Raw genomic sequence first — 55965 nt, 5'->3', positions numbered from 1 at the left:
ACCGGGTCGCGGGACGTGCGCGCGGATGGCCTCCTCCATCTCGAGCTTGTCCCGGTCGGCCAGCACGACGATGACACTGCGCCGGCGGGACCGGTTCGCGACGCAGATCTCGGCGAGGACCGGGAGCAGCTTGCCGCTCCACCCCAGGATGACCGTGTGCCCTTCCTCGAGGACACGGGAACGCCCCTTGCGCAGCGACGCGATCTTGTCGTCGAAGGCGCCGGAGACGATGCCGATGAGACTGGCGACGATGACGAGACCGCCGACGGTGACGACGAGCATGAGGAGGCGGTAGCCCCATCCGGCGTCGGCACCCATCGTGCCCGGGTCCAGGGTGCGCATGAGGTTGCCCCACGCGACATCCCAGAAATCGCCCTCCTCGACACCCTCCGGAAAGGCACGGAACACCATCACGACCGTCGCGATGAGCAGGACGAAGGCGACCGTGGCCGCGCCGAGCAGCGCCATGATCGCGAAGGTCCCGCGCGACATCCAGTTGTCGAACCGGTACTGGAGTCGCGCTCGCACGTCTTCGGTATGCATGGGCCCCCCGCCCCGCCGCGCATCGGCGCGCGGCCTCACGGGCCCCCACGCCCGTGAGGGAACACACTAGCGCCATGCCGGGCGCGACGCGCCGAACGGGGCCAGCGGGTCAGCCGCGGTGCAGTTTGACCGAGAGCGAGTCGGCGAGCGTCGCGATGCGGTCGTCCGCGGCCCAGCGCCGGGCGAGGCGCGCCAGCACGGCGTCCCGCGTCTCCTGGTCCAGGCCCGACGAGAGCCGCAGGTGCACGATGAGCTCCGGACCGCGCAGCCGCCCGGTGGGGTCGCCGTCCTCGACCGCGACGTCCAGCACCGCGAGCTCGCCGCCGATGCTCTCCTGCAGGCCGGTGAACAGCGCCGGCGAGAGGTGGGCCGGTTCCCACGGGATCTGCTGCCCGACGGCCCACACGGCCGGGCGACGCAGCACGAACTCGGTCGGCGAACCCGGATCGATGACGATGAGGTCCGTCTCGTCGGCGACGGCCGCGAGCGCCGTGCGGACGCCCTCCGCCGGCACCGGTCGCGCCACCGCATCCCACCGCTGCAGCGTCTCGACGCTCGTGAACACCGGCAGCACACGTCGGCCGTCGGGCGCGGCGACCGTGACGATCGACAGCTCCTGCGTCTTGTCGACGACGAGGCCGTTGGGGCCGATCCCCTCGTCGCCCTTGTCGGCGATCAGGGGGATGAGCAGCCGCGCCGCGCGGTAGGCCTCGACGACGGCGACCTTGTCGCCCGACCCCTCGTGGAACGCGAGGAGCGCGTCGAGCAGGGCCGGGTCGGCCGACCCGTCGTCACCGGCGTGCGGATTCGGCTCGAACCGGCGCCCCTCCCAGGGGACGCCGGCGGAGTCCGCCCCGTGCGGGTGGTGGTGGTCAGCGTCCGGCGACATCCAGCGCCTCGGCGAGGGTGAACGCACCCGCGTACAGCGCCTTGCCCACGATGGCGCCCTCGACGCCCAGCGGCACGAGCTCGCGCAGTGCGGCGATGTCGTCGAGGTTGGCGATGCCGCCCGAGGCCACGACGGGCTTCGGCGTGCGGGTGGTCATCTCCCGCAGCAGCTCGAGGTTGGGGCCGCGGAGCGTCCCGTCCTTCGTCACGTCGGTGACGACGTAGCGGCTGCAGCCGGCGTCCTCGAGACGGTCGAGCACGGTCCACAGGTCGCCGCCGTCGCGGGTCCAGCCGCGGGCGGCGAGCGTGGTGCCGCGCACGTCGAGACCGACGGCGATGGCCTCGCCGTAGCGGCCGATCACCGCGGCGGCCCACTCGGGGTTCTCGAGCGCGGCGGTGCCGAGGTTGATGCGGGTGGCACCGGACTCCAGCGCGGCCTCCAGCGACGCGTCGTCACGGATGCCGCCGGACAGCTCGACCTGGACGCCCTTCACCTGCTTGATCACCTTGCGCATGACGGCGGCGTTGCTGCCGCGGCCGAAGGCGGCGTCGAGGTCGACGAGGTGGATCCACTCGGCCCCCTGACGGGCCCACTCCAGGGCGGCCTCGACCGGGTCGCCGTAGCTGGTCTCACTGCCGGCCTCACCCTGGGTGAGGCGGACGGCCTTGCCACCGGCGACGTCGACCGCGGGCAGCAGGGTCAGGGCGGGGACGGACGCGAAATCGTTCATAGCTCCTCGTGCGTGCGCGCGGGCACCCCCCGCGCACACGAGGTAAGAGACTAGCCCGCGGGGAGGGTGCCGATCCAATTCGCGAGCAGGCGGATGCCCGCCTCCCCGGATTTCTCCGGGTGGAACTGGGTCGCCGACAGCGGCCCGTTCTCCACGGCGGCGAGGAACGGACCGCCGTAGGTGGTCCAGGTGAGCTTAGGCGACGGGAACGGCGCCTGCGTCTCCAGCGTCCACGCCTGTGCCCCGTACGAGTGCACGAAGTAGAACCGCTCGCCCTCGAGTCCGGCGAACAGCACCGACTCCGGGTCGGGCTCCACCGTGTTCCAGCCGATGTGGGGCAGCACGGGGGCGTCGAGTTCCGTCACGGTCCCGGGCCACTGTCCGAGCCCCTCCGTGTCGACGCCGCGTTCCACGCCGCGGTCGAACAGCACCTGCATCCCGACGCAGATGCCGAGCACGGGGCGCCCGCCAGCCAGCCGGCGGTCGATGAGGTCGTCGCCGCGGCTGGCGCGGAGCGCCTCCATGACGGCGGCGTACGCGCCCACGCCCGGTACCAGCAGGCCTGCGGCGTCCTGGATGAGCCCGCGATCGGAGGTCAGGCGCGCGTCGGCGCCCGCGGCGATGAGCGCCTTGACGGCCGAGTGGACGTTCCCCGAGCCGTAGTCGAGGACCGCGACGAGTGGACGTTCGGTCACAGTGCCCCCTTCGTGCTGGGGATGCCCTGCACGAGCGGGTCGAGGGCCTTGGCCCGCCGGAACGCTCGGGCGAACGCCTTGTACTCCGCCTCCGCGATGTGGTGCGGGTCGCGGCCGCCGAGCACCGTGACGTGCATCGTCAGACCGCCGTTGAACGCGATCGCCTCGAACGTGTGGCGCACGAGCGAGCCGGTGAAGTGGCCGCCGATGAGGTGGTGCTCGTACCCGGCGGGCTCGCCGGTGTGCACGAGGTAGGGGCGGCCGCTGATGTCGACGACCGCCTGCGCGAGGGCCTCGTCCAGCGGGACGAGCGCGTCACCGTACCGGGCGATGCCGGACTTGTCCCCGAGGGCCTGCCGGATCGCCTGACCCAGCACGATGGCGACGTCCTCCACCGTGTGGTGGGCGTCGATGTGCGTGTCGCCGGTGGCGGTCACGGTGAGGTCGGTGAGCGAGTGCTTCGCGAAGGCCGTCAGCAGGTGGTCGAAGAACGGCACGGTGGTCGAGATCGAGCTCGTCCCGGTGCCGTCGAGGTCGAGCGTCAGCTCCACCGAGGACTCGCTGGTGGCGCGACGAATGCTGGCCGTACGGGGCGCGGAAGGCTCGGAACTCATGCCTCCGAGTCTACCGAGGCGAGGGCCTCCAGGAACGCGGTCGTCTCGGCCTGGGTGCCCGCCGTCACGCGGAGGTGGTGCGGGATCCCGACGTCGCGGATGAGCACGCCGCGGTCGTACAGGGCCTGCCAGGTCGCGGCCGGGTCGTCCACCCCGCCGAACAGGACGAAGTTCGTCCAGGAGGCGTGCGGGGTGTAGCCGAGCGCCTCGAGCGTGGCCGAGATGCGGTCGCGCTGCGCCACGATCTCGTCGACCATGCCGAGCATGAGCGGCGCGTGCCGGAGGGCCGCGAGGGCGGCGGCCTGCGTGAGGGCGCTGAGGTGGTACGGCAGCCGCACGAGACGGAGCGCGTCGACGACGGCCGGGTCGGCCGCGAGATACCCGACGCGCGCGCCCGCGAACGCGAACGCCTTGCTCATGGTGCGCGAGACCACGAGCCGCTCGCGCCCTTCGAGCAGGGTGACCGCGGAGGGGGCGTCGTGCGGCGCGAACTCCTGGTACGCCTCGTCGACGATGACGATGCCGCGCGCCGCCTCGTACGCGGCTGCGACGACGTCGAGGGTCATCGGGGTGCCGGTCGGGTTGTTCGGCGCGCAGAGGAAGACGATGTCGGGGTCGGCGTCGGCGATCTGCGCGGCGACCGACTCCGCGCTCAGCGAGTAGTCGGACTCGCGGGTGCCTGCGATCCAGTCCGCGCCGGTCGCCCGGGTCAGCAGCGGGTACATCGAGTAGGTGGGGGCGAATCCCATGGCGGTGCGTCCCGGTCCGCCGAAGGCCTGGAGCAGGTGCTGCAGGACCTCGTTCGAGCCGTTGGCGGCCCACATCTGCTCGGCGGTCAGCCCTTCGCCGAGGTAGTCGGCGAAGGCTTCCCGGAGCTGGAGGAACTCACGGTCCGGGTACCGGTTGACGTCGTGCAGCGAGCGGGCGATCTGACCGAGGATGTCGTCCGCGACCTCCTGCGGCACGGGGTGCGTGTTCTCGTTGACGTTGAGTGCGACGGGAAGCGGTGCCTGCGGTGCGCCGTACGGGGTCATCCCCCGCAGGTCGTCGCGAATCGGCAGATCTTCGAGTCGGGTCGTCATCCCTCCATCGTAGAACGCCGCGGCGCGCTCACCCCTGGGCGTACTCGAGTGGGATCGACAGGCGCTGCCCCGCGTGCAGCTGCGCCCCCTCGAGGGCGTTCAGGCGCTGGATCGCGGCGACGACGTCGCGCGGGTCGTGCGCGGGCGCCACCTCCTCGGCGATCGACCAGAGGGACTCGCCGGCACCGACCGTCACGGTCTCGAAGGTGCCGACGGGCGCGCTGCCCTCCCGGGATGCGAGCGCCGAACCGCCGGCGAAGACCCCGGCGCACACGACGGCCACGAGCGGCGCGGCGGCGAGGAACGTGAGCACACGACGGCCGCGCGCGGTGATGCGCAGCCGGGTGCCGGTCGCGGCACGCGGCGCGAATGCCGTCGGTGCGTACTCGATCGTGCTCATGGGGACTCCTTCCGCCGGGGGAGAGGTTCGCATCCTGGCGCTCGGCCGGGAGCACCGGATGCGAACCTCTCTTCCGAAGTTATCTTCGACTCTGTACGGTGTCAAGAGCCGGATCCGATCGCGGATGTTCGAAGACGACACGCGAGGCGCCTGCCCCGTCGCCGCCGTCGGACCGGATACCGTTTCGACAACAACACCGAATCACCGACCTCCGACATTCGAAGACGCGGGCGGCCGGAACCCGAGGGAGTCACGCAGATGAGCGCAGCGCCGAAGCCGCAGACCCGACGCCGCAAGAGCCTGAGCGACAAGCAGCTGGCGATCCTCGAGGTGATCCAGCGCTCCATCGCCACCCACGGCTACCCGCCGAGCATGCGGGAGATCGGCGACGCCGTCGGACTCAAGTCGCTCTCCAGCGTCACCCACCAGCTCAACCAGCTGGAGCTCAGCGGCTACCTCCGCCGCGACCCGGGCAAGACCCGGGCGATGGAGGTGCTCATCGACCTGCCGGGCACGGCGACCGAGAACCCGGCCGACTCCGCCCCGAGCGTCGGCGACGCGGCGCTCGTCCCGCTGGTCGGACGGATCGCCGCCGGCGTGCCGATCACCGCCGAGCAGCAGATCGAGGAGGTCTTCCCCCTCCCCCGGCAGCTCGTCGGCAAGGGCGAGCTGTTCATGCTCAAGGTCTCGGGGGACTCGATGATCGACGCCGCGATCTGCGACGGCGACTGGGTCGTCGTCCGTTCGCAGTCGACCGCCGAGAACGGCGACATCGTCGCGGCGATGCTCGACGGCGAGGCGACGGTGAAGACGTTCCGCCAGCGCGACGGCCACACCTGGCTGCTGCCGCGGAACTCGGCCTTCGAGCCGATCCTCGGCGACGAGGCCGTGGTGCTCGGCAAGGTCGTCGCGCTCATGCGCGCGGTCTGACCGACGCCCGCTCCCCATCCCGACGGCGCCGCCCAATATGGTGGGCGTGCACGGATCCGTGCGAGGGGATGGGGAGACGATGAGCGACACCGCCGCGCTGCGCGCCGAGATCGAGCGACTGCAGGCCGAGAACGACCGGCTGCGCGGGACGCGGCCGCCGCGGCGGGGGCGCTGGCGGGCCTGGGTGTCCGTCGTCTGCCTGGTGCTCGCCGGCATCCTGGTGCCGCTGTCCGTCGTCGGTGTGTGGACCCGCGCCCAGCTCGTCGACGAGCAGCGGTTCGTCGAGACCTTCGCCCCGCTGGCCGACGACCCGCAGGTCCAGCAGGTCGTGATCGATCAGGTGGATGCGGCCGTCCAGGCGCAGGTCGACATCCCGGCCCTCACGGACACCCTCTTCGACGGCATCGCGACCCTCGACCTGCCGCCGGCCGCGCTCTCCGCGCTGGAACTGCTCCGGGCTCCCGCCGCGTCCGGCGCGCAGACCCTCATCACCAACACCGTCGGGGAGCTGGTGCGATCCGACGCGTTCGGCGCGATCTGGGACCAGGCGCTCGTCTCGAGCCACCGCGCACTGGTGGCCGCGGCGACGGGCGGCGAGGGGGACGCGGTGGTCATCTCGGGCGACGGCGAGATCGGGATCCAGGTCGGTCCGATCATCTCGTCGATGAAGGGGGTGCTCACCGACCGCGGGTTCGCCATGGCCGGGATGATCCCGCAGATCGACGCGACCATCGTGGTCGCCCAGGCGGATGCGCTCGCGCTCGTCATGCCGGTGTACGCCGCCGGCGCCGCGGCCGGCTACGTCCTGCCGTGGGCGGCGCTCCTGCTGCTGGTCGCCGGCGTGCTCGTCGCCCGCGACCGGATGCTGGGCGCCACGGGCGCGGGGATCGCGATCCTCGCCGGTGCCGTCGCCACGCTGCTGGCGCTGGGGATCGGCGGCACCGTGCTGCAGACGCAGGCGCCCGCGCTCGGCGTCCCGTCGGCCGCGGCGGCGTCGCTGTGGTCGATCATCACGGGCCGGATGTCGACGACGGCGGTCGTGCTCGTCCTGCTCGGCGTCACCGTGGCGCTCGCGGGCTGGGTCGCGGGCCGTTCCGCGCCGGCCCGGCGCCTGCGCGGGGTCGGCGGGTCGCTCGCGGCGTCCGCCCGCCGCAGCCTTCGCGCCCGCGGTCTGGACACCGGCGCGTTCGGCACCTGGCTGACCGCGCAGCGGACGCTCGTCACGGTCGGCGTGGTGGTGCTCGCAGTCCTCGTCCTGGTGTTCGCCCCGCTCACGGCGGGCGTCGTCGTGTCGGTCGTGGCGGGCGTCCTCGTCCTGCTCCTGGCCGCGGCGCTGCTGCGGAAGGACGCGGGCGACGACGCCGCGACGGCGGAGGTCGACGCACCGCCTGCCGCGCCGTAGCGTTGGGGTGTGACGCAGACCCTGCCCTACGGTTCCTGGCCCTCGCCGCTCACCGCGCAGGCGGTGACCGCCGCCGCCCCGCGGCTCGACTGCGCCGCGTTCGTCGGCGACGAGGTCTGGTGGGGGCAGTCGATCCCGGCCGAGGGCGGACGGGTCGCGGTACTGCGCCGCCTGGCGGACGGCACCGTCGAGACCGTGCTGCCGGCCCCGTGGAACGCACGGTCGTCGGTGCACGAGTACGGCGGCGGGGCCTGGACCGCGACGGATGCGGGCGAGCTCGTCTTCGTCGAGAAGGGCGACCAGCGGCTCCGCATCCTGCGCCGGGGTGAGCAGCCGCGGCCGCTCACCCCGGAGGACCCGCGGGCGCGGTACGGCGGCCTCCGCTGGTCGGGCCGGCGCCTCATCGCCGTGCGGGAGCGCCACGGCGACGCCGGCACCCCGACGCGCGCGATCGTCGAGGTCCCCCTGGACGGCTCGGCCGCCGCGGAGCCCGACCGGATCCGTGTCCTCGCGGAGGGCGCCGACTTCGTCGCCCAGCCGGCGCTCGCGGACGACGGCCGCCTCGCGTGGATCGCCTGGGACCATCCGGACATGCCCTGGGACCGCACCCGCCTCCACGTCCGCGAGGCCGACGGTACCGTCCGGACCGTCGTCGACCGGGGCACGGCGCCCCTGCAGCCGGTGTGGCACGGTGAGACGCTGCTGTTCGCCGACGACCCGTCGGGGCGCTGGAACCTGTTCCGGGCGGACGGCGACGGGATCCACGCGCTCGCACCGGCGGATGCGGACACCGGCGGCGCGCTCTGGGTCCTCGGCCTCCGATGGTTCGATGTGCTGCCCGACGGCCGCGTCCTGGCGGTCCGCACGCACGGCGCGGAACGGCTCGTGCTCATCGACCCCGCAACCGGGGCCGTCGACCCCGTGGCCCCGGAGCTGCGCGCGGGGATCACGGTGGAGCAGGTGCGCGGCACGGAGGCCCTCGTGATCGGCGCACCCGCGACCGGTGACGCCGCCCTCTGGCGCATCGATCTCGGCACCGGTGCGGCTGAGGCCGTCACCGCGTCCGACGCGCCCTGGGACGAGCGCTGGGTGCCGACCCCGCGCGAGCTGACGTTCCCCGGCCCGCACGGCCCCGTGCACGCGATCGAGTACGCGCCCACGAACCCGGATGCGGTGGGCCCGGGTGACGAGCTGCCGCCCTACCTCGTGCTCGTGCACGGCGGACCGACCTCCCACGCCTCCCCCTCCGCATCCGCGAAGGTGGCGTACTTCACCAGCCGCGGCATCGGGGTGCTCGAGGTGAACTACGGCGGGTCGACCGGCTACGGACGCCCGTACCGGGAGCGTCTGCGCGGCCAGTGGGGTGTCGTCGACGTGGACGACGTCGCCGCGGCGGCGGCGGGCCTCTGCGAGATCGGCCGCGCCGACCCCGCGCGGCTCGCGGTCGAGGGAGGCTCGGCGGGCGGCTGGACGGTGCTGGCCGCGCTCGTCGGCACGGACGTCTTCGCGGCGGGTGTCTCCCGGTACGGCGTCGGCGACGCCCGCGCCCTCGCCCAGGACACCCACGACTTCGAGGCCCGATACCTCGACGGGCTCATCGGACCGCTCCCGGAGGCGGACGACCTCTACCGCGAGCGGTCGCCGCTCTCGCGCCCGGAACGGTTCCGGGTGCCGCTGCTGATCCTCCAGGGCGAGGAGGACGCCGTCGTCCCGCCCGCGCAGGCGGAGGCCATCCGCGACGCGCTGGTCGCCCGCGGCGTGCCGCACGGGTACGTGCTGTACGAGGGCGAGGGGCACGGGTTCCGCAGGCGCGAGACGGTCGTGCACGCCCTGGAGAGCGAGTACGCGTTCCTCGGGCGGGTGTTCGGCTTCGCCACCCCCGACGTCCCGCCGTTCGAGCTCTCGGTCGGCGCGTTCACCGGCGTCGACGGCCCGCACGGTCGGGAGCTGCGGATCGACGCCTCGGCCGCGCCGTCCGACCACGCCGCGCGCGACCTGGCGATCATCGTGTCCCGTGAACCCGAGCGGCCGCTCTCCGCGTGCACCGAGGACCCGGCGTGGGCGCAGCTCCTGCAGGCCGACGGGTTCATGCCGGTCGAGGGCGAGCCGGGGCGCTACGTGCTCATGCCCACCCTCGACGGGGTCTGACCGGCCGGGACCGGCTCAGCGCGCGAACGGCTGCAGCCTGCCCGCGAGCGACTCGGGGACGCGCGCACGGAGGGCGGTCCCGCCCTCCTCGTGGCGCTGCTCGAGGATCATGCCGTGCTCGTGCACGGCGGAGACGAGGTCACCGCGGTCGTAGGGCACGAGGGCGTCGACCTCGACGGCGGGAAGCGGCAGCGCGTCCTCGATGACCGCACGGAGCCCGTCGACGCCCTCGCCGGTGCGGGACGACACGAACAGCGCGTCGGGCTGGAGGCCTCGCAGCAGCAGCCGCGCGTCCTCGTCGAGGAGGTCCGCCTTGTTGAACACGACGATCTCGCGGGTGTCGCGGGCGCCGACCTCGCCGATCACGTCACGGACGGTCGCGAGCTGGGCGCCCGGGTCCGGGTGCGATCCGTCGACGACGTGCACGATGACGTCGGCCTGCCCGACCTCCTCCAGCGTCGAGCGGAACGCCTCGACCAGCTGGTGGGGCAGGTTCCGGACGAACCCGACGGTGTCGGTGAGCGTGTAGATCCGGCCGTCGGCGGTCTGCGCACGCCGGACCGTGGCGTCCAGGGTCGCGAACAGCGCGTTCTCCACGAGTACGCCCGCCTGGGTGAGGCGGTTCAGCAGCGACGACTTGCCGGCGTTCGTGTACCCCGCGATCGCCACACCAGGGATGGTGTTGCGCCGCCGCTCGGCGCGCTTGGCGTCGCGCGCGGGCGCGAAGTCGCGGATCTGCCGACGCAACTGCGCCATGCGCGTGCGGATGCGGCGGCGGTCCAGCTCGATCTTCGTCTCACCGGGACCGCGCGAGCCCATCCCCGCGCCGCCCGCGCCCACCTGACCACCGGCCTGGCGGCTCATCGAGTCACCCCAGCCGCGCAGGCGCGGCAGGAGGTACTCGAGCTGGGCGAGCTCGACCTGCGCCTTGCCCTCGCGGCTCTTCGCATGCTGGCTGAAGATGTCGAGGATCACGGTGGTCCGGTCGATGACCTTCACCTTCACGACGTCCTCGAGGGCACGTCGCTGGCTGGGTGCGAGCTCGGTGTCGGCGATGACCGTGTCGGCGCCGACCGCGGTGACGATGTCGCGGAGCTCCTCGGCCTTGCCGCGGCCGACGTAGGTCGCCGGGTCGGGATGCGGGCGCCGCTGCAGCACCGCGTCGAGCACGACCGCACCGGCGGTCTCGGCGAGGGCGGCGAGTTCGCGCAGCGAGTTCTCCGCCTCCTCGGTCTGCCCCTGCGGGTGCACGCCGACGAGCACGACGTTCTCGAGTCGCAGCTGCCGGTACTCGACCTCGGTGACGTCCTCGAGCTCGGTGGAGAGCCCGGGCACGCGGCGCAGCGCCGCGCGCTCCTCGCGGTCCCACTGCTCGCCGTCGGTGTCCGTGTGCGCGACGGTCGCCGCATCCTGCAGCGCCTGCGCGGTGCCGCTCAGGTGGACCGTGGCGCGCGGGGTCGACCGCGCGAGGATTCGCTCGACCGGGTCGGTGACCTGGTCATCGTGGCTGTCTGTCATATGCCCTTTCCGCGGCGTCGCCTCGCGACGCCAACTCTAGCTTCACGCGCAGGGGCCGTCCTCCGCTACGCTCACTCCATGCCCAGCGACCACTACTTCAGCGCGTCGCCCGCATCTCCCGAGAAGCTCCGCACCATCCGAGTCACGCTCGCCGGTCGCGACATCGAGGTCACGACCGCCGGTGGTGTCTTCAGCCCTGATCGGCTCGACGCGGGGACCGCCGTCCTGCTCTCCCACACCCCGCCGCCCCCGCCGGGCGGCAATCTGCTCGACCTCGGATGCGGGTGGGGCCCCATCTCGCTGTCACTGGCCATGCAGTCGCCCCGCGCGACCGTGTGGGCGGTCGACGTGAACGAGCGGGCCCTCGACCTCGTCCGCCGGAACGCCGAGGGCCTCGGCCTCGACAATGTCAACGCCGTCACGCCCGAGGATGTTCCCGAGGACGTGTCCTTCCGCGGCATCCGGTCCAACCCGCCCATCCGGGTCGGCAAGCAGGTGCTGCACGGGATGCTGGAGCACTGGCTGCCCCGCCTCGACGAGCGCTCGGACGCGTGGCTGGTGGTCGCGCGGAATCTGGGGGCCGATTCGCTGCAGCGCTGGATCACCGCGAGCTTCCCGACCGGGTACAGCGCGCACCGGGCGGCGACCGCCCGCGGGTACCGGGTGCTGAAGGTGCGCCGGCACGGCAGTCCGCCGACGGCGCCCGTCGACATCGTCTGACATCCGCGCGTCACACGGCGCTGGTACGCTGCGGGACGAACGAGATATGGGCTGTGGGTGCGATCCGTGGTGGGGGACGCATCGGTGAGGAGACCCATGTCCACCCGTCGTTCCGGCCTGGCCGGATACCGCGTCCTGCCCGCCACAGCCGGCTGGGGCTACCTGGTCGCCGCGACCCTCGGCAAGCTGCCGAGCGCGATGACCCCGCTCGCCGTCCTGACCCTCGCGACCGCCGCGACCGGCTCGCTCGCCGTCGGCGGGTTCGCCGCGGCGGCCGCCGCGCTCGGCGAGGCCGTCGGCGGGCCGACCTCCGGCAACATCGCCGACCGCTGGGGGCAGCGCAACACCCTCGTGCTCGGCGTCGCGATCAATGTCACGATCCTGCTGACCTTCACGTTCGGCGCCGGGGTGTTCCCGGACGCCGCGACCATCGCCCTCGCCGGCCTGACCGGCCTCACCATCCCCCAGGTGAACGCGCTGTCCCGCGCCCGGTGGCTCATCATGACCCCTGAGGACACGCACGCCGCGCTCGCGTTCGAGGGCGTGTCGGACGAGGTGGGCTACATCGTCGGTCCGGCCCTCGTCGGCATCATCGCGGTGGCCGTGAGCCCGCAGGCCGCCATGCTCGCGACCGCGACGCTCATCGCCGTGTTCGTGACGATGTTCGCGTTCCACCGGACGCACCGTCTCGTGCCGCTGCGCCGCGACGTGCGCCCCACGGCGGAGGAGCGCGCCGTCCGCGGCATCGGGTCGCTCCGCCGCCGCGTGCTCATCGGCATCTGCCTGACCGGCACCGTCTCGATGGGCGTGTTCTTCGGCGGTAGTCAGGCGGGGCTCACCTCGTTCGCCGGAGAGATGGGCGCGCCGGACGCCGGGGCCCTGCTGTACGCCGTGATGGCCGTCGGTTCGAGCATCACGACGCTGTCGATGGTCATGCTCCCCGCCTCCATCGGCCCGTGGGTGCGCTGGAGCGTCGCCGGCGCCGGCATGACCGTGGGCGCCGTCCTGCTGATCGCCGCGACCGACATCCCGACCGTGCTCGTCGCCGGGCTCGTGGCCGGGGCGTTCCAGGGCCCGATGCTGCTGACGATCTTCGCGATCACCGGCTCGCTGACCGAGCAGGGCACGGGCGGGTTCATGATGGCGCTGCTGAACGGCGGGGTCGTCGTGGGCATCGGCCTGGGCGCCGCGCTCGCGGGGCAGGTCGCCGAGACGGAAGGTTCCGGCGCGGCGTTCTCGCTCGTGGCCGCCGCCTGCGCGCTGCTGTTCCTCCTCGGCGTCGCCGCCGGGGTCACCGCGTGGGTGCGACGGCGTCAGGCGAGCGTGACCTCGCCGGTGTAGACCAGCACCGCCGGGCCCGACAGCAGCACGTGGCCGTCGCGCATGCGCACGCCGAGCTCGCCGCCGGGGATCCGCACGCGCCACTCGTCGGGCGCGGCGGGTCCGGCCCAGTGGCGCACCGCGATCGCGGCGGCCGCGACGCCGGTGCCGCAGCTGAGGGTCTCCCCCACACCGCGCTCGAACACCCGCATCCGGACGGTGCCGACCCCGCCCTGGACGAGCGGGTCGGCGGGGACCACGAACTCGACGTTCGCGCCGTGCGACGGCGTCGGGGTGAGGATCGGCTGGTAGACGAGGTCGAGGTCGTCGAGCTCGTCGTCGCTGGAGAGGGCGACGACGACGTGCGGGTTGCCCACGTCGATGCCGAGCCCGGGGCGCGCGACCGGCAGCCCCTTCGCCTGCACCAGCACGTCCTGCTCCTCGACGATCCAGCGGCCGAGGTCGACCTCGAACCCGTCGCCGGTCGCGGTGAGGGTCTTCACCCCGGCACGGGTGCCGATCGGCACGGGGTCGGCGCCGATCACGCCGAGACCGCTCTCGACGAGGTACCGCGCGAACACGCGGATGCCGTTGCCGCACATCTCCGCCGCGGAGCCGTCGGCGTTGCGGTAGTCCATGAACCATTCGGCGCCGGCGGCCGCCGCATCCGCGCCCTCGGCGATCGCCGCGGCGCGCACGACGCGCAGGATGCCGTCGCCGCCCACCCCGAACCGGCGGTCGCACAGGACGGCGACCTGGTCGTCGGAGAGATCGAGGGCACCGTCGGGGTCCGCGACGATCACGAAGTCGTTCCCCGTGCCGTGACCCTTGGTGAATGCGATCGTCTGCGGCATGCCCCGAGTCTATCGGCGCCGGTTCTCCGCCCCGCCCGATCCCGGATCGCCGCCGGATTCGGGTGGGTCACGGGATTCGGGTGCGTCACGAAATTCGGAGCGTCACGGGATTCGGGGAAGTCACGGGATTCGGATGGTTCGGCCGCATCCGGCCCGAATCCCGTGAGATCACCGAATGCGGTGACGGCGACGCGGCACGGCACGGCGACGCGGCACGTGACAGGCGGATGCGGTGCGGCCCGCTCGGATGCGGTCAGTCGTCGGGGATGAGGCGCTTGCCCGCGAGCCACGAGTCGACTTCCTCGTAGCCGAGCGCGTCGTAGAAGCCGCGCGCACCGGTGTTGTCCGGCCGCACCATGAGCTGCACCTTCGGGCATCCCATGGCCGTCAGCAGCCGCTCCGCCTCGGCCACGAGCGCCCGGCCGATGCCGGTGCCGCGGCGCTCGGGGGCTGCCGCGAGGTAGTACAGCCAGCCCCGGTGCCCGTCGTAACCGGCCATGACGGAGCCGACGACCACCCCGTCGTCGACGGCGACGAGGAACAGCTCCGGCTGGACCGCGCGCTTGCGCTCGATGTCGCGGTACGGGTCGTTCCAGGGCCGCAGGAGCCCCGCCGCGCGCCACAGCGCGACGACGGGTTCGGTGTCGGTGTCGGCGAAGGGGCGGATGCGGATCATGCCGGCTCCCCGTCGAGGACCGACGCGGCCGCGGCGCCGGATCCGACCCACACGGCCTCCCGGTAGCGGCGGAACCACGAGACCTGCCGCCGTGCGTAGCGCCGCGTGAGCGCCTGGGTCTGCGCGATCGCCTCCTCGCGGGAGAGCTCGCCGCGCAGTTCGCCGAGCGCCTGGGCGTAGCCGATCGCGCGGGATGCGGTGACCCCCTGCTCGAGTCCGGCGTCGCGGAGCGCGGCCACCTCGTCGAGCAGGCCGTCGCGCCACATGCCGAGGACGCGGGCGTCGAGCCGCGCGACCAGGTCCTCCCTCGGCACCCCGACCGCGACCACCCGCGTGTGCGGATGCCAGTGCACGGGTTCCTCGGGCAGCGCGGCCCCGTGGGTGTCGGCGCCCTGCGCGAGCACCTCCAGCGCGCGGACGAGCCGGCGACCGTTCCGGGCGTCGATGCGCGCCGCGGTCGCGGGGTCGGCGGCCCGGAGCCGCTCGTACAGGGGCGCCGGACCGTGCTCGGCGAGCTCCGCCTCCAGCTCACGGCGGAGTCGGTCGTCGCGCGGGGGGAAGCGGAAGTCGTACAGCACGCCCGACACGTAGAGGCCGGAGCCGCCCACGAGCACGGCGTCGGCCCCGCGGTCGTGGATCTGCGCGATCGCGCTGCGCGCCGCATCCTGGTACCGGGCGACCGCGGCCTCCTCGGTCACGTCGAGCACGTCGAAGAGGTGGTGCGGGATGCCGCGGCGCTCGGCGGGGGGCAGCTTCGCGGTGCCGATGTCCATGCCGCGGTACAGCTGCATGGCGTCGGCGTTCACGATCTCCGCCGGGCGCCCCCGGGCGGCGAGCGCCTCCGCGAGGTCGAGCGAGAGGGCGGTCTTGCCGGTGCCCGTCGCGCCGACGACGGCCCAGAGGCGCGGCACGTCCGCCGCCATCACTCCCCGATGCGGAGCGTCGGGATCCCGAGCGCCACGGCACGGGGCGCGCCGCCCGCGGCGGGGGCGGGCACGCCGCAGGATTCGGCCTGCGAGCGGTCCCAGGCGTCGCCCGCACGGGTCCGGCGGATGCGCAGCGGCGCGCCCTCGGGTGCGTCCGCGAGCAGGTGGAACGGCGCGGCGTGCGTGACGGTGACGGTGACGACGTCGCCGGGGCGCGGCACGGGTGAGCCCGCCGGCACCTCGAAGTGCACGAGCCGGTTGTCCTCGGCGCGGCCGGTCAGCCGGTGGGTCGCCGCGTCCTTCTTGCCCTCGCCGGTGGAGACGAGCACCTGCAGTTCCCGGCCGAGCTGCTTCCGGTTCTCCTCCAGGCTGATGCGCTCCTGCAGGGCCACGAGCCGGTCGTAGCGCTCCTGCACGACGTGCTTCGGCACCTGGTCGGGCATGGTCGCCGCCGGGGTGCCTTCGCGGATGGAGTACTGGAACGTGAAGGCGCTCGCGAACCGCGCCTGCTCCACGACCCGCATCGTGTCCTCGAAGTCCTCGTCGGTCTCGCCGGGGAAGCCGACGATGATGTCGGTCGAGATGGCGGCGTACGGGATCTTCTCGCGCACCTTCTCCAGGATCCCGAGGAACCGCTCGCTGCGGTAGGAGCGGCGCATGGCGCGGAGGATCCGGTCGCTCCCGGACTGCAGCGGCATGTGCAGCTGCGGCATGACCGACGGGGTCTCCGCCATGGCGTCGATGACGTCGTCGGTGAACGCGGCGGGGTGCGGGCTGGTGAAGCGGATGCGCTCGAGGCCCTCGATCTGCCCGGCTGCGCGCAGGAGCTTCCCGAACGCCTGGCGATCGCCGAACTCGACGCCGTAGGAGTTCACGTTCTGCCCGAGCAGGGTCACCTCGATCGCGCCGTCCTCGACGAGGAGTCGGATCTCGCTGAGGATGTCGCCGGGACGGCGGTCCTTCTCCTTGCCGCGCAGGCTCGGGACGATGCAGAACGTGCAGGTGTTGTTGCAGCCGACCGAGATGGAGACCCAGCCGCTGTGCACGCTGTCGCGCTTCGTGGGCAGCGTCGAGGGGAACACCTCCAGCGACTCCAGGATCTCCAGCTCCGCGTCGTCGTTGTGCCGGGCGCGCTCGAGGAGCCCGGGGAGCGAGCCCATGTTGTGCGTGCCGAACACCACGTCGACCCACGGGGCCTTGCGCTGCACCGTCTCCTTGTCCATCTGCGCGAGGCAGCCGCCGACGGCGATCTGCATGCCGGCGTGCTGGTCCTTGCGGCTCTTCAGGTGGCCGAGCGTGCCGTACAGCTTGCCGGCGGCGTTGTCGCGCACCGCGCACGTGTTGATGACGACGACGTCGGCCTCCTCGTCGGCGGCCGCGCGGACGTACCCCGCGGCCTCGAGCGAACCGGAGAGCCGCTCCGAGTCGTGCACGTTCATCTGGCAGCCGAACGTGCGCACCTCGTAGGTGCGGGCTCGGCCGTCCGCGGCGACGGCGGCCGGCGACGCGTCGATCACGGTCGGGGCGGAGGACGGGAGAGTCATGATGCCGCCATTCTACGTTCCGGCACCGCGACGACCGCCGCGAGGACGCGACGCGTCGGACGGGAGCCGGTCAGCCCTCCCCGCCGACGTACACGAGGGCGTTCTTGTACGCGCTGATCGGGATCGTGCCCTCGGCGAGCGGCTCGATCGCGACGCGCACCCGGAGGCGCTGGCGCACCTCCTCCTCGGTGTCCGCGATGACCCGGGCGACCCGCGCCTGGTCCTCCCCCGCGGCGATCTCCACCTCGACCGGGATGGGGTCGTCGAAGCGCACCTGGGATGCGGTGTCCTTGCGCACCCGCATCCGGCCGCTGAAGGTCGGGGCCCCGACGTCGAGGACGACCTCGCGGATGGCCGAGGGGTACACGTTCATCGCCTTGTAGATGAGCATGTCGTCCGTGCGACCGATGCAGCGGACCGTGGGCGCGTTCCGCCCGCACGGGCAGCCCCGCGCGACCACCTGCATCTGGTCGCGGGAGCGGAACCGCACGACGGCGGACGCCTCGCGACCGAGGGTCGTGTACACGGCCTCCCCGCTCGCGCCCGGCTCCCACGGCACGTGCGCACCGGTGACCGGGTCGATGAGTTCGACCAGCACGTCGGGGGCGGCGGTGAAGTGCATGCCGTTCCCGACGTGGCACTCCGCCCACATGGCCGGCAGCACGTCGCCGAGTCCCATGAACTCGCTGACCCGGGTCGCCCCCCACGCCTCGAGGATGCCCTGCCGGATGTGCGGCACGCCCGCGCCGGGCTCACCGCCGGCGATGACGGTGCGCACCCGCAGCTCGGTCGCCGGACGACCGAGCTCGACGCCGCAGCGCTCGGCGAAGTGGGTCGCGAACGACGCGGTCGACACGAGCACGTCCACGCCCAGGCGTTCCATGCCGAGGGCCATGCGCGCGGTGGTCTGCCCGCCGATCCAGGCGAGCGCGCCGCCCGCCTCCCGGATCCCGTCCGCGTACGGCATGCCCCCGGCGACGATGGCCATCCCGGTGGTGAGGGCGACGATGGAGCCCGGCTCGACACCGGCGGTCCGGTAGGCGTTGCCGATGCCGGCGCGCCAGCGGACGAGGTCGTTGCGGCTGAGTCCGAAGAAGGTGGGCGCGCCCGTGGTGCCGGACGAACTCGTCACCTGGGCGAGTTCGCTGGTCGGGACGAGCTGGTACCGGCCGAGCGGACGCGCCGGGTCGGTGTGGGCCTGCCCCTCGCGCAGGTCGTCCTTCGTCGTGAAGGGCACCTCGATGAGGTCGTCCCAGTGCAGCGGGGTCGCGACCCCGTCGAGCCGCTCACGCCACACGTCGTGGCGGCGCAGCCGCTCCATCATGCGGCCGAACTCGGCCACCTGGTCGGCCTGCAGCGTCTCCCACGGCACGGATTCCACCTCGGCGGGCGAAGCGAAGGCGGCGGGTCGGGCGTTGTCGATGATGCTCATGGTCGCCTACTTCTTGGAGTCGCTGCCGGCCTGGCCGAGGTTCCGGATGGCGAAGCCGCCGCCGTCGACCGGCAGGACGTGCCCGGTGATCCAGCGCGCCTCGTCGGTGAGGAGGAAGAACGCGGCCGAGGCGATGTCCCAGACGTTCCCCTCCGTCCGCAGCGCCACGTTGTTCTTGCGGATCTCGCGGACCTCGGGGGTGAGGCCGCGTGCTGCGAACGCGCCCCAGATCATGCCGACGCGGACGACATTGGCGCGCACCCCGCGCTCGGCGAGCGAGCCCGCCGCGCCGAGGGTGAGCTTCTCGAGCGCCGTCTTCGCAATGCCGTACGGCATGCCCGGTCCGCGTCCCTCGGCGGCACCGGAGGAGACCGTGACGATCGCACCGCCTCGCGGGAGGTACTTCTGCGCGTGACGCAGGAGGTACCAGACCTGCGTGAAGTTCAGGTCGAGGGCCTTGTGCCAGTCCTCGATCGAGACGTCGAAGATGCTCTCGACGCCGCCGCCGCCGATGGAGTCGGCGACCACGTCGATCCGGCCGAACCGCTCGTGCGCCGCGTCGACCGCCTGCTTCACCGCGTCGTCGTCGGTCATGTCGACGGCGAACACCTCGGCCTCGCCGCCGGCGTCGTGGATCAGCTCGGCGGCCCGCTCCCCCGCCTCGGCGCTCGCGTCGAGGATGGCGACCTTCGCACCGCTGCGTGCGGCGAGCCAGCCGATGGCGAAGCCCACGCCGCCCTCCGGACCGGAGAGCCCGCCGCCGGCGATGAGTGCGACCTTGTCCGCGAGCCACGGGGTGCGCGGCGCCGTGGCGATCGGGTCTTCCAGGATCGCGGGGGTGGTGGAGGTGATCGTCATGTGCGGTGTTCCTTTCACGTCGGTTCACTTTCCCGAGCGGCCGGGTGGGTCTTCCACGTCGTTCCCATGGGGTGGAAGCCGCGGCTTCCGCCCCATGGAAGCGACGCCGGATCCGGTGTTCCGCCGTCGGGTCAACCCGCGGCGACGATGCCCCGGGCGGCGCGGCGCGCCTGCAGCATCCGCGGGTCTGGGTCGGGCACGGCGGCCAGCAGCTCCTTGGTGTACTCGTGCTGCGGGTCGGTGAACAGCTGCTCCACCGGTCCGTATTCGACGAGCCGGCCCTGATGCATGACGCACACGTCGTCGGAGATGTAGCGGACGACGTTGAGGTCGTGCCCGATGAACACGTAGGTGAGGCCGAGGTCCTTCTGCAGCCGCACGAGCAGGCGGAGCACCTGCGCCTGGATGAGCACGTCGAGCGAGCTGGTCGCCTCGTCGCAGACGATGAGGTCGGGTTCGAGCGCGACGGCCCGCGCGATGGCCACGCGCTGCGCCTGCCCGCCGGAGAGCTCGATCGGACGGCGGTTCCGGTACGTCTCGGGGTCGAGACCCACGACGTCCAGCACCTCGTCGACGCGCGCCCTGGCCTGCGCGTCGGTCATGCCGCCGTGCCCGCGGAGGGGCTCGGCGACCACGTCCGAGACCCGCCACCGCGGGTTCAGCGAACCGAAGGGGTCCTGGTAGACCATCTGCATGTGCGCGTAGGCCCGGTTGAGCTCGCGCCGCTTCATGCCGACCAGTTCCTGCCCGCGGAAGGTGACCGACCCGCTCTTGGGGCGTTCGATCTGCAGCACCGCCCGCGCGATGGTCGACTTCCCCGATCCGGTCTCGCCGACGATGCCCAGGGTCGTGCCGGGGCGCACGTCGAATGAGACGTCGTCGACCGCCCGCAGCACACCGGTCTTGACCCCGCCGGCGCCGCGGGTGACGTACTCCTGCGACAGGTGGCGCACGGTCAGCAGCGGCGGTCGCGCGTCGCCGGCGTGGGCGGCGTCGCGCTCGTCGACGCGCTGCTGACGCTCGGTGGGCAGCTGCGTGAACGCGCTCAGCAGCTCCTTCGTGTAGGGCTCGCGGTCGTCGCTGAACAGGTCCTCGGGCAGCACGTGCTCGACCACCTGGCCGTGGCGCATGACCATCACGTCGTCGGCGTAGCAGGCCGCGAGCGAGAGGTCGTGGCTGATGAGGATGATGGCCATGCCCAGCCGGTCCTGCAGCTCGCACAGCAGGTCCATGATCTTCGCCTGGGTCGTGACGTCGAGCGCCGTGGTCGCCTCGTCGGCGATGAGCACCTTGGGGTCGCCGGCGAGCGCCATGGCGATCACGACGCGCTGCCGCATCCCGCCGGAGAGCTGGTGCGGGTACTGCTTCATGCGCAGCTCCGGCGAGGACAGCCGGACGAGTCGCAGCAGCTCCAGCGCGCGTTCGTGCGCGGCCTTCTTGTCCATCGTGGAGTGCATGCGGATGGCCTCGACGACCTGGTTCCCGATGCTCATGGTCGGGTTCAGCGACGTGGCGGGGTTCTGGAACACCATCGCGAGGTCGCACCCGCGGACGGCCCGCATGGCGCGTTCGTCGAGCGTGAGGAGTTCCTTGTCGCCCATCCGCGCCGAGCCGCTCACCATCGCGCTCGGGGGCAGGAGCCCCATGAGCGCACGGGTGCCGACGGACTTGCCCGAGCCGGACTCGCCGATGATGGCGAGTGTGCGGCCGGCGTGCACGTCGTAGGTGAGGCCCTTCACGGCGTGGACGAGGGTGCCGCCGCGCGAGAACGTGACGCGCAGGTCGCGGACGGCGAGCACCGGCGGGGTGCCACCGGATGCGGCGGCGGGGAGGGTCTGGGAGGGCAGGGTCGTCATCGTCCGCTCATCTCGTCTCGTACGTTCTCGCCCAGCAGGTTGAACGAGAGCACCGTCACCAGCAGGGCGAGGCTCGGCCAGAGCACGAGCAACGGGGTGGCGGACAGCGACTGCTGCCCCTCGTAGATCATGTTCCCCCAGCTCGGCTGCGGCAGCGGGATGCCGAGCCCCAGGAAGCTCAGCGCGCCCTCGGTCACGATGACGATGCCCATGCCGAGCATGACGAAGTTGATCAGCTGGGGTGCGATGTTCGGCGCCACGTGCCCGCCGAGGATGCGCCAGGTCGAGCTGCCGCTGAGCTGCGCGGCCCGCAGATAGGGCATGTTCACCACCCGCAGCGTCGACGAGCGCGCGATCCGGGCGACGGCCGGGATGCTGAACGCGGTCAGCGCCAGGATCGTGTTCGGCAGGCTCGGGCCGAGCACCTGCGCGATCGCGATCGTGAGCACGAGCGACGGGAACGCGATCAGCACGTCGAGCAGCCGCATGATGACCGTGTCGGTCTTGCCGCCGACGTAGCCGGCGATCATGCCGATGCCGCCGCCGACGAGCAGGCCGATCGCGTTGACGGCGAGCGCCACCGAGAGCGACGCGCGGCCGCCGTAGATGAGCCGCGACAGGATGTCGTTGCCGTTCCAGTCGGTGCCCAGCGGGTGGCCGGCCGACCCCGGCGGCAGTCCGGAGTCGAGCACGTTCCCGCCGGTGGGCGACGGGAGCGGCAGCACGAACGGGCCGAGGAAGCACAGCGCGAGCAGGGCGATGACGAACCCGCCCGGGATCCACACCACCAGGCGCCGGCGCAGCCGCGCCCAGGCGAGGGCACGGGCGGTGACCGGCACCGGCTGCAGCAGGGTCTCGGTGGGGGTGATCGTGGTGCCGGCGAGCGCGAGCTCGGCGGGGTCGGAGGTGGACGTCTGGGGTTCAGTGATCGCCATAGCGGATCCTCGGGTCGAGAACGGCGTACAGGACGTCGACGATGAGATTGGCCGCGACCGCGACGGCCGCGAAGATGAAGACGCAGATCTGCACGACCGCGACGTCGCGGGAGAGCGCACCCTGCAGGAGCATGTTGCCCAGGCCCGGCATCGCGAAGATCTGCTCGATGATGACCGTGCCGCCCACGAGCGCGCCGACGTTGAGGCCGACCAGCGTGAGCAGCCCGAACGACGAGTTGCGGAACGCGTGGAGCCACAGCACCCGCCACGGTCCCGCACCCTTGGCGCGGGCGGTGTCGATGTAGTCGGCGCCGTTGAGCTGTTCCACGACGTCGCCGCGGAGGAACCGGGCGTAGAAGCAGAAGAGGGGGATGGCGAGCGCGAGCACCGGGAGGGTGACCGATCGCAGGTTCGGTCCGAGGCCGTCCGACAGCGGCACGTAGCCGATCGCCGGCAGCATCCGGAGCGAGACCGCGAACACCAGCACGAGCAGGAGCGCGAGCACGTAGTTGGGGATGGACAGGAGGGTCATGGAGCAGACCATGACGATCCGGTCGAAGACGCCGCCGGGCTTGCGGGCCGCGAGCAGGGCGATGGGCAGGGCCACCACGAGCGAGACGATGAACGCGAGCGAGACGATCTCGATCGTGACCGGTGCGCGTTCGGCGAGGAGGTCGGCGACCGAACGACCGCTCACCGAGGAGCGTCCGAGGTCGCCGGTGACGAACCCGGCCAGCCAGCCGAGGTACCGCTCGTACGCGGGACGGTCCAGCCCCATGGACTTGCGGACCGCCTCGACCTCTTCCTCGGTCGCGTCCATGCCCGCCTGGGTGCGGGCGGGGTCCCCCGGCATCGCCTCGAGCAGGGCGAACACGAGCACGCTGATCGCGAACAGCAGCGGGATCGCGATGAGGACGCGCCGGAGGATGAGGCGCAGGAGCGGGGACCCCGCCACCCGGCGGAAGAGGGACGAACCCTCCTCCGCCGTGGTGGCGGGGGCCGCCGTGGGGGTGTCGATGGACACTACTGCTCCACCCACACCCGGTCGTACAGCACGCCCTGGTTGACGGCGAGCGCCGGGATCGGCTCGGTGAGACCCGGACCGTGGACGCCCTTGCGCATCACCTGCGCCGGCGAGAACGCCATGCCGAACGGTGCGTACGCGTTCTCGGCGATGTACGCCGACGCCTCCTTGTACAGCGCCTCGCGCTCGTCGGGGTCGATCGTGGCGGACGCGGCGCGGAGGATCTGGTCGAGCTCCGTGGACATGCCCTGCGCGATCGCGTCGGCGGCGGATGCGGCGCCCTCCGGCAGCGGGGTGCCGCTGAACGGCGAGGTCGAGCCGAAGCGGACCACGACGCCGATGCCGGCGGCAGGCTCCCAGGCGCCCGCGGTCTGGAGCATCGCCTCCCAGTCGCCGGAGACGAAGTCGGTGATCACGTCGCCCAGCGCCGACGCCTCGATGTCGACGTCGATGCCGGCTTCCTCCCACTGGGTCTGCAGCGCGGTGGTCACGGCGCGGGCGGTCACGATGTCGGTGGTTCCGAGCGTGACCTTGAGGCCGCCGAGCTCCTCGACGAGCGCCTTCGCCTTGTCGAGGTCGTAGGTGCGGTACCCGGGGACCTCGGCGTGGTAGAACAGGCCGCCCGGGGCGGTGAACGACTGGCTCATCGCGCCCTCGCCCTTGAACAGGCCCTGGTTGATCGCGTCGAAGTCGGTCGCGTAGTAGATCGCCTCACGGGCACGGATGTCGTCGAACGGCGCCTTGCGGGTGTTCAACTGCACGACGTACGGCGAGGTGGGGGCACCGATGACGACGGTGAGGTCGGGGTTGTTCTCCGCCTCGTTGATGAGCGTCACCGAGCTGAGTCCCTCGATCACGTCGCCCTGACCCGCCAGCAGCGTCTGGTACGCGACCTGGTCACCGCCGACGGACTGGAACGTGAGGCTGTCCAGGTAGGGCAGCCCCTCCTTGAAGTAGCTGTCGTTGCGCGCGAGCTCGAGGCGCTCGTTCTGCTTGTTCGACACGACGGTGAACGGACCTGCCGCGACCGGCGTCACCGAGAACTTCTCGGCGCCGAGTTCCTTGTACGCGGTCGGCGAGGCGATGAGGTTCAGGCTGGTGCTGGGGAAGCCGTTCACGAGTGCGCCGTTGACCGAGGCGAAGGACATCTCCACCGTCAGGTCGTCGGTCGCGCGGATCGCGCCGAGGCGCTGCCAGACGAGGTCCTGGTCGACGTCGGCCGGGAGTGCGGCGAACAGGTCGTCGACGAACTCCTGCGGGAGGTCGGGCCGCGGCAGGTCGAGGTTCAGGTCGAGCTGGGGGGCGCCGGTGCTGCCCGAGCTGAGCTCACGGATCCAGTTCCACACCACGGCGTCCGCGTCGAACGGGGTGCCGTCGCTGAAGGTGATGCCGTCGCGGAGGGTGACGACGAGGGTCAGCCCCTCGTCCTTCCACTCGTAGCCCTCGGCCTGGTTGGGGACGATCTCCGCGTTCTCGCCGTCCTCGTCCGCCTCGAGGGTGAACAGGCCGCCGAAGATCGCGGCGTTCTGGGGCAGGTTCGCCCCGGTCGTGTTGCTGGTGGCCGGGTCCAGACCGGTCGCCCATCCGCCGGAGTAGCCGGCGTCGAGGAGGACCGTGAGGTCCCCGCCCTGCTGCGGCTTCCCGTCGCCGCCACCGGACTGCGAGGCGGTCTCACCGGGCGCGCAGGCCGCGGCGGTCGCCACCATGCCGGTCGCGAGCAGGAGTGTCCCCAGCACTCGCAGCTTCCGGCGCCAAGATCGCTGTGTCTTCATCTTCATGCTCCTCGTCGGATCACTCGGGTGACAACCTCGTCTCCGCCCGGCTTCCTCGCCAGGCCCGAGCTGTCGGCAGTCTGTCTCAGGGAAAAGCGGGGTTACAGGGCAATTCCGTCGGACGAAAGCGACGGTGAACCGGTCTCCCGCCCACCGGCAAGGGCGTGTTCCCGGCCCAGCCAGCGCAGGGCGTTCGCGGACGAGATCGCCTCCCACTCGGAGTCCTCGAGTCCCATCTCCCGCAGGGTGCGGGCCGCCGGGTCCTCCCGCAGCATCGCCGGGAAGTCCGAGCCGACGAGCAGCCGGTCGGCGCCGAGCAGGTCGATGAGGTAGCGGATGGTCCGCCGGTCGAAGACCATGGAGTCGTAGTAGAAGCGCCGGGCGTACTCGAGGGGCGACGGCCCGTCGTCGGGCATCACCGCGCGGCTGAGATCACGCGGCTCCTCGTTCCAGGAGCCGCCCCAGAAGTAGTTCGCCCGGGGCAGGATCATCGCGAGGCCGCCGGCGGCGTGGCTGAAGGAGATGCGCAGGTCCGGGACGGCGGCGGCGGTGCCGGAGAGGATGAGGGAGGCGGCCGCCAGCATCCCCTCGATCCCGACGACGTACGTGCCCATGCCGGTCGCCGGGAGTCGGTCGGTGAGCGCCGGCATGGCGTGCACGAAGACGCTGAGCCCGCGGTCCTGCGCCTCCTGGAAGAACGGCAGGAACCGCTCGTCGCCGAGCGAGACGCCGTTCACGTTCGACGCGATCTCCACACCGTCCAGGCCCATCTCGTCGATGTCCTTGAGGAGGGCGGTCGCGGCGTCCGGGTCCTGCATGGGTGCCATGCCGAGGCCGGCGATGCGGGAGGGGGCCGCGGCCACCATCTCGGCGGTCTTCTCGTTCGTCCACTGCGCGAGCGCGAGCCCGTCCGAAGGCTCGAGGTCGTAGCGCAGCAGCGGCGGCATGGGGCTGACGACCTCCATGTCCACGCCGGAGGCGTCCTGCGCCTCGACGCGGCGCTCGGCCTCGAAGAAGACGTCCTTGGCGCGGAAGCGCATCTCGCCGAAGGCGAGGACGCGGTCGGTGCTGCCGTCGACCGCTTCCATCCGGGGGAAGCAGTCGGGGCCGTGTTCGGGGTAGTCCCCGGGCAGCAGGTGTGCGTGAGCGTCGATGATCACGGGTGGGTCCTTTCGCGGGCCGGGCTCAGTTGAACCCGGGGTGGACGGAGACGTGGATGGCCGAGGTGTCGTCGGTCTCACCGGCGAGCGTCTCGATCGCCAGGCCGACGTCGTCCAGACCGAACGTGTGGGTGTGGAGCTTCTCGAGCGGGAAGCGGCCCGACTCGATGAGGGCGATCGCCTTCTTGTTCGCGTCGGCGTCGACCCCGTAGGCGCCCTTGATCGTGATGGCGCGGTTGATGATGAGGTCGGTGACCAGCGGGATCTCGCGGTTGCCCTTGAGCCCGGCCAGCACCACCCGGCCGCCGTGTCGGACGGACTTCAGCGCGTCGGTCAGCGGGCCCGCGGCCATCGGCGTGAGGTCGAGCGCGACGTCGACGCCGCGACCGTCGGTGAGCTCCATGACCGCCTCGGCGGTGTCCAGCTGCTCGGGGCCGTCCACGATGAGGGTGTGGTCGGCGCCCAGTTCGCGGGCGACCGCCAGCTTGTGCGCATCGGCGGCGAGCCCGGTGGCGATGATCGTGCCGGCGCCGGCGGCCTTCGCCGCGATGATCGCGGCGAGGCCCCGCTGCCCGGAGCCGAGCACCAGCATGGTGTCCCCGAGCCCGACGCCGCCGAGATCGACCGCCCAGCGCACCCCGGCGCCGATCGGGTTGTAGAGCGCCGCGATCTCCACCGGGAGGTTCTTGTCGATCTTGTGCATCACCGCGTTGGGCGAGAGGTAGAGGTACTCGGCGAAGCCGCCCCACAGGCTCGGTTCGACCTCGATCCCGGTGACGCCGTGCCCGTACTTGCGGTTGCGGCAGGACTGGTACCGGCCGGTCAGGCAGTCCTCGCACGCGCGGCACGGGATGATGACCTCCAGCGCCACCCGGTCCCCGACCTGGACGCCCCAGCGCTGCGCCGCGCGCTCGCCGACCTCTTCGATGATGCCCATCGGCTCGTGCCCGGGGATGAACGGGCCGCCCGCACCGCCCATGTGGCCCTTGTAGATCTCGACGTCGCTGCCGCAGATGCCGTTGGCCTCCACCCGCAGCAGGCCCTCGTCGGGGCCGATCTTCGGGCGCAGGAACTCGCGCATCTCGATGGTGCGCGGTGCGGTCTGCACCGCTGCGCGGACGGTCTCGGTCATGGTGTTCTCCTCAACGGGTTGTCGTGTCGTGGGCAGCACCGTCAGCGGTCGCCGGAGACCGGGACCGCTGACGGCCTGCGCCGTCCGGGATCACGCGTGTGCGGGGACCGCCGCGCGGGTGACGATGGGGGTGGCCTTGCCGGACCAGTCGGCGAAGTTGCGGACCACCATGGAGATGCCCGCGGTGCGGGAGCCGGCGACCACGACGATGATCCTGTCGGGGTCGGCGATGGTGCGCTGGAACTCGTCCGGGTCGCCCCCCTCCCCCGGGCCGCGCACACCGGGGCCGCTCGTGCCGTCCTTGCCCACCGCGTGCAGCTGCGCGGTGGTGCGGCCGGAGTGCTCGGCGAGCCAGCGGGCGACGTCGGCCCGGCTGTAACCGGCGCGCGCCAGCATCCAGGCGTGCTCCGGGCAGAGGACGACCCCGGCCAGCGCGTGCGTGAAGATCCAGGACCCGGACCGCCCGATGGTGTCGGCGAAGTCGGCGAGCAGCTGCTCGACGTTCGCGGTGTGCCGGTTGTCGATGTACTCGGAGGTGCGAAGCAGCGTCGCGGTGACCGCGTTCCCGCCGACCCCGAGCTCCTCGGCGAGCGGGGCCCAGGGGCTGTCCTCCTCGTTCTCCGCGATGCACATCGACCAGCGACCGGGGATGCCCTGGGTGGCCTGCTCCAGTTCGTGCGGCCGCACGCCGAACGCGTTGCGGACGATGAGCCCGATCGCGCGGGCGACGGTCGCGTTGGCACGGAAGCCGGGCCCGAACGCGCCGCCGGCGGTGTTGAACCCGAGCTCCGTGCGGATGGGGCCGTTGACGATGAGGAGGGGGGCCGGGCCTGACGTGGACTGCCAGCCGCCGCCCATCGCCGCCCGTTCCCCCATGAGCGCCTCCCAGGCGGCGAGCACCACCGGGAAGTACTCCGGGCGGCAGCCGGCCATCGCGGCGTTGATCGCGGCGACCTCGACCGTCACGGTGCGCTCGGTCTGCGGCATCGTGCCGATGACCTCCTGCGGGTCCCGATCGGTCGTGGCCAGGAACCGGTCCACGAGCGGACGGGATGCGGGCACGAGCGGCAGCCCGTCGCTCCATCCCTGCTCGAAGCAGTACTCGATGGCGGCCTGGGCGTTGTCCGGGTCGAGTTCGCTCATGCGGCCACCTCCGAGGTGAGCACCGAGACGATGTCGGGGAGCAGGCGCCGCGCGCGCTCGCGCACCCCGTCCTCGTCGAGGACGGCGACCGGGTGCTCGGTGCGCAGCCACTCGTAGTCCGGCGCCCCCTGGATGCCGGCCATGGTGCGCCCGGTCACGTCGAACGCGTCGGTCAGCACCACCGCGGCGGGGAGCCCCGCCCGCTCGAAGTTGATCCCGTCGGCGACGGCCGCGGCGCTGCAGGAGCCGCAGTCGCCGACCCCGGTCACCACGACGTCGGCCGCGGCGAGGAAGCGACCGACGATCTCGTCGTCGACCGGCACCGAGAAGCTGCGCTTCGTCTCGACGATGCTCACCTCGGCCGCGCCGTGCTCGGCCACGAGCAGCTCCCCCACCGTGGTGAGGAACAGCATCGCGTTGTGCTTCGTGTTGTCCAGCAGTCCGATGCGGACGCCCTCGAGGGTGCGCCGGCGCGGCGCGAGCTCGGTGGGCGCGACACGCACCGCCTCGGTCGCCCGCCCGGTGGGGTCGAGAATCGCGTTGACCACGGTCGGTCCCTCCCCTCAGGCGCCTTCGTGCAGGATGACGCCGCGGATGTTCTTCCCGGATTCGAGGTCGGCGTAGGCCTCGTTGACCTCGTCGAGGCTGTAGGTGCGCGAGACGAGCTCCTTCAGCTTCAGGTCGCCCGAGCGGTAGAGCTTCTGCAGCTTCGGGATGTCGTACAGCGGGTTGCAGTCGCCGAACAGCGCGCCGCGGATCTGCCGCTGGTAGCTGATCAGCATGCCGCCGTGGACGTGCACGGCCTTCTCGGTGAGGTGGCCGACGGCGGTGATGGTGACCTTCCCGCCCTTGCCGGTCATCATGACCGCCGCGTTCACCATCTCCTCGGTCACCGCGTCCGGGGTGAGGATGACGTGGTCGGCGAGCTGGCCCCACGTCTCGGACACGATGTAGTCGTGCGCCTCCTTCGCCGTGGCGAACGCGGCCGTCGCACCGAAGTTCTCCAGCGCGTTCTCGCGCTTGAAGGCCACCGGGTCGACCACGACCACGTGCTGGGCGCCGGCGTACCGGGCCCCCTGTACCGCGTTGGAGCCGACACCACCGGCACCGAAGACCACCACCGCGTCGCCGGCGCGGACGCCGGCGGCGTACACCGCCGAACCCCACCCGGTGGGCACACCGCATCCGATGAGCGAGGCGAGCTCGAACGGGATGTCGTCGTCGAGCGGGACGACCGCGTACTCGGAGACCACCGCGTACTCCGAGAAGGTGCCGAGCGAGCAGAACCCGCCGATGTCCTCGCCGTCCTTGTGGAACCGGAACGAGCCGTCCAGGAACATGCCGGTGCCGGCGTTGAGCCCCTGCACGCACATGTTCTGGTGCCCGGTGGAACACGGACGACACGCGCCGCACGCCGGGATGTAGGAGAGCACCACGCGGTCGCCCGGCTTCACCCGGGTCACGAACGGTCCGACCGACTCGACGATGCCGGAGCCCTCGTGGCCGCCCACCATCGGGAACCGCACCGGCGCGTCACCGTGGGTGATGTGGTTGTCCGAGTGGCACAGCCCGCTCGCGACGAGCTTGATGCGCACCTCGTGCGCCTTGGGGTCGTCCAACTGGAGCTCGGTGAGCTCCCAGCCGACGTGCGGGGCGCGGGCGACGGCCGCGCGGGTGGTGAGTGTTGCCATGGGAGTTCTGTTCTCTCTTCGTCGAGGATCGGGTCTGGTGCTCAGCCGACGGCCGGTGCGGTGAGCGAGACGGTCTTCACCTGGGTCCAGTCCAGGACCGAGTCGGCGCCCATCGTGCGCCCGAACCCGCTGCTCTTGTAACCGCCCCAGGGGCCGCCGATGACGCTCGCGCCCAGCGGGTTGTTGATGCCCACCTGTCCGGCCTCCAGCCGCCGGGACATGCGCACGCCGGTGCCCAGGTCGCGGGTCCAGACCGAGGCGACCAGGCCGTACTCGGTCCCGTTGGCGACGCGGAGGGCCTCCTCCTCGTCGTCCACCGTGATGACCGACATGACCGGACCGAAGATCTCCTCCTGCGCGATGGTCGAGTCCGGCGCCACGTTGTCGAACAGCGTCGGCTGGACGAAGAAGCCGTCGCCGAACTCGCCGCCGGAGGGGACGCCGCCGCCGCACACGAGACGTGCACCCTCGGCCTGCCCCTTCTCGATGTAGCCGAGCACGCGCTGGTGCTGCTTCTCGTTGACGAGCGGACCCATCTGGACCGGCTGGTGCCACGGGCCGACCGTCACCTGCTGCAGCGCCGTGGCGAGGCGTTCGACGACCTCGTCGTGGATGCTGCGGAAGACGACCACCCGGGATCCGGCGGCGCACACCTGGCCGGTGTTCATCGTGATGGCCCACGCCATGGCCGGGATCGCCGCATCCAGGTCGGCGTCGGGGAACACCACCTGGGGAGACTTCCCGCCGAGCTCGAGGTGGAGCGGGATGAGGTTGCGCGCGGCCGTCTCCATCACGGCGCGTCCGGTCTGCGGCGACCCGGTGAAGCCGATGCGGCGGATGCCTCGGTGCGCCGGGACCGCCGCGCCGGCCTCTGCGCCGTAGCCGGTGACGACGTTGATGACGCCGGCGGGGATGCCGGCCTCCTGCGACAGCTTCGCCAGGGCCAGCGGGGTCAGCGGTGCGTCCTCGGCGGGCTTGATGACGATCGTGTTGCCGGCACCGATCGCGGCGCCCGCCTCCAGGACGAACTGCGCCCCGGGGGCGTTCCACGGGATGATCGAACCGACCACGCCGTAGGGCTCGCGGAGGGTGAGACCGAGGGTGTCGGGCGAGTGGGTGGGCAGGGACAGGCCCTGCACCTTGTCGACCTGGCCGGCGATGAAGCGCAGCTGCGCGCCGAAGCGGAGCGGCCCCCAGCTGGGGCGTCCCACCTCCCGCCGCTCGAGCTCGTCGAGCGCGTCGGCGTGCTGGTCGATGAGGTCCGCCCAACGGAACAGCAGCCCCGCACGGACGCTCGCGCTCAGGTCGCGCCACGCGGGGAAGGCCCGCTCGCCGGCGGTGACCGCCGCGTCGACGTCGGCGGCACCGCCGCGCGGAACGTTGGCGAGGTGCTCGCGCGTGGCCGGGTTGATGACCTCGATGAGGCCGCCGTCCGCTGCGGGGACCCATTCCCCGCCGATCAGCTGGGCGCCCTCCACGATGAGGTTCGACACCGCGTCGGCGGTCGCGTTCTCCGTGAGAATCGTCATGTCAGTTGTGTCCTTCGCTCAGTGTTCGATCTCGATGACGCCGCGGATGTTCTTTCCGTCGAGCATGTCCTGGTAGCCCTGGTTGACGTCCTCCAGGCGGTAGGTGCGCGTGACCAGCTCGTCGAGCTTCAGCTGCCCCGACTGGTAGAGGCTCAGCAGGCGCGGGACGTCGAAGAGTGGGTTGCAGCCGCCGAAGATGGCGCCCTGGATGCGGCGCTGGAAGCCGATGAGCATGCCGGGGTTCTCGTCGATCCAGCCGTTGCCCACGGCGGTGATGGTCACCTGGCCGGTCTTGCCGACGATGTTGATCGCGTCGTGGATCACCTCGTCGTGGAGCGAGCCCACGGTGATGATCGCGTGGTCGGCGAGCTCTCCCCAGGTGGCGGAGATCACGAACTCGGTCGCCTCGGCCGCGGTGGCGAAGGTGTGCGTGGCGCCGAAGGTCATGGCCATCTCGCGCTTGAACTCGACCGGGTCGACGACCACGACGCGCTGCGCACCGGCGTAGGCCGCGCCCTGGACGGCGTTCGACCCGACGCCGCCGGCGCCGAAGATCACGACCGTCTGGCCGGCGCGCACGCCCGCGGCGTGCACGGCGGTGCCCCAGCCGGTGGGGACGGCGCAGCCGACCAGCGCGGCGACCTTGAACGGGATCTCCTTCGGGATGGGGATGACCGAGTACTCGGAGACGACCGCGTACTGCGAGAAGGTGCCGAGCACGCACAGACCGCCGAAGTCGGTGTCGCCCTCGTGGAAGCGGAAGGTGCCGTCCGCGAACTCACCGGTGGAGGCGTTCTTGCCCTCGTCGCACAGGTTCTGGCGGCCGGTGGAACAGTAGCGGCACTTGCCGCAGGCGGGGATGAACGAACACACGACGTGGTCGCCGGGCTTGACCCGGGTCACGCCCTCGCCGACCGCGTCGACGACGCCGGCGCCCTCGTGACCGCCGACCACCGGCATCCGCATCGGGGCGTCGCCCCGCTGGATGTGGTCGTCGGAGTGGCACATGCCGGCGGCGTGGAACTTGATGCGCACCTCGTTCGCCTTCGGCGGATCGAGCTCGAGCTCGGCGATCTCCCACGGCTGCCCGGGCGCCCGGCAGACGGCCGCCTTCGTGGTGATGCGACCCGGGACGGCTGAGTCGGCGACGTCTTCCGGCGTGGTGATAGTGCTCATGAGGTCCCTTTCGGCGGTGGCGTTGACACGCATCCAGGACGCCTCACCCGGTCCGGGCGCCCATGCCCGGACCGTGGCGGGTCGCCCCGCGGATTACGACCACCCTGGAGCGAGCCCGAGACGACCGCCTAGCGTCCTTTCGCCACACGGAAGCCGATGCGGCCGAACCGTCGGGGCCGACGGCGTCGCCTGCTCCGGGATGCCGGCTGCTTCCGTCTGACGGAAGGCTGCGCGTCCGTGGCGGTCCCGGTGGGGTTTGATCCCGCTGAGAGCCACCACGACGACGTGGGAAGGAGCACGACATGCAGGACGTCCGCGACGAGGTCGTCGTCATCACCGGCGGTACCAGCGGGATAGGGCTGGGGATCGCACTCGCGTTCGCCCGGGCCGGCGCGAAGGTCGCTGTGCTCGGTCGCGGGGCCGCGCACCTGGAGGAGGCGCGCGAGCGCTTCGCCGGAGCGGGCCTGCCGCTGCTGGCGCTGCAGGCGGACGTCACCGATCGCGAAGCACTCGAGCGGGTCGCAGACCGGATCGAGGCCGAGCTCGGCCCGATCTCGGTGCTGGTGAACAACGCCGGTATCGGCCTCACCGGGCCGGTCGCCGCGGCGACCCCCGCGGACTGGGACTGGGTCGTCGACGTCAACATCAAGGGCGTCGGCAACGGTCTGCTCGCCTTCCTCCCCCGCATCCGTGCCCACGGGCGCGGCGGGCACATCGTGAACACCGCCTCAATGGCGGGCCTCATGCCTGTGGTCGCCGGGCTCTACTCCATGACGAAGGCCGGTGTCATCGCACTCTCCGAGGCCCTCGCGATCGAGCTGGCCCCCGAGGGCATCGGCGTCTCCGCCTACTGTCCGGGACCGACCCACAGCAACATCGCGACCGCCGTCGCGAACCGTCCGTCGCAGTACGGCGAGTCGGGCTACGCCCCGCCCGACCCGGCGTTCGCCGAGGCGGCCGCCCGGCAGCCGTACATGAGCGCGGAGGAGGCCGGCGAGCGGGTGCTCGAGGGCGTCCGGCGCAACGACCTGTTCATCCTCACGCACCCCGAGTTCGCCGCGGGCGTCGCCGAGCGCCATGCGACGATCGAGCAGGCGTTCCCGGACGAACCGATCGACGAGACCCGGAAGGCGGCGATCCCGTTCCTGCTCGGTTCGCCGGTCTACGCCGCGGAGAACCGGCGCCCGGCGCCCCGCCGCCCGAGCGACGCCCGGGTGTGACCGTGTCCCGCCTGCCGGAAGCCCGCGCGGACCGCCCCGCCGCTCCTTCCGGCCGGCGGAAGGAGCGAGTACGTTTGCTCACACCTGTGCTCGACGAGAACCCGCATCCCGTCATGGACATCACGGAGGTCGGTCAACGATGACCATCACTGACATTCGCCCTGCCCCGCCGGAGCAACGCACCGCCGCCCAGCGCGTGCTCGCCGTCCTGGACGCCTTCGACCAGGATCACCTGCTGCTCTCGCTGAGCGACATCAGCCGCCGCGCGTCACTCACCCTCAGCACCGCCCACCGGCTGGTCGGCGAGCTGCACGACTGGGGTGCCCTCGACCGGCATCCCGACGGCCGGTACGCCATCGGGATGCGGGTGCTCGAGCTCGGTGCGCTGGAGCCGAAGGGCATGCACCTGCGCGACGTCGCCCTCCCCTACCTCGGCGACCTGCAGACCGCGACGAACGCGAACGTGCACCTCGCGGTGCGCGACGGGCACGACGTGGTGTACGTCGAGTCGCTCCGTTCGCGGCAGGGCGCCCGCGTGCTCAGCCGTCTCGGTGGCCGCTGGCCGCTGCACGCCACCGGCACGGGGCAGATCCTGCTCGCGTTCGCGCCGACGGAGTTCCGCGAGGAGGTGCTCGCCTCGCCGCTGCAGCGGTACACCGCGAGCACGGTCACCGATCCGGAGCGGCTGCGGCGCGTGCTGGCGGAGGTGCGTCGGACCGGTGTGGCCGTGGTCGAGGACTCGATCACGACGGACGCCGTCGCCGTCGCGGTCCCGGTGCGCGGTCCCCGGGACCGCATCATCGCGGCGCTGTCGGTGACGGTCCACAAGAGCGGCCAGATGCCGCCGCAGAGCACGCTCCCGGCGCTCTCCGCGACCGCGCGGGCGATCTCCCGGGTGCTGGGTGCGCCGTCGGCGCAGGGCCGGCCGCCGACCGCGGCCTGAGCCCGGACACGACGACGCCGCCCGTCGCGGTTCCGACCCCTCGGGGTGCGGAGGCCGCGGCGGGCGGCGAGGTTCGTGCGTGATCAGCGCACGGATCAGTGCGGTGCGTCCGCGGGGTACTGGAGCGTGATCCGCGAGGCGTCGAGCTCGAGGGCGGACCCCAGGTAGCTCATCATCACCGAGCGGGGCACGAGGCAATCGCCGCAGACGCCCTCGTCGGCGGTCACCACGACCACCGCGGAGTCGTCGGCGCGATCGACCGACATCCGGAACCCGTCGACCGCGAGGGTGTCCACGAGTTGCTGCAGCTGGTCCGACATGGGTGCCTCCCGTTCCGTTCTGTGCCCAGTCTCCCGCGTTCCGCGGGCGGCGGACCCGGCGTCTTCCGCCGAACGGAATCCGCGCTCAGTCGTCCTCGCCGCCGTCGAGGGCGGCACGGGCCGCGCTCATGGCGACGTTGCCCGGGTAGCCGCGGCGGGACAGCTGCCCGACGAGCCGCCGGAGGGCGACCTGCGGATCGAGTCCGCGCATCGCGCGCGCCTTCGTCCGGGCGAACTCGATCGCGCGCTCCTCGTCGTCGTCGGGCAGCTGCGCCAGCACGGCGTCGGTGACCTCGCGCGGCACGCCTCGCTGGGTGAGCGACCGGGCGATGGCCCGTCGCCCCTGCCCCTTGCGACGGGACGCCACGTCGACGAGATGTTCGGCGAGGGCATGGTCGTCGAGGTAACCGAGCTCCTCGTAGCGGGCGATGATCGCGTCGGCGGCGCTCCGGTCGAGTTCGAGACGTTCGAGCACCCCACGGGCCTCGATCACCGACAGCGACCGTGACGCGAGTTTGCGCAGCAGCGCCTCGGCGGCGGCGTCCGCGTCGGGCTCCGCGGGCGTCGCGGCGTCGCCGTCGGCGCGCACCCGCTGACGTGCGCGGGGACCGTCCCGGTCCGGGACGGACGACGTCGGGGCCCCGTCGTGCCGGCTGTCCGCGCGTCCGCCGTCGCGGGCCGCACGGTCGGCGCCGAACAGCGGGATGACGGGGGCGAGCGCCGGGGTCTCCCCCGGCTGCTCGTCCTCGTCGTCCTCGACGAAGCGGACCACGATCAGGCCGGGCGCTTCTTCGCCAGCTCGGCGACGGCGGGCGGTGCGGGCTCTGCGGCCGCCTTGGGCTGACCGATCCCGAGCTTCGCCTTGATCTTCGTCTCGATGTCGGCGGCCACGTCGACGTTCTTCAGCAGGAAGTTGCGGGCGTTCTCCTTGCCCTGCCCCAGCTGCTCGCCGTCGTAGGTGTACCAGGCGCCGGACTTCTTGACGATGCCGTGCTCGACACCGAAGTCGATGAGGCTGCCCTCGCGCGAGATGCCGGTGCCGTAGAGGATGTCGAACTCGGCCTGCTTGAACGGCGGCGCCATCTTGTTCTTGACGACCTTCACGCGGGTGCGGTTGCCGACGGCCTCGCCGCCGTCCTTCAGCGTCTCGATGCGGCGGATGTCGAGGCGGACCGACGCGTAGAACTTCAGCGCCTTTCCACCGGCGGTGGTCTCCGGCGAGCCGAAGAAGACGCCGATCTTCTCACGCAGCTGGTTGATGAAGATCATCGTGGTGTTCGTCTGGTTCAGGCCACCCGTGAGCTTGCGCAGCGCCTGCGACATGAGTCGCGCCTGCAGACCCACGTGCGAGTCGCCCATCTCCCCCTCGATCTCGGCCTTCGGCACGAGTGCCGCGACGGAGTCGATGACGGCCAGGTCGATGGCGCCGGAACGGACGAGCATGTCGGCGATCTCGAGCGCCTGCTCACCCGTGTCGGGCTGGGAGACCAGCAGGGAGTCGATGTCGACGCCGAGCTTCTTGGCGTACTCCGGGTCGAGCGCGTGCTCGGCGTCGATGAAGGCCGCGATCCCGCCCGCGCGCTGCACATTGGCGATCGCGTGCAGGGTGAGCGTCGTCTTTCCCGACGACTCCGGGCCGTAGATCTCGATGATGCGGCCACGCGGCAGGCCGCCGACGCCGAGGGCGACGTCGAGGGCGATGGAGCCGGTGGGGATGACCTCGACCGGGGCGCGCTCGTCGCTGCCCAGCCGCATGACCGAGCCCTTCCCGAACTGCCGGTCGATCTGGGCGAGGGCCGATTCGAGGGCCTTCTCGCGGTCGGCGGGTGATGGCATGGCGTGCTCCTTCTGCTCGCGTCGCTGTCGCCTGTAGGCTGTCGCGCTCCCGCCGGGGATTCGGCGGGATGCTGCGACAAGGCGGAGAGGTTGTCGTGCGACCCACGGTAGGGAGGGGTTCCGACATCGCCGGTGGGCCGCCGCATCCGTGGAGTGCCGTCGGTGCGACGACCTCTGTGCAGGAGACTACGCGGTCATCGAACAGATCTTCGACGACACGCCGGGTCAGCGTCCGCGTCGTTCGATGCGACCGACCCCGTAGCGCCGGTGCTCGGGCACGTCCATCTCGGCGCACAGCGCCAGCCACACCTCGCGCGGAGGCACCCCGGCCGCCAGGGCCGCGGAGGCCGACCTGCCGCCCGCGTCGGGCAGCGAGAGGTCGGTCAGCAGGTACCCCGCCTGGTCGCCGAATTCGTCGGCGACGGCGCGGTCGAATTCGCTGCGACGCACGTGCGGGCGCGTCAGCGCAGCGAGAGCTCGGGCTCGACCTCGGCGACCAGCTCGTCGGGGACGACGTCGGGGAACGGCGTGAGCCCCTCCAGCACCGACAGCCGGTCCGCGACCTCGCGCATGATCGTCGCGATCGGCACGTCCAGCGCCTCGGCGACCGCGCCGAGGATCTCGCTGGAGGCTTCCTTCTGTCCCCGCTCCACCTCGCTGAGGTAGCCGAGGGCGACGCTCGCACGGCTCGCCACCTGACGGAGGGTGCGCCCCTTCTGCTGGCGGAAGTCCCGCAGAACTTCCCCGATCTCGTGACGTACCAAGATCATGTCGGGTCCCCTCCTCAATCGACTCCGCGTGGTGCCGTCCGGCCCACGGTGCATTCTCCAGGTGCTGACAATCTAGACCCCCGCGCTGGACACGGGGTGAGAATCACTGAATGTAACGCAATCCTCACCGCGCCGTATTCCTCACAGCGCGGCGAGCAGCAGCCGGACCGCACGCCGCACCGTCTGCGTGCGGATCTCGTCGCGGTCGCCCTCGAGGAGCAGCGACTCGACCCGGGTGCCCAGCGCGGTCGCCACGGCGATGTGGACGGTGCCGACCGGCTGGCCGTCCGACGAGGTCGGCCCGGCGTTGCCGGTGGTCGCGACGCCGACGTCCGCGCGGCGGCCCGCGACGGCCGTGGCCTCGCGTGCACCCTCGGCCATCTGCCGGGCGACCTTGGCCTGCACCGCGCCGTGCTCGGCGAGGTAGGCGGCGTCCACGCCCAGGAGCGACGACTTCAGCGCCGGGTCGTAGGCGACGACGCCGCCGTTCACACACGCCGACGCCCCGGGGACGGACACGAGCTCGGCGCACAGCAGGCCGCCGGTGAGCGATTCCGCCACCCCGATGGTCCAGCCGAGCTCGGTGAGCCGGTCGACGACCCGTTCCGGGTCGGTCCGGCGCCGACGCCGGACGATCGTGGTGGCGTCGTCCAGCGGGTCGTGGTCGAACGCCGCCGCCTCCCCGTGGTTCATGCGCGCTCCCCCTTGCGGGCGCGGTGCGCGCGCACCTCGCCGACCACGAAGTCCACGCCGCTGGCGACCGTGAGGAGCACCGCGATCCACATCGTCACGATGTTGACCCAGACGATCCAGTCGCCCACGAGCGTCCACAGCGGCAGCAGGGCGAGGGAGAGGGCCACCGCCTGCGCGACGGTCTTGAGCTTGCCCATCCAGGCGGCGGCGAGCACGTTCTCCCCGGCGACCGCGAGGCGGTAGACCGTGATCCCCACCTCACGGACGAGCACGATCACCGTGACCCACCACGGGAGCTCGGCGAGGATCGACAGCCCGACGAACGCGCATCCGGTGAGCGCCTTGTCGGCGATCGGGTCGAGGAGCTTGCCCAGGTCGGTGACGATGTCGTGCCTGCGGGCGATGTGCCCGTCGATGCCGTCCGTCGCGATCGCGACGATGAACAGGACGCCCGCCCACCACCGGGCGGCGCCGTCGGCGCCCCCGTCGGCGAGCAGCAGCCACAGGAAGACCGGCGCGCACAGGATGCGCACGATCGTGATCGCGTTCGGCAACTGCCTCGGTACTGCCACGGTGCGAGCCTATCGGCCGGTCAGCTGCCAGGCGTCCTCGTCGCCGTCCTCGTCCTCCACCGGGAGGCCGGCGAACTGCTGCTCGACCGGGTCCCCGGCGTACGGGTCGTCCTCGGCGGGCGCGGCGGATGCGGCGGGTTCGGGGACGTCCTCGCCGCGCAGGCGTGCGAGCACTGCCGGCAGCTGGTCGGGGGTCACGAGCACGTCGCGCGCCTTCGAGCCCTCGGAGGGTCCGACGATCTCACGGGACTCGAGGAGGTCCATGAGCCTGCCGGCCTTCGCGAAGCCGACGCGCAGTTTGCGCTGCAGCATCGAGGTGGAGCCGAACTGGGTCGACACGATCTGCTCGGCGGCCGCGAGGAGCAGTTCGAGGTCGTCGCCGATGTCCGCGTCGATCTGCTTCTTCTCCGCCGCGGCGGCGACGTCCGCGCGGTATTCGGGCCGAGCCTGGCCCGTCACGTGCTTGACGACCTTCTCGATCTCGGCCTCGCTCACCCAGGCGCCCTGCACGCGGAGGGGCTTCGAGGTGCCCATGGGGAGGAAGAGCCCGTCACCCTGGCCGATGAGTCGGTCGGCACCGGGCTGGTCCAGGATGACGCGGGAGTCGGTGACGCTCGTCACCGCGAACGCGAGGCGCGAGGGCACGTTCGCCTTGATGAGACCGGTGACCACGTCGACCGACGGACGCTGGGTGGCCAGCACCAAGTGGATGCCGCTCGCGCGGGCGAGCTGAGTGATGCGGACGATCGAGTCCTCGACGTCGCGCGGGGCGACCATCATGAGGTCGGCGAGCTCGTCCACGACCACGAGGAGGTACGGGTAGGGCTTCAGCACCCGCTCGCTGCCCGGGGGCAGCTGGATCTGGCCGGCGACGACCGCCTTGTTGAAGTCGTCGATGTGGCGGAACCCGAACGACGCGAGGTCGTCGTACCGCATGTCCATCTCCTTCACGACCCACTGGAGCGCCTCGGCGGCCTTCTTGGGGTTCGTGATGATGGGCGTGATCAGGTGCGGCACACCGGCGTAGCTGGTGAGCTCCACCCGCTTCGGGTCGATGAGCACCATCCGCACCTCGGACGGCTTCGCCCGCATGAGCAGGCTCGTGATCATGGAGTTCACGAAGCTCGACTTGCCCGAGCCGGTGGAACCGGCGACGAGGAGGTGGGGCATCTTCGCGAGGTTCGCGACGACGAACCCGCCGCCGACGTCCTTGCCGACACCGATCGTCATCGGGTGGGTGGACTTCTGCGCGGCCGGCGACCGGAGGATGTCGCCGAGGGTGACGATCTCGCGGTCCGTGTTCGGGATCTCCACGCCGATGGCGCTCTTGCCGGGGATGGGGGCGAGGATGCGGACCTCGTTCGAGGCCACCGCGTAGGCGATGTTGTTGGTCAGCGCGGTGATCCGCTCGACCTTCACGCCGGGGCCGACCTCGATCTCGTACTGCGTGACCGTCGGCCCGCGCGAGAACCCGGTGACGCGGGCGTCGACCTTGAACTGCTCGAACACGCCCATGATGGCCGCGACGATGCGGTCGTTCGCCTCGGACCGCGCCTTGGGTGCGTCACCGGTGGCGAGCGCCGTGACGGACGGCAGCACGTAGGGGGTGGAGGGCGGCAGCCGGTCGCCGCCGGCGCCGAACCCGTCGACCTCGGGAAGGGTCTCGAACTCGCCGGTGTCGCCGTCGTCCTGGAGCCCCGTGCCCGCGCCGCGTTCCGCGGCGGCGCGCTCGGCCGCGGCGAGCACGGACGGGTCGATGACCTCGGTGAGGGCGTCGGGGGCGGGTGGCATGGGCGGCATCGGCGGGACGACCGGTTCGGGGGCGAGCGCCTGCTCGAACCCGCCCTGGGTCGACGTGCCGCCGCCGAGGAGTTCGGTGAGGTCCTGGGTGCCCGCCGTGTCGGCCGGGTCCTCCTCGCGTCCGGACTTGTTGCGACGCCACCACGGGATGCTCTCGGTCGCGTCCGCGTCGTCCTGCTCGGGGAGCTTCGCGGTCACCGCGGTCTCGGTGCGGGGTTCGGGCCGTTCGGCGCCGAACATCCAGGCGTACAGGTCGCCGAGGCGCTGACCGATGCGGTTCGGCGGGGTCTTGGTGATGATGAGGACGCTGAGCGCTGCGACCAGGCCCAGCACGATGGCGGCGCCCACCGGGGTGAGGAGCATCGCCAGCGGCTCCCCCGCCATCCAGCCGAACAGGCCACCGGCCGCGCTCAGTGCGGGCAGGCCCTCGCTGGGTGCGGGGCGTCCGCCGAAGACATGGCAGAACCCGGCGATGGTGACGACGAACAGCGCGAACCCGATGCCGATCCGGCCGTTGTCGTGCACCGACGACGGGTGGCGGAAGAGCCATCCGGCGAGGAGCACCAGCAGCACCGGGAGCAGGAACGCGAGCCGGCCGAGCAGCCCGCCGACGGTGTACGCGCTGATGAGCGCCGCCGGTTCGTTGCCGATGAAGAACCACTCGACGGTCGCCCCGGCGACGGCGAGGAGCACCAGCAGCAACGGGAACCCGTCGCGACGCTGGTCCTTCTCCAGGTTCTCCGGCCCGAAGGCGCGGAAGAGCCCGCCCACGCCGTGGGCGAGTCCGAGCCATGCGCGCACGGCGAACGGCGGCTTCTCGTCGTCGCCGACGTAGCGCTTCGGTGCGGGCTCGGGCTTCTTGCGGGCGCCCGAGGTCGACTTCGCGCTCGTGCTGCGGCCGCGCGTGCTCGTGCCGGTACTCCTGGCCATGCGCTCCAGGCTATGACCGGGTGCCCCCACCGCCCGGGAGCGACGCGGCGAACCGGCCGGGTCGCCTCACCGCAGGCGCAGCACCATCGTCTCGCGCCCGGCGTCCTCCCCGGCCGCTTCGAACCCCTCGCTGCGGTACAGCGCGCGGGCGAAGTTGCCGGTCTCCACGCTCAGGCACAGCCGGGCGTACCCCTCCGCCCGCGCCGTCGTCACGAGCGCGCGCAGCAGCGACCGCCCGACCCCGTGCGAGCGCCAGATCGGCCGCACGCCGATGATGAGCTCGGGAACGCCGGTGCCGACGTGCCCGAAGCCCGGTTCGCTGCGCGGGAAGGTCCGGTACCAGGCGGCGCCGACCGGTTCGTCGTGCTCGTCGAGCGCGACCGATCCGGCGTCGCCCGGCCGCATCCACCCGGTGATGTACCGGCTGTGCGCACGGTCGGCGAGCACCTGGTGACGCGGCCGCGCGGCGCCGTCGCGCCAGTTCGCGGCCTCGACCACCATGTCCGCGAGGAACGCGCCGTCGCCCTGCCCGGCCGGGCGGATGCGGGGACCCTCGGTCATGCCCGCATCCTAGCGACGACGCTCAGGCCTCGATGACCAGCGGCACGATCATGGGGCGACGGCGAAGGCGCTGGTTCACCCAGCGGCCGATCGTGCGGCGCATGACCTGCGAGAGCGCGTGCGTGTCGCGGACACCCGAGGAGGCGGCCTCGGCGAGCGCGGCGGCGATCTTCGGCTTCACGTCCTCGAACACGGCGTCGTCCTCGGCGAAGCCGCGCGCGTGGATCTCCGGACCGCTGATGACGCGGCCGGTGGCGGCGTCGACCACCGCGATGACGGAGATGAAGCCCTCCTCGCCCAGGATCCGGCGGTCCTTCAGGTCGGCGTCGGTGATCTCGCCGACGGTGGAGCCGTCGACGTACACGAACCCGATGTCACGCTGCCCGACGACCTCCGCGACGCCGTCCTTCAGGTCGACGACGGTGCCGTTCTCACCGAGGATCGTGCGCTCCGCGGGGATGCCGGTGTCCTGCGCGAGCTTGGCGTTCGCCATCAGGTGGCGGTACTCCCCGTGGACCGGCAGCACGTTCTTCGGCTGGAGGATGTTGTAGCAGTAGAGCAGTTCGCCGGCCGCCGCGTGCCCGGAGACGTGCACCTTGGCGTTGGCCTTGTGCACGACGTTCGCGCCGAGCTTGGTGAGCCCGTCGATGACGCGGTAGACCGCGTTCTCGTTGCCCGGGATGAGGCTCGAGGCGAGGATGACGGTGTCGCCCTCCCCCGGCTCGATCGCGTGGTCGAGATTGGCCATCCGCGACAGGACCGCCATCGGCTCGCCCTGCGAACCGGTGGACATGTAGACGATCCGGTCGTCCGGGAGGTCCTTGGCCTTCTTGTAGTCGATGAGCACGCCCTTGGGCACCTTGAGGTAGCCGAGGTCCTCCGCGATCGTCATGTTCCGCACCATGCTGCGGCCGAGGAACGCGACGCGGCGGCCGTTGGCGTGGGCGGCGTCGATGACCTGCTGCACGCGATGCACGTGGCTGGAGAAGCTCGCCACGATGACGCGGCGCGGCGACTTCGCGATCACCTGGTCGAGCACCGGCCCGATGTTCCGCTCGGCCGGGGTGAAGCCGGGGACGTCGGCGTTCGTGGAGTCGACGAGGAAGAGGTCGACGCCCTCCTCGCCGAGCCGGGCGAAGGCACGGAGGTCGGTGAGCCGGCCGTCGAGCGGCAGCTGGTCCATCTTGAAGTCGCCGGTGGCCAGCGCGAGCCCCGCGGAGGTGCGGATCGCGACGGCGAGGGCGTCGGGGATGGAGTGGTTCACCGCGATGAACTCGAGGTCGAACGGCCCGACCTTCTCCTGCTGCCCGGCGGTTACGGTGAGCGTGAACGCCTTGATGCGGTGCTCCTTCAGCTTCGCCTCGACGAGGGCGAGGGTGAGCTGCGAGCCGATGAGGGGGATGTCCTGCTTCAGCTTCAGCAGGTACGGGACGGCCCCGATGTGGTCCTCGTGGCCGTGCGTGAGCACCACGCCGACGACGTCGTCGAGGCGGTCACGGATGGGCGTGAAGTCGGGGAGGATCAGGTCGACGCCGGGCTGGTGCTCCTCGGGGAAGAGCACGCCGCAGTCGACGATGAGGATCTTGCCCTCGTACTCGAAGATCGTCATGTTGCGCCCGACCTCGCCGAGACCGCCGAGCGGGGTCACGCGCAGGGTTCCGGCGTCGAGGGCGGGGGGATCGTACACGGTGGTGGCCATCGCCTGCCTTTCCGGATGCGGCGCGGGCGCCGCATCCGTTTCGTCACGCCCGGTCGGGCGTCTGTGTCCCGCCTCGTGGCGGGTTGTGTCAACGCGTCGTGCCGTGCACCTTCGGCAGGGCGCCGCCGGCGGCGGCGTTGCGGTCGGGACGGAAGTTCGAGAAGTCGACCCCGGGGACGTCGCTCACGAGGGCGAGCTCGTCCTCGATGATCGCGGCCTCCCACTCCTCCGGGCCCACGAGCGGCAGTCGCACGCGCGGGCTGGAGATGCGGCCGAGGCCGTGGAGGATGTACTTCGCGCTCACGGTGCCGGGGACGTGGGTCATGACGGCACGCACGAGCGGCTCGAGCTTCTTGTGCGCCTCGGTCGCGGAGCGCAGGTCGCCGCGGTTCACGGCGTCGACGATGGTGCGGTACGGCGCGGCGGTGATGTTCGCGGTGACGCCGATGAGGCCGGAGGCCCCGATCGACAGGTGCGGCAGCACGTTGGCGTCGTCGCCGGAGAAGTAGAGCAGGTCGGTCTGGTTGAGCACGCGGCTCACCTCGCTGAAGTCGCCCTTGGCGTCCTTGATGGCGAGGATGTTCGGGTGCTTGGCCAGCCGCAGGATCGTCTCGTACGTGATCGGCACACCGGTGCGGCCGGGGATGTCGTAGAGGATCACCGGCAGGTCGGTGGCGTCGGCCACGAGCCGGAAGTGCGTGAGGATGCCGGCCTGCGTCGGCTTGTTGTAGTACGGCGTGACGATCATGATGCCGTCGGCGCCGGCCTTCTCGCTGGCCTTGTAGAGCTCGATCGCGTGCGCGGTCTCGTTCGAACCGCCGCCGGTGATGATCTTCGCGCGACCGGCGGACACCGACTTGCCGACCTCGACGAGCTTGAGCTTCTCGGGGTCGGTGAGGGTGGAGGTCTCGCCGGTCGTACCGGTGACCACGATGCCGTCGGCGCCCGAGACGATGACGTCGTCGATGTGCTGCTCGACGGCGGGCCAATCGACCTCGCCGTCCGCCGTCATCGGGGTGACGAGGGCGACGAGGACCTGTCCGAAGGGGTTGCCCGCATGCGTCATGCCTCTTAGGGTATCGGTTCCGCCGCCGCCTCCGAGCGGCGCTCGTAGGCTGGGCGCATGGCCTGGCGCACGCACGAGACCCGCACCGTGTACGAGAACCGGTGGATCCACGTCCGTGAGGACCGGGTGACCGGGCCGGACGGCGACGGCATCTACGGGGTGGTGCGGATGCAGCATCCGGCCGTCTTCGTGGTCGCGCTCGACGACGAGGACCGGGTGTGCCTGGTGCGGCTGGAGCGGTACACGACCGGCACGTCGTGGGAGGTGCCGGCGGGCGGCTGCGACGGCGACGAGCCGCTGGTGGCCGCGAAGCGCGAACTGCTGGAGGAGACCGGGCTGGTGGCGGACGAGTGGACCGCGATCGGCACGATGCACGCGTTGAACGGGGTCGCCGACGCGCCCGAGCACGTGTTCCTGGCCCGGGGGCTCCGCGCCGGCGGCGATGCGGCGGCGACCCAGCACGAGGAGGGCATCGACGAGATGGCGTGGGTGCCGTTCGCCGACGCGCTGGCGATGGTCGCCGACGGTCGCATCGGCGACGGTGAGACCGTGGCCGCGCTCGCCTACGCGGGGATCCGCCTCGGCCGGTTCGCCTGAGTCACGGCGGCGCCCGCACCGCGGTCGCCGAGACCACATGCATCCCGCGAGACCACATGCGATTGGATGTGGTCTCGCGCGGGTCAGCGGCCGCGGCCCGCGATGCGGGCGACGACCCGGTCGGGTGCGAAGCGCGCGACGGTCGTGAGGATGCGGTAGCGCAGGGTCGGCACCGAGACGGCCTTGCCGCGGGCGAGATCGCGGAGCGACTCGGAGACCACGTCCCGGGCATGCAGCCACATCCAGTCCGGGATGCCCTCCTCCCCCGGCGGCAGGCCGAGCCGCTCGTGGAAGTTCGTGTGCGTGTAGCCGGGGCACACGGCGGTGACAGTGACGCCGCGCTCGGCGTAGGTCGTGTTCGCCCAGCGGCTGAAGGAGACGAGCCAGCCCTTCGCGGCGCCGTAGGTGGAGCGCGGGGTGAACGCGGCGACCGAGGCGACGTTGAGGATGCGGCCGCGACCGCGTGCGAGCATCGGTCCGAGCGCGGCGTGCGCGAGCCGCATCGGCACCTCGACGTGCAGCTGCAGGTGCCGCACCTCGTCCTCGACGTCGTTCCGTTCGAACGCGAGGGGCAGTCCGAAGCCGGCGTTGTTGACGAGGAGGTCGACGGGCCGCGACGGGTCCTGCAGGCGTTCCTCGACCTTCGCCCGTTCGCGCGGACGCAGCAGGTCGGCGCGGAGGACCTCCACCCGCACCCGTTCGCGCAGCGGCCCAGCGACCTCCTCGAGGGACGCGCGGTCGCGGCCGACGAGCACGAGATCGCCGCCGCGGCGGGCGAGCTGGCGGGCGTACTCGGCGCCCAGTCCGGAGCTCGCGCCGGTGATGAGTGCGGTGGGCACGCTCACGCCTCCGGTTCGTAACGGACGAAGCGGTACCCGACGCCCCCGGCCGAGCGGTGCCAGCCCTGCGCGGGGTCGGCCTCGACCGGGACGAACCCGTCGAGCGGGGGCGCATACGTGTCCCCGGGCACGTCGAGGTCGAGGTGGGTGACCTCGAGCACGTCGGCGCGGCCGATCGCGTCGCGGTAGAGCTGCCCGCCGCCGATGACCCAGACGGCCGCCCCGGGCGCGGCGGCGAGCGCCTCGTCCAGGGAGCCCGCGCGGACGGCGCCGTCACCGCGCCAGTCGGCGTTCCGGGTGACGACGATGTTCATGCGCCCCGGGAGCGGCCGGAACCGCTCGGGCAGCGACTCCCACGTGCGCCGTCCCATGACGACGGCGTGCCCGCCGGTCACGGCCTTGAAGTGGGCGAGGTCCTCCGGCACGTGCCACGGCATGCCCCCGCCGGCGCCGATGACGCCGCCGCGCGCCTGCGCCCAGACGAGCCCGACCCGGGTCATACCGCGACGGCCCCGCGGATGGCCGGGTGGTGGCGGTAGTCCTCGAGCACGATGTCGTCGAAGGTGTAGTCGAGGATCGACTCGGGCCGGCGGGCGAACCGAAGCGTCGGGTACGGGTACGGGTCGCGCCGCAGCTGCTCCTCGACCTGCTCGCGGTGGTTGTCGTACACGTGGCAGTCGCCGCCGGTCCAGACGAAGTCGCCGGGTTCGAGGCCGGTCTGCTGCGCGACCATCATCGTGAGCAGCGCGTAGGACGCGATGTTGAACGGCACGCCGAGGAACATGTCGGCGCTGCGCTGATAGAGCTGGCAGGAGAGCCGGCCGTCGGCGACGTAGAACTGGAACAGCGCGTGGCAGGGGGCGAGCGCCATGTCCGGGATGTCCGCCGGGTTCCACGCCGAGACGATGAGTCGGCGCGAGTCCGGGTTCGTGCGGATCTGCTCGACCACCTCGGTGATCTGGTCGATCGTGTCGCCGCCCGGGGTCGGCCAGGAACGCCACTGCACCCCGTAGACCGGGCCGAGTTCGCCGTCCGCATCCGCCCACTCGTCCCAGATGGTGACGCCGTGCTCCTGCAGCCACCGCACGTTGGACGAGCCCTGCAGGAACCACAGCAGCTCGTACACGATCGACTTCATGTGCACCCGCTTGGTGGTGATGAGCGGGAAGCCCAGGGACAGGTCGAAGCGGATCTGCCGCCCGAACACGCTGGTGGTGCCGGTGCCGGTGCGGTCGGACTTGTGCGTGCCGTGTGCGAGCACGTCGCGGAGGAGGTCTTCGTACGGGGTGGGGATGGCGGCGGTCACGCGCCTCACGATACCCGCGAGGCGGCCGGCTCCGCCGGGTTCGGGGAGCCGGCCGCCTCGGGTGTCACCGGTCGAGGTCGCGGACGGTGCCGCGCTCCAGGCGCAGTCGCCGCCCGGCCTGCCGGGCGACCGCGGAGTCGTGCGTGACGACCACGAGGGTGAGGCCCTCGTCGTTCAGCCGGCGAAGCACCTGCAGGATCTCGTCGCGCATCGACTCGTCGAGGTTGCCCGTGGGCTCGTCGGCGAGCAGCACCGTGGGGCGCTTCGCGATGGCGCGTGCGATCGCGACGCGCTGCTGCTGCCCGCCCGAGAGCTCACCCGGACGGTGGTCGCCGCGCTCGGCGAGGCCGACGTGCGCGAGCGCCTCGGCGACGCGCTCGGCGCGCTCGGATGCCGGGAGCCGGAGCGGTTCGAGCCCCATGTCCACGTTCTCGGCGGCGGTGAGCGTCGGGATGAGGTTGAACCCCTGGAACACGAACCCGATCTCGTGCGCGCGCAGCCGGGTGAGCTCGGCATCCGAGGCGCTCGCGATGTCGACGCCCGCGAGTTCCACCCGCCCGGCGGTCGGCCGGTCGAGCGCCCCGAGGATCTGCAGGAAGGTCGATTTGCCCCCTCCCGTCGGCCCCTGGATGGTGACGAACGCGCCGCGCGCGATCTCGAGATCGACGCCGGCCAGGGCGTGGACCGCGCGACCCTTCTGCTCGTAGGTCCTGGTGACGCCGCTGATGCGGTACGCGGGGGCGGACGCGGCCTCGGCCGCCCCCTCCCGCCCGTGCTCGACGATGGTCATGTCTGCTCCTGTCGTTGGTCGGGGTGCGCCGGTCATGCCACGGACCGCAGCGCTTCGGCGGGGCTCAGCCGGGCGGCGCGCCACCCGCCGACGGCGCCGGCCACGAGCCCGCCAGCCACCGCGAGCACGAGTGCCGCGACGACGACGGTGGCCGACAGCGGGGCGCTGAGGACGATGTCGGATGCGGCCGACGCCGTCTGCCCGGGCATCCCGGGCATCCCGCCCGGCATGCCGGCGCCGTCGCCGCCGGGGCCCGCGGGACCGCCGGTGGCCGCCCCGGAGGAGATCGTGGGCTGCACGAGGTTGATGACGAGCACGCCGACCAGGCCCAGCGCGAGACCGGCGACGCCGCCGATGAGCCCCTGCGCGACCGACTCGCCCGCGACCTGCCCGATGACGCGGCGGTCCGACCAGCCGATCGCCTTCAGCGTGCCGAACTCGCGGGTGCGTCGGGAGACGCCGGAGATCGTGAACAGCACGGCGAGCGCGACGGCCACGACGAGGACGATCACCGACAGCCACGTCCCGAGGTTCGTGATGAGCGAGGATGCGCTGGAGAGCGACCCGGAGACGGTGGAGGCGAGATCGGCCTGGGAGCTCACGGTCGCGTCGGGCAGCGCCTCCTCCAGCGCGGTCTGCAGCGCCGGGATGTCGGCGGCCGACTGGGCCTGCACGTACACCGTGGAGACGACGTCGCCGAGACCGGCGAGGTCCTGGGCCACGTCGAGCGGCAGGTACACGTTCGCCGCGGTGTCGGCGTCCGACGAGGTGGACGCGACGATGCCGACGACCTCGACCTCGGTCCCGCCGACGTCGATCGTGTCGCCGACGACGAGGTCCGCACCGGTCGCGTAGGTCGCGTCGAGCACGGCGACGGCCGCGCCCGCGTCGCCGGTGTCCAGGAGGCGACCGTCCTGCAGGTCGACGGAGGACAGCGGACCCACCGACGCGGGCGCCGCGGTGTCCAGTCCCAGCACGGTGAAGCTGTCGATGTCGAACGACCCGCCGCCGAAGCCGCCACCACCACCCGGGCCGCCGCTCGGCGCGCCGCCCGCGTCGCCGGAGGGCGCGGCGGGCAGTTCACCGGAGAAGGTCGTGTTGGTGAGGCTCAGCGCGCCCGTGGCCGCGGCGACGCCGTCGACGGCTGCGGCCTCGTCCACCACGACCGCGTCGAGTGTGCCGCGCATCATGTCGGTCATGAGCCGGGACTGGCTGAGCGACGTGCCGCCGTCCTCGCCGGTGGCCCCGCCGTCCTGACCGAACTCGAACGACGGACCGCCGCCCGCGCCGGGGCCGCCGGCATCCGGGTCGGGCTGCACGCCGGTGACCGTGAGGTCGGTGCCGACGCCGTAGACGCTCTCCAGCGCCTGGGCCTGCGCGTCCCGCACACCCCCGGCGAGCGCGTTGACGATGATCACGAGGGCCACCGCGACGGCGAGTCCCGCCGCCACGATGATCGTCTGTTTCTTGCGGCCGGCCAGTTCCCGCCGCAGATACGTCCAGTACATGGGTCTCCTTCCGGCCGACTCTCCGGCCGCACGCCGACGCTACGAGAGCGGTTTCAGGGAATCATCGGGAACGGTTAAGAACCACCTATGCATCGATTCACAGCGCACGCATATGCTCTGCCATAGGAAGCTCATAGCGATCGCCGCAGAATCGAGGCATGACGTCCATGGCCGCATCCCCTGCACTCCACCGCGCGGACGGCACCCCGCCGCGCGTGCTCGTCGTCGACGACGAGCAGATGCTGACCGACCTGCTCTCGATGGCGCTGCGCATGGAGGGCTGGACGGTGAAGACCGCGGCCTCCGGGTTCGAGGCGCTGAACACCGCGCGCGAGTTCGAGCCCGACGCCATGGTGCTGGACATCATGATGCCGGACCTCGACGGGATGGCGGTGCTGCAGCGGCTGCGGCAGTCCGGCAACACCGTGCCGGTGCTCTTCCTCACCGCGAAGGATGCGGTCGCCGACCGCGTCGCGGGGCTCACCGCAGGCGGCGACGACTACGTCACGAAGCCCTTCAGCCTCGAGGAGGTCGTCGCGCGTCTGCGAGGGCTGATGCGACGGGCCGGTACGGCGCACGCCCAGGACTCGGAGCCGATCCTGCGGGTGGGCGACCTCACCCTCAACGAGGACAGCCACGAGGTCGAGCGAGCCGGCACCGGGATCGAGCTCACCGCCACCGAGTTCGAGCTGCTGCGCTTCCTCATGCGGAACCAGCGCCGCGTGGTCTCGAAGGCGCAGATCCTCGATCGCGTGTGGAACTACGACTTCGGCGGCCGCTCATCGGTCGTGGAGCTGTACATCTCCTACCTGCGGAAGAAGATCGACCACGGCCGCGACCCGCTCATCCACACCGTGCGCGGCGTCGGCTACATGATCAAAGCCGCCCAGTGACCCTGCCTGCGCGCCGCCGCGGCGCCCGCCTGAACCTGCAGACCCGCCTCATGACGGCGGTCATCGGCATGGTCGCCGTCATCCTCGGCGCCGTGGGCCTGGCCACCGGCACGATCCTGGCGTCGATCATGCAGCAGAACCTCAACGTGCAGGTGCTGCAGTACGCGCCCGCCGTGGGCCGCGCCGGCTTCTCCGCGACGGCCGCCGACATCCTCTCCGCCGGCAGGCAGGAGCACGGCTACCTGCTCGTCCTCCGCGGCGCCGCGGGGGTCAGCGGCGCGGTGGTCGAGGACGACGACACGGTCCGTACGCTCGAGACCACGCAGGTGCAGCACATGCTGCAGCAGATCGTGCTCGACGAGTTCTCCACCGTGGACGTGCCCGGCGTCGGCACGTACCGCGTCTACTTCTCCGGCGATCCGTCCGGCGCGTTCGCCGTCTACGGGCTGCCGACGAGCGAGGTCGCCTCGACCCTCACGCAGATCCTCACCACCGTCGCGCTCGTCACGGTCGGGGGCCTGCTGATCCTGGGGGTGCTCCTCGCGATCATCATCCGGCGCTCGCTCGCACCGCTCCGGGAGGTCGCGGAGACGGCCGAGCGCGTCGCCGCACAGCCACTGTCCGAGGGCGCGGTCACCATCACCGAGCGGGTGCCCGCCGCGCAGGCGGACGACGAGACCGAGATCGGCCGGGTGGGGTCGTCGCTGAACACCCTCCTCGACCACGTCGGCGCAGCCCTCGACGCCCGCCAGCGCAACGAGGAACGGATGCGGCGGTTCGTCGCCGACGCGAGTCACGAGTTGCGCACGCCCCTCGCCAGCATCCGCGGCTACTCCGAGCTGTCGCTGCGCGACCCCGCGCTCGGCGAGCACACCGAGTCCGCCCTGCAGCGCATCCAGGCGCAGTCGCTGCGCATGACCGCGCTCGTGGAGGACCTGCTGCTGCTCGCCCGCCTCGAGGAGGGTCGTGAACTCGTCTACGGCACGGTCGACCTCAGCCGCCTCGCGATCGAGGCGACCGGCGACGCCCAGGTCGCCGGCGCCGACCACCGCTGGGTGCTCGACGTGGAGCCGGAACCGGTCGTCATCGCCGGTGACGAGCACCGCATCCAGCAGGTCGTGGTGAACCTCCTGGCCAACGCCCGCACCCACACCCCCGCGGGCACCACGGTGACCGTGTCGGTGCGGCGCGAGGGCCGTGACGCGGTGCTGCGCGTGCAGGACGACGGGCCCGGCATCGACCCCGAGGTCGCCGGCGAACTGTTCGAGCGGTTCGCCCGCGGCGACCGGTCCCGCGCCCGGAACACCGGCGGCACGGGGCTCGGCCTGTCGATCGCCCGCGCGATCGTGGAGGCGCACGCGGGAAGCATCGCCGTCACCTCCGCACCCGGCGCCACCGAGTTCACGGTGCGACTCCCGGCCCGACCCCAGGACCCGGCGCCCGCTACCGTGGAACCGTGAGCACCCCCATCGACGCAACCACCACCACCGCCTGGGCCGACCTCGAGGCGCACCGCGCCGGGTTCGCCCCCGACCTCCGCGGCTGGTTCGCCGCCGACGAGGCGCGGGCCGAGCGGCTGAGCCTCCCTGTGGCCGACCTGCACGTCGACCTGTCGAAGAACCTCGTCACCGACGACATCCTGGCCGCGCTCGTGCGCCTGGCCGAGGAGACCGGCGTGGCCGAGCGCTTCGCACAGATGCTCGACGGCGTCCATATCAACACGACCGAGGACCGCGCCGTCCTCCACACCGCGCTCCGCCGCCCCGCAGACGTCTCCCCCGCGCTCGTCGTGGACGGCCAGGACGTGGACCACGACGTGCACGAGGTGCTCGACCGGATGTCGGCGTTCGCCGACCGGGTGCGCTCCGGCGACTGGCTGGGCGTGACCGGCAAGCGGGTCACCCACGTGGTGAACATCGGCATCGGCGGCTCCGACCTCGGCCCGGTCATGGTCTCCGAGGCGCTGAAGCCCTACGCCGACGCCGGCATCCAGGCGCGGTTCGTCTCGAACATCGACCCGACCGACATCGCGCAGAAGACCGCCGACCTCGACCCCGAGACGACGCTGTTCATCGTCGCGTCGAAGACCTTCACGACCCTCGAGACCCTCACCAACGCCCGGCTCGCCCGGGACTGGCTGTGGCAGGGGCTCGCCGCATCCGGGGCCATCGCCGATCACGACGAGGCGCGCACGGATGCGGTGGCCCACCACTTCGTCGCCGTCTCCACCGCGCTGGACAAGGTCGCGGCGTTCGGCATCGACCCGGAGAACGCGTTCGGGTTCTGGGACTGGGTCGGCGGCCGCTACTCGGTGGACTCGGCGATCGGCCTGTCGCTCGCGATCGAGCTCGGTCCCGACGTGTTCCGGGAGCTGCTCGCCGGGTTCCACGCGGTCGACGTGCACGTGGCAACGACCCCGCTCGAGCGCAACGTCCCGGTGCTCATGGGCCTGCTGAACGTCTGGTACACGAACTTCCTGGGCGCGCAGTCGCACGCCGTGCTCCCCTATGCGCAGCAGCTGCACCGCTTCCCGGCGTACCTGCAGCAGCTCACGATGGAGTCCAACGGCAAGTCGGTGCGCTGGGACGGCTCGCCCGTCACGACCGACACCGGCGAGGTGTTCTGGGGTGAGCCGGGTACAAACGGCCAGCACGCGTTCTACCAGCTCATCCACCAGGGCACCCGCCTCATCCCGGCGGACTTCATCGCCTTCGCGAACCCGGCGTACCCGCTCGCGGACGACGGCCGCGACGTGCACGGGCTGTTCCTGGCGAACTTCCTCGCGCAGACGAAGGCGCTCGCGTTCGGCAAGACCGCCGAGGAGGTCGAGGCCGAGGGCACCACCGGCGCGCTCGTCGCGGCCCGCACGTTCTCGGGCAACCGGCCGACGACGTCGATCTTCGCGCCCGCGCTGACCCCGTCGGTGCTCGGCCAGCTCATCGCGCTGTACGAGCACATCACGTTCACGCAGGGCACGGTCTGGGGCATCAACAGCTTCGACCAGTGGGGAGTCGAGCTCGGCAAGCAGCTCGCCCTGCAGATCGCCCCCGCGATCGAGGGCGACGAGGAGGCCCTGGCCGCCCAGGACCCCTCGACCCGCGCGCTGCTGTCGTACTACCGCGCGCACCGCGTCTGACCTCCTGAACCGCGAGACTGCATCTGACCGCCGAGACTGCGGGGTTACCCCGCTGTCTCGGCGACAGGATGCAGTCTCGCGGTCCGTTCGGGCGGGTCAGTAGCCGGCGAACGCGTCGGTCGTCAGGCCGCGGGCGCGCGACAGCGCGGGGGCGAGGTCCGCGATCAGCCCGGGCGGGCCGGAGATGTAGGCGTGACGCTCGCGGAGGTCCGGGACGGCGGCGGCCAGCGCGTCGGCGTCGAGTCGCACGCCGCCGGTCCACGTCCAGCCCGGCGGCAGCTCCCCCGGGTCGGTGCGGGAGAACACCACCACGGGGACCCCGGATGCGGCGAGGTCGCCGCGGAACGGCAGCCCGACACCCTCGGGCACCACGTACACGAGCACCACGTCGCGCCGCTCCCCCGTCGCGGCGAGGTGCCGCAGCTGCGACACGAACGGCGTCACGCCGATGCCCGCGGCCACCATGAGCACGGGACGGCCCGGGTCACGGGGCAGCACGAAGTCGCCCCACACACCGGTCACCGACAGCACGTCGCCCGGCGCCGCCTCGGCGAGCGCGCGCTTGTAGCTCGACGGGGTCTCGCCGCGGTCGCGGTACGCGACCCGGACGGTGGGCAGGTCCTCGGGCGCCGACAGGATGCTGAACTCGCGGCGGGTGCCGCGGATGTCGGGGCGGCGGTGCGGCACCTCGAGCTCGAGGTACTGGCCCGCCTCGAACCGCAGCATCCGCTCGGCGCGGAACGTGAGCTCCCGCACGGTCGGCGCCGACTCCTCACTGCGCTCCAGCCGCAGCCGCACGGCCGAGCGCAGGCAGAACGCGAAGGCCACGAGGTTGCCGATGAGCAGCGCCCGCTCCTGCCCGAGGCTCATGAGGCCGAGCTGGATCGGCCAGCCGGCGAGGACGCCCACCACCGCCGCCACCAGGAACTGCTGCCATCGCCGCGGCGGCAGGGTGAGCGGCTCGGACAGCATGAAGACGGCGAGGAACAGGTAGGGCGACGCGAAGAGCGTCTGCGCGAGCACCTCGCCGAAGGGCAGGTCGACGCCCAGCTGCCCGTACTGCACCTGCACCCGCGCGACCGCGACCACCACCGCCACGACCAGGAACAGCCCCGCGACGGGCAGCCGCTCGCTGCGCCACAGCACACCGATGCCGAGGAGCAGCACCGGAGCGAACAGCGCGGGCGACCCGACCCACCACGCCGAACCGCCCAGGTTCCACTCCAGCGGTGCGAGCGCCGCGACGAGCGTCAGCACGGTCGCCCCGACCGCCGCCGGGTTGAAGACGTGGCGGCCGCGCCAGGCGAGGAGGTACTTGGAGACGGATGCGGCCGCGGCGGCGATCGCGATCCCGGCGAGCCCGACGGGCTCCGCCGACGGGCGCAGCACGAACAGCAGGATGCCCGCCGTGATGAGGGAGGATTCGACCCGCCACGGCAGACCCAGCATCCGCTGGGCGAGCGCGTCGACCGCGCCGCCGACGACGACGAGCACCACGGCGGTGCCGAGGAGCGCGCCCGGGGTGGGCAGCACGAGGCCGAACACCGACAGGAGGAGCGCGACCGCGGCCAGCACCGAGAGGGCGACGAGCACCATCCGGTACATCGAGATGCGACCGAGGAACACCAGTCCGCGGTTCAGGGCGGTCGTGAGCGCGGCGATCATAGGAACAACCCCTCCCTGCCGGCCGGCGACCACTGCATGCGGCCGTCGGTCGTCATCCTCGCCCACTCGGCGCCCCAGCGGTACGCGAGTTCCGGGCCGCCGTCGAAGAAGAGCGCGGTCGC

Annotated in this window: 54 protein-coding genes (2 of these 54 running past the window's edge); 11 read left to right on the top strand and 43 right to left on the bottom strand. The window is 72.1% G+C overall.

What is annotated here, in order from left to right; genetic code table 11:
* The 7 genes from ACWAUO_RS14640 to ACWAUO_RS14610 all read right to left on the bottom strand — a co-directional run.
* Positions 1-528 carry the beginning of a CASTOR/POLLUX-related putative ion channel gene (locus ACWAUO_RS14640; protein WP_460776468.1) on the bottom strand. It extends 1398 nt beyond the left edge of the window, so only the first 528 of its 1926 coding nucleotides appear in the window; it begins with the start codon at positions 526-528; its stop codon lies off the left edge, out of view.
* 124 nt (positions 529-652) lie between these two features.
* Positions 653-1432, bottom strand: a complete 780-nt coding sequence (locus tag ACWAUO_RS14635) for an SseB family protein (RefSeq protein WP_460776467.1) — start codon at positions 1430-1432, stop codon at positions 653-655.
* Positions 1416-2162 (bottom strand): bifunctional 1-(5-phosphoribosyl)-5-((5-phosphoribosylamino)methylideneamino)imidazole-4-carboxamide isomerase/phosphoribosylanthranilate isomerase PriA, encoded by a 747-nt coding sequence (gene priA / locus ACWAUO_RS14630; protein WP_460776466.1) that lies wholly within the window; start codon positions 2160-2162, stop codon positions 1416-1418. Before priA ends, ACWAUO_RS14635 begins: the two co-directional genes overlap by 17 nt.
* A gap of 50 nt (positions 2163-2212) precedes the next feature.
* Positions 2213-2857: an imidazole glycerol phosphate synthase subunit HisH gene (gene hisH, locus ACWAUO_RS14625; RefSeq protein ID WP_460776464.1), complete on the bottom strand. Its 645-nt coding sequence runs from the start codon at positions 2855-2857 to the stop codon at positions 2213-2215.
* Positions 2854-3471 carry an imidazoleglycerol-phosphate dehydratase HisB gene (gene hisB / locus ACWAUO_RS14620; protein WP_460776463.1) on the bottom strand — a complete coding sequence of 206 codons (618 nt, stop codon included), beginning with the start codon at positions 3469-3471 and terminating at the stop codon, positions 2854-2856. The genes hisH and hisB overlap by 4 nt, the downstream gene beginning before the upstream one ends.
* The gene (locus ACWAUO_RS14615) at positions 3468-4553 is read right to left on the bottom strand and encodes a histidinol-phosphate transaminase (RefSeq protein WP_460776462.1); all 1086 of its coding nucleotides are present in this window, start codon (positions 4551-4553) and stop codon (positions 3468-3470) included. The genes hisB and ACWAUO_RS14615 overlap by 4 nt, the downstream gene beginning before the upstream one ends.
* A 28-nt stretch (positions 4554-4581) precedes the next feature.
* Positions 4582-4953: a LysM peptidoglycan-binding domain-containing protein gene (locus tag ACWAUO_RS14610; protein WP_460776460.1), complete on the bottom strand. Its 372-nt coding sequence runs from the start codon at positions 4951-4953 to the stop codon at positions 4582-4584.
* Between the two features lie 258 nt (positions 4954-5211).
* Between ACWAUO_RS14610 and lexA the strand changes: the two genes are divergently transcribed.
* From lexA to ACWAUO_RS14595, 3 genes are all read left to right on the top strand, one after another.
* Positions 5212-5883, top strand: coding sequence for a transcriptional repressor LexA (gene lexA / locus ACWAUO_RS14605; RefSeq protein ID WP_460776459.1), 672 nt, complete (start codon positions 5212-5214; stop codon positions 5881-5883).
* Between the two features lie 79 nt (positions 5884-5962).
* A complete protein-coding gene (locus ACWAUO_RS14600) occupies positions 5963-7285 on the top strand; it encodes a hypothetical protein (protein WP_460776458.1) in 1323 nt (440 codons plus the stop codon).
* Positions 7286-7294: 9 nt separating this feature from the next.
* Positions 7295-9433, top strand: coding sequence for a S9 family peptidase (locus tag ACWAUO_RS14595; RefSeq protein WP_460776456.1), 2139 nt, complete (start codon positions 7295-7297; stop codon positions 9431-9433).
* A 15-nt stretch (positions 9434-9448) separates the two neighbouring features.
* Here the strand turns inward: ACWAUO_RS14595 and hflX are convergent, their stop codons facing one another.
* On the bottom strand, positions 9449-10951 hold the full coding sequence (gene hflX / locus ACWAUO_RS14590) for a GTPase HflX (protein WP_460776455.1): 1503 nt from the start codon (positions 10949-10951) through the stop codon (positions 9449-9451).
* Positions 10952-11029: 78 nt separating this feature from the next.
* Here hflX and ACWAUO_RS14585 point away from each other — a divergent pair, with 78 nt between their 5' ends.
* Together ACWAUO_RS14585 and ACWAUO_RS14580 are read left to right on the top strand one after the other, a co-directional pair.
* Positions 11030-11671, top strand: a complete 642-nt coding sequence (locus tag ACWAUO_RS14585; RefSeq protein WP_460776454.1) for a class I SAM-dependent methyltransferase — start codon at positions 11030-11032, stop codon at positions 11669-11671.
* Positions 11672-11767: 96 nt separating this feature from the next.
* Positions 11768-13012: an MFS transporter gene (locus ACWAUO_RS14580; RefSeq protein ID WP_460776452.1), complete on the top strand. Its 1245-nt coding sequence runs from the start codon at positions 11768-11770 to the stop codon at positions 13010-13012.
* On the opposite strand, the gene dapF is transcribed toward ACWAUO_RS14580, so the two are convergent.
* The 17 genes from dapF to ACWAUO_RS14495 all read right to left on the bottom strand — a co-directional run bounded on the left by dapF (position 12985) and on the right by ACWAUO_RS14495 (position 32699).
* Positions 12985-13845: a diaminopimelate epimerase gene (gene dapF, locus ACWAUO_RS14575; protein WP_460776451.1), complete on the bottom strand. Its 861-nt coding sequence runs from the start codon at positions 13843-13845 to the stop codon at positions 12985-12987. The two genes, ACWAUO_RS14580 and dapF, sit on opposite strands and share 28 nt — an antisense overlap.
* Positions 13846-14098: 253 nt before the next feature.
* The gene (locus tag ACWAUO_RS14570) at positions 14099-14521 is read right to left on the bottom strand and encodes a GNAT family acetyltransferase (protein ID WP_460776449.1); all 423 of its coding nucleotides are present in this window, start codon (positions 14519-14521) and stop codon (positions 14099-14101) included.
* Entirely contained in the window at positions 14518-15444 is a 927-nt protein-coding gene (gene miaA, locus ACWAUO_RS14565; RefSeq protein WP_460776448.1) for a tRNA (adenosine(37)-N6)-dimethylallyltransferase MiaA, read from the bottom strand. Before miaA ends, ACWAUO_RS14570 begins: the two co-directional genes overlap by 4 nt.
* Complete coding sequence (gene miaB, locus ACWAUO_RS14560; protein WP_460776447.1) at positions 15444-16991, bottom strand: tRNA (N6-isopentenyl adenosine(37)-C2)-methylthiotransferase MiaB; 1548 nt, start codon at positions 16989-16991, stop codon at positions 15444-15446. The genes miaA and miaB overlap by 1 nt, the downstream gene beginning before the upstream one ends.
* 70 nt (positions 16992-17061) lie before the next feature.
* A complete protein-coding gene (locus ACWAUO_RS14555) occupies positions 17062-18423 on the bottom strand; it encodes a phenylacetate--CoA ligase family protein (RefSeq protein WP_460776445.1) in 1362 nt (453 codons plus the stop codon).
* A 6-nt stretch (positions 18424-18429) separates the two neighbouring features.
* Positions 18430-19281: an SDR family NAD(P)-dependent oxidoreductase gene (locus ACWAUO_RS14550; RefSeq protein ID WP_460776444.1), complete on the bottom strand. Its 852-nt coding sequence runs from the start codon at positions 19279-19281 to the stop codon at positions 18430-18432.
* A gap of 131 nt (positions 19282-19412) precedes the next feature.
* Positions 19413-21137 (bottom strand): dipeptide ABC transporter ATP-binding protein, encoded by a 1725-nt coding sequence (locus ACWAUO_RS14545; RefSeq protein WP_460776443.1) that lies wholly within the window; start codon positions 21135-21137, stop codon positions 19413-19415.
* A complete protein-coding gene (locus tag ACWAUO_RS14540; protein WP_460776442.1) occupies positions 21134-22072 on the bottom strand; it encodes an ABC transporter permease in 939 nt (312 codons plus the stop codon). The genes ACWAUO_RS14545 and ACWAUO_RS14540 overlap by 4 nt, the downstream gene beginning before the upstream one ends.
* Positions 22059-23096: an ABC transporter permease gene (locus ACWAUO_RS14535; RefSeq protein ID WP_460776440.1), complete on the bottom strand. Its 1038-nt coding sequence runs from the start codon at positions 23094-23096 to the stop codon at positions 22059-22061. The genes ACWAUO_RS14540 and ACWAUO_RS14535 overlap by 14 nt, the downstream gene beginning before the upstream one ends.
* A complete protein-coding gene (locus tag ACWAUO_RS14530) occupies positions 23096-24874 on the bottom strand; it encodes an ABC transporter substrate-binding protein (protein WP_460776439.1) in 1779 nt (592 codons plus the stop codon). The genes ACWAUO_RS14535 and ACWAUO_RS14530 overlap by 1 nt, the downstream gene beginning before the upstream one ends.
* 95 nt (positions 24875-24969) lie before the next feature.
* Positions 24970-26028: an amidohydrolase family protein gene (locus ACWAUO_RS14525; RefSeq protein WP_460776437.1), complete on the bottom strand. Its 1059-nt coding sequence runs from the start codon at positions 26026-26028 to the stop codon at positions 24970-24972.
* Positions 26029-26053: 25 nt separating this feature from the next.
* Positions 26054-27160, bottom strand: coding sequence for a zinc-dependent alcohol dehydrogenase (locus ACWAUO_RS14520; protein ID WP_460776436.1), 1107 nt, complete (start codon positions 27158-27160; stop codon positions 26054-26056).
* 90 nt (positions 27161-27250) lie between these two features.
* On the bottom strand, positions 27251-28303 hold the full coding sequence (locus ACWAUO_RS14515; RefSeq protein WP_460776434.1) for a hypothetical protein: 1053 nt from the start codon (positions 28301-28303) through the stop codon (positions 27251-27253).
* Entirely contained in the window at positions 28300-28851 is a 552-nt protein-coding gene (locus ACWAUO_RS14510; protein WP_460776433.1) for a UGSC family (seleno)protein, read from the bottom strand. The genes ACWAUO_RS14515 and ACWAUO_RS14510 overlap by 4 nt, the downstream gene beginning before the upstream one ends.
* A gap of 15 nt (positions 28852-28866) precedes the next feature.
* Positions 28867-29994 (bottom strand): NDMA-dependent alcohol dehydrogenase, encoded by a 1128-nt coding sequence (locus ACWAUO_RS14505; protein ID WP_460776432.1) that lies wholly within the window; start codon positions 29992-29994, stop codon positions 28867-28869.
* Between the two features lie 41 nt (positions 29995-30035).
* The gene (locus ACWAUO_RS14500; RefSeq protein WP_460776430.1) at positions 30036-31523 is read right to left on the bottom strand and encodes an aldehyde dehydrogenase family protein; all 1488 of its coding nucleotides are present in this window, start codon (positions 31521-31523) and stop codon (positions 30036-30038) included.
* An 18-nt stretch (positions 31524-31541) separates the two neighbouring features.
* A complete protein-coding gene (locus tag ACWAUO_RS14495; protein ID WP_460776428.1) occupies positions 31542-32699 on the bottom strand; it encodes an NDMA-dependent alcohol dehydrogenase in 1158 nt (385 codons plus the stop codon).
* A 302-nt stretch (positions 32700-33001) separates the two neighbouring features.
* Between ACWAUO_RS14495 and ACWAUO_RS14490 the strand changes: the two genes are divergently transcribed.
* Together ACWAUO_RS14490 and ACWAUO_RS14485 are read left to right on the top strand one after the other, a co-directional pair.
* A complete protein-coding gene (locus ACWAUO_RS14490) occupies positions 33002-33919 on the top strand; it encodes an SDR family oxidoreductase (RefSeq protein WP_460776426.1) in 918 nt (305 codons plus the stop codon).
* 139 nt (positions 33920-34058) lie between these two features.
* Positions 34059-34862: an IclR family transcriptional regulator gene (locus ACWAUO_RS14485; RefSeq protein WP_460776424.1), complete on the top strand. Its 804-nt coding sequence runs from the start codon at positions 34059-34061 to the stop codon at positions 34860-34862.
* Positions 34863-34957: 95 nt separating this feature from the next.
* Here the strand turns inward: ACWAUO_RS14485 and ACWAUO_RS14480 are convergent, their stop codons facing one another.
* The 11 genes from ACWAUO_RS14480 to dapA all read right to left on the bottom strand — a co-directional run bounded on the left by ACWAUO_RS14480 (position 34958) and on the right by dapA (position 45109).
* Complete coding sequence (locus ACWAUO_RS14480; RefSeq protein WP_460776423.1) at positions 34958-35182, bottom strand: hypothetical protein; 225 nt, start codon at positions 35180-35182, stop codon at positions 34958-34960.
* Between the two features lie 85 nt (positions 35183-35267).
* Positions 35268-35954: a regulatory protein RecX gene (locus ACWAUO_RS14475; protein ID WP_460776421.1), complete on the bottom strand. Its 687-nt coding sequence runs from the start codon at positions 35952-35954 to the stop codon at positions 35268-35270.
* Between the two features lie 2 nt (positions 35955-35956).
* The gene (gene recA, locus ACWAUO_RS14470) at positions 35957-37018 is read right to left on the bottom strand and encodes a recombinase RecA (protein ID WP_460776420.1); all 1062 of its coding nucleotides are present in this window, start codon (positions 37016-37018) and stop codon (positions 35957-35959) included.
* Between the two features lie 225 nt (positions 37019-37243).
* A complete protein-coding gene (locus tag ACWAUO_RS14465) occupies positions 37244-37468 on the bottom strand; it encodes a DUF3046 domain-containing protein (RefSeq protein WP_460776419.1) in 225 nt (74 codons plus the stop codon).
* A gap of 11 nt (positions 37469-37479) precedes the next feature.
* Positions 37480-37788, bottom strand: a complete 309-nt coding sequence (locus ACWAUO_RS14460) for a helix-turn-helix domain-containing protein (RefSeq protein ID WP_460776417.1) — start codon at positions 37786-37788, stop codon at positions 37480-37482.
* A gap of 141 nt (positions 37789-37929) precedes the next feature.
* On the bottom strand, positions 37930-38481 hold the full coding sequence (locus ACWAUO_RS14455; protein WP_460776415.1) for a CinA family protein: 552 nt from the start codon (positions 38479-38481) through the stop codon (positions 37930-37932).
* Positions 38478-39053, bottom strand: a complete 576-nt coding sequence (pgsA, locus tag ACWAUO_RS14450; RefSeq protein WP_460776414.1) for a CDP-diacylglycerol--glycerol-3-phosphate 3-phosphatidyltransferase — start codon at positions 39051-39053, stop codon at positions 38478-38480. Before pgsA ends, ACWAUO_RS14455 begins: the two co-directional genes overlap by 4 nt.
* Positions 39054-39062: 9 nt before the next feature.
* A complete protein-coding gene (locus tag ACWAUO_RS14445; RefSeq protein WP_460776412.1) occupies positions 39063-41783 on the bottom strand; it encodes an FtsK/SpoIIIE family DNA translocase in 2721 nt (906 codons plus the stop codon).
* Between the two features lie 66 nt (positions 41784-41849).
* Positions 41850-42344, bottom strand: a complete 495-nt coding sequence (locus tag ACWAUO_RS14440; RefSeq protein WP_460776411.1) for a GNAT family N-acetyltransferase — start codon at positions 42342-42344, stop codon at positions 41850-41852.
* Positions 42345-42366: 22 nt separating this feature from the next.
* Complete coding sequence (locus ACWAUO_RS14435; protein WP_460776410.1) at positions 42367-44043, bottom strand: ribonuclease J; 1677 nt, start codon at positions 44041-44043, stop codon at positions 42367-42369.
* 88 nt (positions 44044-44131) lie between these two features.
* Positions 44132-45109 carry a 4-hydroxy-tetrahydrodipicolinate synthase gene (gene dapA, locus ACWAUO_RS14430; protein WP_460776408.1) on the bottom strand — a complete coding sequence of 326 codons (978 nt, stop codon included), beginning with the start codon at positions 45107-45109 and terminating at the stop codon, positions 44132-44134.
* Between the two features lie 57 nt (positions 45110-45166).
* On the opposite strand from dapA, the gene ACWAUO_RS14425 reads away from it, so the two are divergent.
* Positions 45167-45706 carry an NUDIX domain-containing protein gene (locus ACWAUO_RS14425; RefSeq protein ID WP_460776407.1) on the top strand — a complete coding sequence of 180 codons (540 nt, stop codon included), beginning with the start codon at positions 45167-45169 and terminating at the stop codon, positions 45704-45706.
* A gap of 83 nt (positions 45707-45789) precedes the next feature.
* Here the strand turns inward: ACWAUO_RS14425 and ACWAUO_RS14420 are convergent, their stop codons facing one another.
* The 5 genes from ACWAUO_RS14420 to ACWAUO_RS14400 form a co-directional block, all read right to left on the bottom strand.
* A complete protein-coding gene (locus ACWAUO_RS14420) occupies positions 45790-46545 on the bottom strand; it encodes an SDR family NAD(P)-dependent oxidoreductase (RefSeq protein WP_460776515.1) in 756 nt (251 codons plus the stop codon).
* Between the two features lie 2 nt (positions 46546-46547).
* Positions 46548-47045, bottom strand: coding sequence for a dihydrofolate reductase (locus tag ACWAUO_RS14415; protein WP_460776405.1), 498 nt, complete (start codon positions 47043-47045; stop codon positions 46548-46550).
* Positions 47042-47851, bottom strand: coding sequence for a thymidylate synthase (locus ACWAUO_RS14410; protein ID WP_460776404.1), 810 nt, complete (start codon positions 47849-47851; stop codon positions 47042-47044). The genes ACWAUO_RS14415 and ACWAUO_RS14410 overlap by 4 nt, the downstream gene beginning before the upstream one ends.
* A gap of 64 nt (positions 47852-47915) precedes the next feature.
* Complete coding sequence (locus ACWAUO_RS14405; RefSeq protein ID WP_460776402.1) at positions 47916-48641, bottom strand: ABC transporter ATP-binding protein; 726 nt, start codon at positions 48639-48641, stop codon at positions 47916-47918.
* A 32-nt stretch (positions 48642-48673) separates the two neighbouring features.
* Entirely contained in the window at positions 48674-50149 is a 1476-nt protein-coding gene (locus ACWAUO_RS14400) for an ABC transporter permease (RefSeq protein ID WP_460776401.1), read from the bottom strand.
* A gap of 158 nt (positions 50150-50307) precedes the next feature.
* On the opposite strand from ACWAUO_RS14400, the gene ACWAUO_RS14395 reads away from it, so the two are divergent.
* The 3 genes from ACWAUO_RS14395 to pgi are packed head-to-tail and all read left to right on the top strand — an operon-like array spanning position 50308 to position 54178.
* Positions 50308-51042 carry a response regulator transcription factor gene (locus tag ACWAUO_RS14395; protein ID WP_460776399.1) on the top strand — a complete coding sequence of 245 codons (735 nt, stop codon included), beginning with the start codon at positions 50308-50310 and terminating at the stop codon, positions 51040-51042.
* Positions 51039-52502 (top strand): sensor histidine kinase, encoded by a 1464-nt coding sequence (locus ACWAUO_RS14390; protein WP_460776398.1) that lies wholly within the window; start codon positions 51039-51041, stop codon positions 52500-52502. Before ACWAUO_RS14395 ends, ACWAUO_RS14390 begins: the two co-directional genes overlap by 4 nt.
* Positions 52499-54178, top strand: a complete 1680-nt coding sequence (gene pgi / locus ACWAUO_RS14385; protein ID WP_460776396.1) for a glucose-6-phosphate isomerase — start codon at positions 52499-52501, stop codon at positions 54176-54178. The genes ACWAUO_RS14390 and pgi overlap by 4 nt, the downstream gene beginning before the upstream one ends.
* 96 nt (positions 54179-54274) lie before the next feature.
* Here pgi and ACWAUO_RS14380 read toward each other — a convergent pair whose 3' ends face one another.
* Together ACWAUO_RS14380 and ACWAUO_RS14375 are read right to left on the bottom strand one after the other, a co-directional pair.
* Positions 54275-55843, bottom strand: coding sequence for an FAD-dependent oxidoreductase (locus ACWAUO_RS14380; protein WP_460776395.1), 1569 nt, complete (start codon positions 55841-55843; stop codon positions 54275-54277).
* Positions 55840-55965 carry the 3' end of an FAD:protein FMN transferase gene (locus tag ACWAUO_RS14375; RefSeq protein WP_460776393.1) on the bottom strand. The gene runs 735 nt beyond the window's last position, so only the last 126 of its 861 coding nucleotides appear in the window; its start codon lies off the right edge, out of view — the gene reads right to left on this strand; the stop codon is at positions 55840-55842. The genes ACWAUO_RS14380 and ACWAUO_RS14375 overlap by 4 nt, the downstream gene beginning before the upstream one ends.

The organism is Microbacterium sp. GXF7504, from assembly GCF_054798235.1.
This window is presented reverse-complemented; position numbering and strand designations above follow the sequence as displayed.

Excerpts from the sequence above, each read along its gene's own strand:
- ACWAUO_RS14480 (WP_460776423.1), bottom strand. The coding sequence starts at position 35,182 with ATGTCGGACCAGCTGCAGCAACTCGTGGACACCCTCGCGGTCGACGGG.
- ACWAUO_RS14555 (WP_460776445.1), bottom strand. The coding sequence starts at position 18,423 with ATGAGCATCATCGACAACGCCCGACCCGCCGCCTTCGCTTCGCCCGCC.
- ACWAUO_RS14530 (WP_460776439.1), bottom strand. The coding sequence starts at position 24,874 with ATGAAGATGAAGACACAGCGATCTTGGCGCCGGAAGCTGCGAGTGCTG.
- ACWAUO_RS14515 (WP_460776434.1), bottom strand. The coding sequence starts at position 28,303 with ATGAGCGAACTCGACCCGGACAACGCCCAGGCCGCCATCGAGTACTGC.
- miaB (WP_460776447.1), bottom strand. The coding sequence starts at position 16,991 with ATGACTCTCCCGTCCTCCGCCCCGACCGTGATCGACGCGTCGCCGGCC.
- ACWAUO_RS14615 (WP_460776462.1), bottom strand. The coding sequence starts at position 4,553 with ATGACGACCCGACTCGAAGATCTGCCGATTCGCGACGACCTGCGGGGG.
- ACWAUO_RS14500 (WP_460776430.1), bottom strand. The coding sequence starts at position 31,523 with ATGACGATTCTCACGGAGAACGCGACCGCCGACGCGGTGTCGAACCTC.
- ACWAUO_RS14445 (WP_460776412.1), bottom strand. The coding sequence starts at position 41,783 with ATGGCCAGGAGTACCGGCACGAGCACGCGCGGCCGCAGCACGAGCGCG.
- dapA (WP_460776408.1), bottom strand. The coding sequence starts at position 45,109 with ATGACGCATGCGGGCAACCCCTTCGGACAGGTCCTCGTCGCCCTCGTC.
- ACWAUO_RS14435 (WP_460776410.1), bottom strand. The coding sequence starts at position 44,043 with ATGGCCACCACCGTGTACGATCCCCCCGCCCTCGACGCCGGAACCCTG.
- ACWAUO_RS14520 (WP_460776436.1), bottom strand. The coding sequence starts at position 27,160 with ATGACCGAGACCGTCCGCGCAGCGGTGCAGACCGCACCGCGCACCATC.
- ACWAUO_RS14485 (WP_460776424.1), top strand. The coding sequence starts at position 34,059 with ATGACCATCACTGACATTCGCCCTGCCCCGCCGGAGCAACGCACCGCC.
- ACWAUO_RS14495 (WP_460776428.1), bottom strand. The coding sequence starts at position 32,699 with ATGAGCACTATCACCACGCCGGAAGACGTCGCCGACTCAGCCGTCCCG.
- ACWAUO_RS14440 (WP_460776411.1), bottom strand. The coding sequence starts at position 42,344 with ATGACCGAGGGTCCCCGCATCCGCCCGGCCGGGCAGGGCGACGGCGCG.
- hisB (WP_460776463.1), bottom strand. The coding sequence starts at position 3,471 with ATGAGTTCCGAGCCTTCCGCGCCCCGTACGGCCAGCATTCGTCGCGCC.
- recA (WP_460776420.1), bottom strand. The coding sequence starts at position 37,018 with ATGCCATCACCCGCCGACCGCGAGAAGGCCCTCGAATCGGCCCTCGCC.
- ACWAUO_RS14585 (WP_460776454.1), top strand. The coding sequence starts at position 11,030 with ATGCCCAGCGACCACTACTTCAGCGCGTCGCCCGCATCTCCCGAGAAG.
- ACWAUO_RS14540 (WP_460776442.1), bottom strand. The coding sequence starts at position 22,072 with ATGGCGATCACTGAACCCCAGACGTCCACCTCCGACCCCGCCGAGCTC.
- miaA (WP_460776448.1), bottom strand. The coding sequence starts at position 15,444 with ATGGCGGCGGACGTGCCGCGCCTCTGGGCCGTCGTCGGCGCGACGGGC.
- ACWAUO_RS14490 (WP_460776426.1), top strand. The coding sequence starts at position 33,002 with ATGCAGGACGTCCGCGACGAGGTCGTCGTCATCACCGGCGGTACCAGC.
- hflX (WP_460776455.1), bottom strand. The coding sequence starts at position 10,951 with ATGACAGACAGCCACGATGACCAGGTCACCGACCCGGTCGAGCGAATC.
- ACWAUO_RS14570 (WP_460776449.1), bottom strand. The coding sequence starts at position 14,521 with ATGATCCGCATCCGCCCCTTCGCCGACACCGACACCGAACCCGTCGTC.
- ACWAUO_RS14380 (WP_460776395.1), bottom strand. The coding sequence starts at position 55,843 with ATGATCGCCGCGCTCACGACCGCCCTGAACCGCGGACTGGTGTTCCTC.
- ACWAUO_RS14635 (WP_460776467.1), bottom strand. The coding sequence starts at position 1,432 with ATGTCGCCGGACGCTGACCACCACCACCCGCACGGGGCGGACTCCGCC.
- ACWAUO_RS14610 (WP_460776460.1), bottom strand. The coding sequence starts at position 4,953 with ATGAGCACGATCGAGTACGCACCGACGGCATTCGCGCCGCGTGCCGCG.
- lexA (WP_460776459.1), top strand. The coding sequence starts at position 5,212 with ATGAGCGCAGCGCCGAAGCCGCAGACCCGACGCCGCAAGAGCCTGAGC.
- priA (WP_460776466.1), bottom strand. The coding sequence starts at position 2,162 with ATGAACGATTTCGCGTCCGTCCCCGCCCTGACCCTGCTGCCCGCGGTC.
- ACWAUO_RS14415 (WP_460776405.1), bottom strand. The coding sequence starts at position 47,045 with ATGACCCGGGTCGGGCTCGTCTGGGCGCAGGCGCGCGGCGGCGTCATC.
- ACWAUO_RS14580 (WP_460776452.1), top strand. The coding sequence starts at position 11,768 with ATGTCCACCCGTCGTTCCGGCCTGGCCGGATACCGCGTCCTGCCCGCC.
- ACWAUO_RS14505 (WP_460776432.1), bottom strand. The coding sequence starts at position 29,994 with ATGGCAACACTCACCACCCGCGCGGCCGTCGCCCGCGCCCCGCACGTC.
- ACWAUO_RS14600 (WP_460776458.1), top strand. The coding sequence starts at position 5,963 with ATGAGCGACACCGCCGCGCTGCGCGCCGAGATCGAGCGACTGCAGGCC.
- ACWAUO_RS14460 (WP_460776417.1), bottom strand. The coding sequence starts at position 37,788 with ATGATCTTGGTACGTCACGAGATCGGGGAAGTTCTGCGGGACTTCCGC.
- ACWAUO_RS14545 (WP_460776443.1), bottom strand. The coding sequence starts at position 21,137 with ATGACGACCCTGCCCTCCCAGACCCTCCCCGCCGCCGCATCCGGTGGC.
- ACWAUO_RS14425 (WP_460776407.1), top strand. The coding sequence starts at position 45,167 with ATGGCCTGGCGCACGCACGAGACCCGCACCGTGTACGAGAACCGGTGG.
- ACWAUO_RS14455 (WP_460776415.1), bottom strand. The coding sequence starts at position 38,481 with ATGAACCACGGGGAGGCGGCGGCGTTCGACCACGACCCGCTGGACGAC.
- ACWAUO_RS14405 (WP_460776402.1), bottom strand. The coding sequence starts at position 48,641 with ATGACCATCGTCGAGCACGGGCGGGAGGGGGCGGCCGAGGCCGCGTCC.
- dapF (WP_460776451.1), bottom strand. The coding sequence starts at position 13,845 with ATGCCGCAGACGATCGCATTCACCAAGGGTCACGGCACGGGGAACGAC.
- ACWAUO_RS14400 (WP_460776401.1), bottom strand. The coding sequence starts at position 50,149 with ATGTACTGGACGTATCTGCGGCGGGAACTGGCCGGCCGCAAGAAACAG.
- ACWAUO_RS14395 (WP_460776399.1), top strand. The coding sequence starts at position 50,308 with ATGACGTCCATGGCCGCATCCCCTGCACTCCACCGCGCGGACGGCACC.
- ACWAUO_RS14550 (WP_460776444.1), bottom strand. The coding sequence starts at position 19,281 with ATGACGATCACCTCCACCACCCCCGCGATCCTGGAAGACCCGATCGCC.